This is a genomic window from Streptomyces asoensis (genome assembly GCF_013085465.1).
In the GTDB taxonomy this organism is placed as follows: domain Bacteria; phylum Actinomycetota; class Actinomycetes; order Streptomycetales; family Streptomycetaceae; genus Streptomyces; species Streptomyces cacaoi_A.
Genome location: NZ_CP049838.1, coordinates 4968713 through 5026383 on the forward strand (window position 1 = coordinate 4968713; position 57671 = coordinate 5026383).

The 57671-nt window shown below is 70.7% G+C and carries 51 protein-coding genes and 1 tRNA gene (1 of these 52 cut by a window edge); 29 read left to right on the forward strand and 23 right to left on the reverse strand.

Annotation, left to right across the window (positions count from 1 at the left end; all coding sequences use genetic code 11):
* From G9272_RS22200 to G9272_RS22215, 4 genes are all read left to right on the forward strand, one after another.
* Nucleotides 1-210 carry the 3' end of a PP2C family protein-serine/threonine phosphatase gene (locus G9272_RS22200; protein WP_171402111.1) on the forward strand. Its footprint begins 1326 nt before the window's first position, so 210 of the gene's 1536 nt are visible here — the last part of the coding sequence; its start codon lies off the left edge, out of view; it ends in the stop codon at nt 208-210.
* Between the two features lie 105 nt (nt 211-315).
* Entirely contained in the window at nt 316-1809 is a 1494-nt protein-coding gene (locus G9272_RS22205) for an aminopeptidase P family protein (protein ID WP_171398196.1), read from the forward strand.
* Nucleotides 1810-1922: 113 nt separating this feature from the next.
* Nucleotides 1923-3290 carry a PLP-dependent aminotransferase family protein gene (locus G9272_RS22210; RefSeq protein ID WP_171398197.1) on the forward strand — a complete coding sequence of 456 codons (1368 nt, stop codon included), beginning with the start codon at nt 1923-1925 and terminating at the stop codon, nt 3288-3290.
* Nucleotides 3291-3379: 89 nt separating this feature from the next.
* Nucleotides 3380-4597, forward strand: coding sequence for an MFS transporter (locus G9272_RS22215; protein ID WP_171398198.1), 1218 nt, complete (start codon nt 3380-3382; stop codon nt 4595-4597).
* Nucleotides 4598-4836: 239 nt separating this feature from the next.
* On the opposite strand, the gene G9272_RS22220 is transcribed toward G9272_RS22215, so the two are convergent.
* From G9272_RS22220 to G9272_RS22230, 3 genes are all read right to left on the reverse strand, one after another.
* Nucleotides 4837-5670: a triphosphoribosyl-dephospho-CoA synthase gene (locus G9272_RS22220; RefSeq protein WP_171398199.1), complete on the reverse strand. Its 834-nt coding sequence runs from the start codon at nt 5668-5670 to the stop codon at nt 4837-4839.
* Between the two features lie 9 nt (nt 5671-5679).
* The gene (locus G9272_RS22225) at nt 5680-6630 is read right to left on the reverse strand and encodes an intradiol ring-cleavage dioxygenase (RefSeq protein WP_171398200.1); all 951 of its coding nucleotides are present in this window, start codon (nt 6628-6630) and stop codon (nt 5680-5682) included.
* A gap of 144 nt (nt 6631-6774) precedes the next feature.
* Nucleotides 6775-7236 (reverse strand): ATP-binding protein, encoded by a 462-nt coding sequence (locus tag G9272_RS22230; protein WP_171398201.1) that lies wholly within the window; start codon nt 7234-7236, stop codon nt 6775-6777.
* 242 nt (nt 7237-7478) lie between these two features.
* On the opposite strand from G9272_RS22230, the gene G9272_RS22235 reads away from it, so the two are divergent.
* The 9 genes from G9272_RS22235 (at nt 7479) to G9272_RS22275 (ending at nt 17452) form a co-directional block, all read left to right on the forward strand.
* The gene (locus tag G9272_RS22235; protein ID WP_171398202.1) at nt 7479-8345 is read left to right on the forward strand and encodes a hypothetical protein; all 867 of its coding nucleotides are present in this window, start codon (nt 7479-7481) and stop codon (nt 8343-8345) included.
* A gap of 128 nt (nt 8346-8473) precedes the next feature.
* A complete protein-coding gene (locus tag G9272_RS22240; RefSeq protein ID WP_171398203.1) occupies nt 8474-9238 on the forward strand; it encodes a YcnI family copper-binding membrane protein in 765 nt (254 codons plus the stop codon).
* A gap of 145 nt (nt 9239-9383) precedes the next feature.
* The gene (locus G9272_RS22245; RefSeq protein WP_171398204.1) at nt 9384-10034 is read left to right on the forward strand and encodes an SCO family protein; all 651 of its coding nucleotides are present in this window, start codon (nt 9384-9386) and stop codon (nt 10032-10034) included.
* Nucleotides 10035-10042: 8 nt separating this feature from the next.
* Nucleotides 10043-10510 carry a copper chaperone PCu(A)C gene (locus G9272_RS22250; protein WP_171398205.1) on the forward strand — a complete coding sequence of 156 codons (468 nt, stop codon included), beginning with the start codon at nt 10043-10045 and terminating at the stop codon, nt 10508-10510.
* A gap of 13 nt (nt 10511-10523) precedes the next feature.
* On the forward strand, nt 10524-12464 hold the full coding sequence (locus tag G9272_RS22255) for a copper resistance CopC/CopD family protein (protein ID WP_171398206.1): 1941 nt from the start codon (nt 10524-10526) through the stop codon (nt 12462-12464).
* A gap of 8 nt (nt 12465-12472) precedes the next feature.
* Nucleotides 12473-13798, forward strand: coding sequence for an iron uptake transporter deferrochelatase/peroxidase subunit (gene efeB / locus G9272_RS22260; RefSeq protein WP_171398207.1), 1326 nt, complete (start codon nt 12473-12475; stop codon nt 13796-13798).
* Nucleotides 13799-13887: 89 nt separating this feature from the next.
* On the forward strand, nt 13888-14820 hold the full coding sequence (gene pheA, locus G9272_RS22265) for a prephenate dehydratase (RefSeq protein ID WP_171398208.1): 933 nt from the start codon (nt 13888-13890) through the stop codon (nt 14818-14820).
* A 551-nt stretch (nt 14821-15371) separates the two neighbouring features.
* Complete coding sequence (serS, locus tag G9272_RS22270; RefSeq protein WP_054242170.1) at nt 15372-16649, forward strand: serine--tRNA ligase; 1278 nt, start codon at nt 15372-15374, stop codon at nt 16647-16649.
* On the forward strand, nt 16646-17452 hold the full coding sequence (locus tag G9272_RS22275; RefSeq protein ID WP_171398209.1) for an HAD family hydrolase: 807 nt from the start codon (nt 16646-16648) through the stop codon (nt 17450-17452). The genes serS and G9272_RS22275 overlap by 4 nt, the downstream gene beginning before the upstream one ends.
* Nucleotides 17453-18087: 635 nt before the next feature.
* Here the strand turns inward: G9272_RS22275 and G9272_RS22280 are convergent.
* The 6 genes from G9272_RS22280 to G9272_RS22305 form a co-directional block, all read right to left on the reverse strand.
* A tRNA-Ser gene (locus G9272_RS22280) sits at nt 18088-18172 on the reverse strand.
* Nucleotides 18173-18454: 282 nt separating this feature from the next.
* Nucleotides 18455-18697: a hypothetical protein gene (locus tag G9272_RS22285; RefSeq protein WP_171398210.1), complete on the reverse strand. Its 243-nt coding sequence runs from the start codon at nt 18695-18697 to the stop codon at nt 18455-18457.
* Nucleotides 18698-18792: 95 nt separating this feature from the next.
* Nucleotides 18793-19512: an ABC transporter permease gene (locus G9272_RS22290; protein ID WP_020132774.1), complete on the reverse strand. Its 720-nt coding sequence runs from the start codon at nt 19510-19512 to the stop codon at nt 18793-18795.
* 9 nt (nt 19513-19521) lie between these two features.
* A complete protein-coding gene (locus G9272_RS22295; RefSeq protein ID WP_171398211.1) occupies nt 19522-20433 on the reverse strand; it encodes an ABC transporter ATP-binding protein in 912 nt (303 codons plus the stop codon).
* Nucleotides 20430-21338 (reverse strand): ABC transporter permease subunit, encoded by a 909-nt coding sequence (locus G9272_RS22300; RefSeq protein WP_171398212.1) that lies wholly within the window; start codon nt 21336-21338, stop codon nt 20430-20432. Before G9272_RS22300 ends, G9272_RS22295 begins: the two co-directional genes overlap by 4 nt.
* Entirely contained in the window at nt 21328-22305 is a 978-nt protein-coding gene (locus tag G9272_RS22305) for an ABC transporter ATP-binding protein (protein WP_171402112.1), read from the reverse strand. Before G9272_RS22305 ends, G9272_RS22300 begins: the two co-directional genes overlap by 11 nt.
* Nucleotides 22306-22554: 249 nt before the next feature.
* Between G9272_RS22305 and G9272_RS22310 the strand changes: the two genes are divergently transcribed.
* From G9272_RS22310 to G9272_RS22340, 7 genes are all read left to right on the forward strand, one after another.
* Nucleotides 22555-23442 carry a M24 family metallopeptidase gene (locus G9272_RS22310; protein ID WP_171398213.1) on the forward strand — a complete coding sequence of 296 codons (888 nt, stop codon included), beginning with the start codon at nt 22555-22557 and terminating at the stop codon, nt 23440-23442.
* Entirely contained in the window at nt 23439-25268 is a 1830-nt protein-coding gene (locus G9272_RS22315; protein WP_171398214.1) for an SDR family oxidoreductase, read from the forward strand. Before G9272_RS22310 ends, G9272_RS22315 begins: the two co-directional genes overlap by 4 nt.
* A 76-nt stretch (nt 25269-25344) precedes the next feature.
* A complete protein-coding gene (locus tag G9272_RS22320) occupies nt 25345-26295 on the forward strand; it encodes a MerR family transcriptional regulator (protein WP_171398215.1) in 951 nt (316 codons plus the stop codon).
* 122 nt (nt 26296-26417) lie between these two features.
* The gene (locus tag G9272_RS22325) at nt 26418-26981 is read left to right on the forward strand and encodes an RNA 2'-phosphotransferase (protein WP_171398216.1); all 564 of its coding nucleotides are present in this window, start codon (nt 26418-26420) and stop codon (nt 26979-26981) included.
* 50 nt (nt 26982-27031) lie between these two features.
* Nucleotides 27032-27475: a hypothetical protein gene (locus G9272_RS22330; RefSeq protein WP_171398217.1), complete on the forward strand. Its 444-nt coding sequence runs from the start codon at nt 27032-27034 to the stop codon at nt 27473-27475.
* Between the two features lie 42 nt (nt 27476-27517).
* The gene (locus G9272_RS22335) at nt 27518-28420 is read left to right on the forward strand and encodes an LLM class flavin-dependent oxidoreductase (RefSeq protein ID WP_171398218.1); all 903 of its coding nucleotides are present in this window, start codon (nt 27518-27520) and stop codon (nt 28418-28420) included.
* A 71-nt stretch (nt 28421-28491) separates the two neighbouring features.
* Nucleotides 28492-29379: an HAD family hydrolase gene (locus G9272_RS22340; protein ID WP_171398219.1), complete on the forward strand. Its 888-nt coding sequence runs from the start codon at nt 28492-28494 to the stop codon at nt 29377-29379.
* 16 nt (nt 29380-29395) lie between these two features.
* On the opposite strand, the gene G9272_RS22345 is transcribed toward G9272_RS22340, so the two are convergent.
* The 7 genes from G9272_RS22345 to hisC form a co-directional block, all read right to left on the reverse strand.
* A complete protein-coding gene (locus G9272_RS22345; RefSeq protein WP_171398220.1) occupies nt 29396-30262 on the reverse strand; it encodes an AraC family transcriptional regulator in 867 nt (288 codons plus the stop codon).
* A gap of 100 nt (nt 30263-30362) precedes the next feature.
* On the reverse strand, nt 30363-31418 hold the full coding sequence (locus G9272_RS22350) for a M23 family metallopeptidase (protein WP_171398221.1): 1056 nt from the start codon (nt 31416-31418) through the stop codon (nt 30363-30365).
* A gap of 78 nt (nt 31419-31496) precedes the next feature.
* On the reverse strand, nt 31497-31631 hold the full coding sequence (locus tag G9272_RS45960; RefSeq protein WP_301272144.1) for a hypothetical protein: 135 nt from the start codon (nt 31629-31631) through the stop codon (nt 31497-31499).
* Nucleotides 31632-31655: 24 nt separating this feature from the next.
* Entirely contained in the window at nt 31656-35147 is a 3492-nt protein-coding gene (cydD, locus tag G9272_RS22355) for a thiol reductant ABC exporter subunit CydD (RefSeq protein WP_171398222.1), read from the reverse strand.
* A 93-nt stretch (nt 35148-35240) separates the two neighbouring features.
* Nucleotides 35241-36245, reverse strand: a complete 1005-nt coding sequence (gene cydB, locus G9272_RS22360; RefSeq protein ID WP_171398223.1) for a cytochrome d ubiquinol oxidase subunit II — start codon at nt 36243-36245, stop codon at nt 35241-35243.
* Between the two features lie 20 nt (nt 36246-36265).
* A complete protein-coding gene (locus G9272_RS22365; protein ID WP_171398224.1) occupies nt 36266-37774 on the reverse strand; it encodes a cytochrome ubiquinol oxidase subunit I in 1509 nt (502 codons plus the stop codon).
* 166 nt (nt 37775-37940) lie between these two features.
* Nucleotides 37941-39020: a histidinol-phosphate transaminase gene (gene hisC, locus G9272_RS22370; RefSeq protein WP_171398225.1), complete on the reverse strand. Its 1080-nt coding sequence runs from the start codon at nt 39018-39020 to the stop codon at nt 37941-37943.
* Nucleotides 39021-39433: 413 nt separating this feature from the next.
* Here hisC and G9272_RS22375 point away from each other — a divergent pair, with 413 nt between their 5' ends.
* The 3 genes from G9272_RS22375 to G9272_RS22385 all read left to right on the forward strand — a co-directional run bounded on the left by G9272_RS22375 (nt 39434) and on the right by G9272_RS22385 (nt 43311).
* Nucleotides 39434-40546, forward strand: coding sequence for a LacI family DNA-binding transcriptional regulator (locus G9272_RS22375; RefSeq protein ID WP_171398226.1), 1113 nt, complete (start codon nt 39434-39436; stop codon nt 40544-40546).
* Nucleotides 40547-41145: 599 nt separating this feature from the next.
* Nucleotides 41146-42231 (forward strand): metallophosphoesterase, encoded by a 1086-nt coding sequence (locus G9272_RS22380; RefSeq protein WP_171398227.1) that lies wholly within the window; start codon nt 41146-41148, stop codon nt 42229-42231.
* A gap of 204 nt (nt 42232-42435) precedes the next feature.
* On the forward strand, nt 42436-43311 hold the full coding sequence (locus tag G9272_RS22385; protein WP_171398228.1) for a hypothetical protein: 876 nt from the start codon (nt 42436-42438) through the stop codon (nt 43309-43311).
* A gap of 150 nt (nt 43312-43461) precedes the next feature.
* Here the strand turns inward: G9272_RS22385 and G9272_RS22390 are convergent, their stop codons facing one another.
* Nucleotides 43462-44880 (reverse strand): VWA domain-containing protein, encoded by a 1419-nt coding sequence (locus tag G9272_RS22390; protein WP_171398229.1) that lies wholly within the window; start codon nt 44878-44880, stop codon nt 43462-43464.
* A gap of 257 nt (nt 44881-45137) precedes the next feature.
* Nucleotides 45138-46964: a phosphomethylpyrimidine synthase ThiC gene (thiC, locus tag G9272_RS22395; RefSeq protein ID WP_253267896.1), complete on the reverse strand. Its 1827-nt coding sequence runs from the start codon at nt 46962-46964 to the stop codon at nt 45138-45140.
* A gap of 1091 nt (nt 46965-48055) precedes the next feature.
* Here thiC and G9272_RS22400 point away from each other — a divergent pair.
* Nucleotides 48056-49351: a YibE/F family protein gene (locus G9272_RS22400; protein ID WP_437184377.1), complete on the forward strand. Its 1296-nt coding sequence runs from the start codon at nt 48056-48058 to the stop codon at nt 49349-49351.
* A gap of 156 nt (nt 49352-49507) precedes the next feature.
* Here G9272_RS22400 and G9272_RS22405 read toward each other — a convergent pair whose 3' ends face one another.
* The 4 genes from G9272_RS22405 to G9272_RS22420 all read right to left on the reverse strand — a co-directional run bounded on the left by G9272_RS22405 (nt 49508) and on the right by G9272_RS22420 (nt 51854).
* Nucleotides 49508-49954: an SsgA family sporulation/cell division regulator gene (locus tag G9272_RS22405; RefSeq protein ID WP_020130693.1), complete on the reverse strand. Its 447-nt coding sequence runs from the start codon at nt 49952-49954 to the stop codon at nt 49508-49510.
* Nucleotides 49955-50052: 98 nt separating this feature from the next.
* Nucleotides 50053-50916, reverse strand: coding sequence for an IclR family transcriptional regulator (locus G9272_RS22410; protein WP_171398230.1), 864 nt, complete (start codon nt 50914-50916; stop codon nt 50053-50055).
* A 198-nt stretch (nt 50917-51114) separates the two neighbouring features.
* Nucleotides 51115-51327, reverse strand: a complete 213-nt coding sequence (locus G9272_RS22415; RefSeq protein WP_020130691.1) for a DUF5326 family protein — start codon at nt 51325-51327, stop codon at nt 51115-51117.
* Between the two features lie 209 nt (nt 51328-51536).
* Nucleotides 51537-51854: a cupin domain-containing protein gene (locus G9272_RS22420; RefSeq protein ID WP_057606340.1), complete on the reverse strand. Its 318-nt coding sequence runs from the start codon at nt 51852-51854 to the stop codon at nt 51537-51539.
* A 58-nt stretch (nt 51855-51912) separates the two neighbouring features.
* On the opposite strand from G9272_RS22420, the gene G9272_RS22425 reads away from it, so the two are divergent.
* The 5 genes from G9272_RS22425 to G9272_RS22445 all read left to right on the forward strand — a co-directional run bounded on the left by G9272_RS22425 (nt 51913) and on the right by G9272_RS22445 (nt 55649).
* The gene (locus G9272_RS22425; RefSeq protein ID WP_171398231.1) at nt 51913-52290 is read left to right on the forward strand and encodes a phage holin family protein; all 378 of its coding nucleotides are present in this window, start codon (nt 51913-51915) and stop codon (nt 52288-52290) included.
* 7 nt (nt 52291-52297) lie between these two features.
* A complete protein-coding gene (locus tag G9272_RS22430) occupies nt 52298-52789 on the forward strand; it encodes a low molecular weight protein-tyrosine-phosphatase (RefSeq protein WP_171398232.1) in 492 nt (163 codons plus the stop codon).
* Entirely contained in the window at nt 52786-53943 is a 1158-nt protein-coding gene (locus G9272_RS22435) for a cystathionine gamma-lyase (protein WP_171398233.1), read from the forward strand. Before G9272_RS22430 ends, G9272_RS22435 begins: the two co-directional genes overlap by 4 nt.
* A gap of 229 nt (nt 53944-54172) precedes the next feature.
* Nucleotides 54173-55078, forward strand: a complete 906-nt coding sequence (locus tag G9272_RS22440) for a LysR family transcriptional regulator (RefSeq protein ID WP_171398234.1) — start codon at nt 54173-54175, stop codon at nt 55076-55078.
* Nucleotides 55079-55166: 88 nt separating this feature from the next.
* On the forward strand, nt 55167-55649 hold the full coding sequence (locus tag G9272_RS22445) for an NUDIX domain-containing protein (protein WP_171398235.1): 483 nt from the start codon (nt 55167-55169) through the stop codon (nt 55647-55649).
* A gap of 40 nt (nt 55650-55689) precedes the next feature.
* Here G9272_RS22445 and G9272_RS22450 read toward each other — a convergent pair whose 3' ends face one another.
* Nucleotides 55690-57399 (reverse strand): globin domain-containing protein, encoded by a 1710-nt coding sequence (locus G9272_RS22450; protein ID WP_171398236.1) that lies wholly within the window; start codon nt 57397-57399, stop codon nt 55690-55692.
* Nucleotides 57400-57671: the final 272 nt, after the last annotated feature.

Genomic DNA, 57671 nt, shown 5'->3' on the forward strand with positions numbered 1-57671 from the left:
CTCTACACGGACGGCCTGCTGCACCGCACCGGCGACCCCGTCGACCGCGCCTTCGCCCGGCTGCACGCGGCCGCCGCCGGGGTCCCGAAGCCGCTGCGGCACGACCCCGGCGCGATCGCCGACCACGTACTGCGCACCCTCCTGCCGGACGGGGCGGCCGAGCGGGACAGCGACGAGGACGTGGTACTGCTGGCGGCCCGCTTCGAGTAGCGCGGCGGTGACATCGGGTGACCGGCCCGGCAACAGGTCCATCGGCCCTGGGCCCCCTTACGTACGACCGTACGATGGAGGGGGTCCAGTGCCGTATCAAGGAGGATGACCGTGGCCGACGAGCTCACCCCGGCTGTGCCGGATGATGCTGCTACCGCAGCGGGCCCGGAGACTGAGTCCGAGGAGCCCATCAAGCAGCGGAAGAACGGCCTGTACCCAGGCGTATCCGACGAGCTGGCCGAGAGCATGAAGTCCGGCTGGGCCGACACGGAACTGCGTGACCTGGAGCCGATCGCCCAGGCCGCCGAGACCGCCGCCCGCCGCGCCGCGCTCTCCGCGCGCTTCCCGGGCGAGCGCCTGGTGGTCCCCGCGGGCAACCTGAAGACCCGCTCGAACGACACGGAATACGCCTTCCGCGCCTCCGTCGAGTACGCGTACCTCACGGGCAACCAGACGGAGGACGGCGTCCTCGTACTGGAGCCGGTCGCCGACGGCCACAAGGCCACGATCTACCTGCTGCCGCGCTCCGACCGCGAGAACGGCGAGTTCTGGCTGTCCGGTCAGGGCGAGCTGTGGGTCGGCCGCCGGCACTCGCTCACCGAGGCGGAGCAGCTGTACGGCATCCCGGCCTCCGACGTGCGCGAGCTGGCGGACAAGCTGCGCGAGGCCACCGGCCCGGTGCGGGTCGTGCGCGGCTTCGACGCGGGCATCGAGGCGGCCCTGACCGACAAGGTCACCGCCGAGCGCGACGAGGAACTGCGCGTCTTCCTCTCCGAGGCCCGCCTCGTCAAGGACGACTTCGAGGTCGGCGAGCTCCAGAAGGCCGTCGACTCGACGGTCCGCGGCTTCGAGGACGTCGTGAAGGTCCTCGACAAGGCCGAGGCGACGAGCGAGCGCTACATCGAGGGCACGTTCTTCCTCCGCGCGCGCGTGGAGGGCAACGACATCGGCTACGGCACCATCGCCGCCGCCGGTCCGCACGCCTGCACGCTGCACTGGGTGCGCAACGACGGCCCGGTCCGCTCCGGCGACCTGCTGCTGCTCGACGCGGGCGTCGAGACCCACACGTACTACACCGCCGACGTCACGCGCACGCTGCCGGTCAACGGCCGCTACAGCGAGATCCAGAAGAAGATCTACGACGCCGTGTACGAGGCCCAGGAGGCCGGTATCGAGGCCGTCAAGCCCGGCGGCAAGTACCGCGACTTCCATGACGCCGCGCAGCGCGTGCTGACCGAACGGCTCGTCGAGTGGGGCCTCGTCGAGGGCCCGGTCGAGCGGGTCCTGGAGCTCGGTCTCCAGCGCCGCTGGACGCTGCACGGCACCGGTCACATGCTCGGCATGGACGTCCACGACTGCGCCGCCGCGCGCGTGGAGTCGTACGTCGACGGGACGCTGGAGCCCGGCATGGTGCTGACGGTCGAACCCGGGCTGTACTTCCAGGCCGACGACCTGACGGTGCCCGAGGAGTACCGGGGGATCGGCGTCCGGATCGAGGACGACATCCTCGTCACGCAGGACGGCAACCGGAACCTGTCGGACGGCCTGCCGCGCCGCTCCGACGAGGTCGAGGCCTGGATGGCTTCGCTGAAGGGCTGACACATCGCTGATCGATGGCCGGGTACTGGTGAGTGCCCGGCCATTCCCCTGCCCAGGAGGAGTTCTGTCCTGGGGGAGTTCTGTCCAGGGGCGCTTCTGTCTAGGGGGACTGCGTGAACGACTTCTGGTCCGGTGTCGGCGTCGACCTGCACCTGGAGCCGGATGCCGCCGAAGGGCGGCGGGCCGGGCTGGAGCGGGCTCTGCGGGACGCCGTGCGGGAGGGACGGCTGGCACCCGGCAGCCGGCTGCCGGCCACCCGGCGGCTCGCGGCCGAGACCGGCATCTCGCGCAACACGGTGAAGGCCGCCTACGACCAGCTGGTCGCCGAGGGCTATCTGACGGCGCGGCAGGGCTCGGGCACCCGGGTCGCGGCCCTGCCGTCCGACGCCGCCGCACCGCCGGGCGCCGCCGCACGCGCGCGTGAGCCGCGTTTCGACCTGCGGCCCGGGAGCCCGGACGTCGGGGCGTTCCCGGCCGCGGCCTGGCTGCGCGCGCTGCGCCGGGCCATCGCGACGGCGCCCTCACTGGCGTACGACTACGGCGACCCGCGCGGCCGCATCGAACTGCGCACCGCGCTCTCGGGCTATCTGGGGCGGGCGCGGGGCGTCATCGCGCCGCCCGAGCGGATCGTGATCACCTCCGGGTACGTGCAGGGCCTCGCGCTCCTCACGCGCGTGCTGGACGGCGTCGGAATCGCGATGGAGGACCCGGGGCTGCCCTTCCACCGCGAGGTCGTACGACGCAACGGCGGGACCGTGACGCCGGTGCCGGTGGACGAGCGCGGGGTGCGCGTCGGGGAACTGGGCGACGCCGGTGCCGTGGTCGTCACGCCCGCGCACCAGTACCCGACCGGTGTGACGCTGCACCCGGGGCGGCGGCGGGCGCTCACGGAGTGGGCACGCGCGCGTGACGGGCTGATCGTCGAGGACGACTACGACGGGGAGTTCCGCTACGACCGGCAGCCGGTCGGCGCGCTCCAGGGGATGGCGCCGGGGCAGGTGGTCTATCTGGGCACCGCCTCCAAGACGCTCGGGCCCGCGCTGCGGCTCGGCTGGATGGTGTTGCCGCCGCAACTGGTGGACGCGGTCGCCGACGCCAAACTGCACAGCGACCACCACACCGAGTCCATCGGGCAGCTCGCGCTGACCGAGCTGATCCACAGCCACGCCTACGACCGGCACGTACGCGCGTGCCGGCTGCGCTACCGACGCCGCAGGGACCTGCTCCTGGAACGGGTGGGCGCGCGCCGGGGCGTGCGCGGGATCGCGGCCGGGTTGCACGCGCTGGTGGAGGTCGGCGACGAGGCGGAGGTACTGGCGCGCGCGGAGGCGGAGGGGCTCGCGGTGGGCCGTCTGGGCGAGCACTGGCACACTCCCGGCGCGGGACGTCCGCAGGGGTTGGTCGTGGGATACGGGACGCCCCGGGAGCGGCTGTATCCGGAGGCGCTGGACGTACTGACGAAGGTCCTGGGCCGGGACTGATCGGGCCACGGATCGGGCGGGATTGGGCCAGTTTCACGGCCCCTGATTGGCGCTGTCGAGCGGCCCACTGTGCCTCTAGCGTCATCGGTATGTCGAAGACTCGCCCACGGCGGCTGCTCGCGCTCGCCCAGTTGAGCAACTCCGTCGGGGACGGTGCGTACTACACGACGTCCGCCCTGTACTTCACCCAGGTGATCGGTCTCGCCCCCGCGCGCGTGGGCCTCGGGCTCACCCTCGGGTGGGCGGTCGGCTCTCTGGCCGGGGTGCCGCTGGGGCGACTGGCCGACCGGCGCGGGGCGCGCGGGACGGCGGTGCTGCTGGCCCTCGCGACCGGGCTGGCGGTGGCGTCCTTCACCCTCGTGCGCGGGTTCGTGCCGTTCGTGCTCGTGGCGTGCGGGTACGCGGCCGCGCAGTCGGGGCTCGCGGCGGCCCGGCAGGCCCTGCTGGCCGGGCTGGTGCCCGCCGGGGAGCGGACGGGACTGCTCGCGCGGCTCCAGGCGACGCTGAACGCGGGTCTGGCGGTGGGCGCCGGGCTCGGTGGGCTCGCGCTGCACGCCGGGACACGGGAGGCGTACCTCGGGGTGTTCGTGGTCGACGCGGTGAGTTTCCTGGTGTGCGCGTCGCTGCTCGCCGGGCTGCCCCGGGTGGCTCCCGGGAAGGTCCGCCCGCGCGGGAGCGGCCCGGGTGTGCTGCGGGATCGGCCGTACGCCCTGCTGGCGCTCCTGAACACCGTGCTGCTGCTGCGGATGCCGCTGCTCAGTCTGGTGCTGCCGCTGTGGATCACCGAGCGGACCGGGGCGCCCGCCTGGCTGGTCTCCGCGCTGTTCGTGCTCAACACCGCCGTGGTGACGGTGTTCCAGGTGCGGGCGGCGCGTGGCGTGACGGGACTGGCGAGCGCCACGCGCGCGGTGCGTCGGGCGGGCTGGGTGATGTGCGCCGCGTGCGCGGTGTTCGCCCTGTCCGCGGGTGCCTCGCCGTGGGTGGCGGCGGGCGTGCTGGTGCTGGGGTCGGTGCTTCAGGTGGTCGCGGAGATGGGGCAGTCCGCGGGTTCCTGGCAGCTCTCCTTCGACCTGGCGCCGGCCGACCGCGTCGGCGAGTACCAGGGCTTGTTCGGCACCGGCGTCACGGTGGCCCGCACCCTCGGTCCGCTGGTCCTGACCTGGCTGCTGGTCGAGTGGGGCACGCCGGGCTGGCTGCTGCTCGGCGCGGCGATGGTCGCGGCGTCGTACGCGATGGGTCCGGTGGCCCGGAGGGCCGCGGCCGACCGGACGACCGGGCCCCCGGCCGCGTTGGTCCCGGCGAGCTGACGGCCCCGTTCACCGTGAGCACCCTGACCACGCTGGGCAAGCCTGGTCAGACCCGCGCAACCCGGAGCAGGCCCGAGCGCGCCCCTGAGAACACGCGCCCAGGGGCGGCCCGCAGACCGCCGCCTTACGCACGCCCTACGCCCGCCGTGGCCCGTGGCGGGCCCGTGTCCCGTTGCCTGCCGCCCGTTGCCCGATGCCTGTCGCCTGTCGACGGCCGCCTGTCGTCGCCCTCGGCCCGCTCAGGCCGCCCGGGTGAGCGCGGTGACCGGCAGGGAGTCCACGAAGAGTGCGCCCGCCAGGAGGCCCGCGCTGCCGCGTGGGCTCCACGCGCGCGTGTGGAGGTCGGCGTCGAGGTCGGTCAGGGCCGCTCGGCCCGCCGGGGTCGCCGTGCCGCCCGCCTCCAGGATGCCGCGGGCACCGGCCTGCACATGACGCAGACCCAGGGGCCCCGCCGTATGCAGGAGTTCGGTGTCCTGGAGGGTGGACATGACGGTGAGCAGGGCGTCGAGTCGCGCCTCGGGCTCGTCCGCACCGGCGGCGCGGGCCGCGGCGAGCGCGTCCAGGGCGCGCCGTACGTGCGGGAATCCGGCGCGTGCCTCGCCGCGGGCGCCGGCCGCGCCGTACTTCGCCGAGACCGTCGCACCCCGCGAGGGCCGCCGTGGAGCGGCCCGGTCGGGGTGGGCGGCGATCCGCTTGGCGGTCGCGGCGACCTCGACGCCCCGCGCGCGGGTGTCGAGGGCGGCCGCCGCGACCAGCAGGCCGAGCGTCCACAGCGCACCCCGGTGCCCGCCGCCGGCCAGGCCCACCGAGTGCTCGGTGCACCTCCCGATCGCGCCCAGCTCCGCGCGGAGCCGGGGCGTGGGTTCGCCGGTGCGGCGGGCGGCCGCGGCCATCGCCGCGAGGCCGGGTGCGAGCGCCTTGGCCGACCAGCGCAGCCCGCAGTGGTCCTTGCGGGTGACGCGGGCGGCCAGGTCACGTGGGTCGGGCAGGCCCGGCTTGGGAGCCAGGGCCAGTTGCCCCGTCAGCGCGGCCACCGCGGCCTGCGCGAGCGCCTCGTCCTCACGGCTTGTCATGTCCCGACCCTATGAGGAGGCGGAGGCCGACGGGGCGTCGCTCGGCGGGGTGCCCGTCGGAGCGTCGCCCGGGGCACCGCTGGGCGGCGTACCGCCGCCGCCTCCGCCGCCCGCACCGGTGTTCTCGGCGTCGGGGTCGACACCCAGGGTGATGGACCCCTTGTAGCCCTTGGAGGGGTCGGCCTTGTGCACGGCCTTCAGGGTCAGCAGGCCGCTGGAGGTGCCACCGCCGTCGTAGACCATGTCGCTGTCGAGGGTGGTGTAGCTGCCGGAGTGCTTGGAGTAGGGCTCCAGGGTGAAGATCTCCTCGGCGATGTCGTCGGGGAAGAAGAGCTGGCCGGTGTAGTTGACCTTGCCGCCCTCGTAGGTGCCGTCCTCCTTCTGGCCGCCCGTGTGCACCTTGAGGTGGATGTGGCAGGTGCGCGGGGTGTACCAGCCCGGGAAGATCGTCTCGAACTTGACGACCCCGTTGGCGTTGGCGACCTGGTAGCCGCGCAGATAGGTGTTGTCGTCGGCGGTGGAGCCGTCCTCGCTCTCGGCCGGGGCCGAACCGCCGGGGTTGGCGGTCGTGTAGCCGGAGTAGTAACCCCAGGCGTCGCAGTGCCAGATCTCGACAGCGGCTCCGGAGACCGGCGTGCAGCCGTCGGTGGCGTCGACGACGGTGAGGCGCAGGGTGAGCGGCACACCGCTCTTGCCCTCGGTGATGTCCTTGCGCACCAAGGCACCATCGAGGTAGTAGGGCCCTTCCGTGACGCTCGTCATCAGCGTCATACAGCTGCTGCTCGTGGAGGTCGAGGTGGCGGACGCCGACGCGCTCGCCTCGGCGTCGGCGGCCGTGTCGGCGAAGGCCGACTGGTACCCGGCGACGGCGAGTCCGCCGGCCGCGACCGTGCCACCGGTCACCGCGAGAGCGCGGCGCCGCGTGATGGTTGTGTCTTTGTGGTTTCCCGTCATGAACATGAACGTAGGAAGAGCACCCGTCAGCGACATGGGGGAACGCTGAGAGGAACCTGTGAGTGCTGAGAAAGCTGAACTCCCGCTTCCCGAAGGACTCCTACCGGCCCTGACCGGCCAAGATCGGCGCCTGACGCATCTGACGAGCGGTCAGACGGCCATGAGGGGAGCGTCCTTGCGCCACTTGAGGATCTTGTCGAAGCTCACCACGGCGCCGTTGAGCCCCGGCTTGTTGCCGATGTGGACGTGGTCGGCGAGTTCCTGGATGAGGTAGAGGCCGCGGCCCTGCTCGGCGTAGGTGTCGCTGAGGGCGGAGCGGTCGACGCGGGGGGTGCACCCGCCGGCGAAACCCGGCCCCGAGTCGGCGACTTCGATGCGGCACTTCTCGCCGTCGAGGTAGGCGGTGACGCGGTACGCCTCCGAACAGCCGCCGCGCGCGGCACCCCCGCCGTGCTCGACGGCGTTGGCGCAGGCCTCGCTCAGGGCGACGGAGAGGTCGTAACTGACGTCGGGATCGACGCCCGCCGTCTCCATGGTGCCGAGCAGCAGGCGGCGGGCGAGCGGAACGCTCGCGGCATCGCGCCGTAGATGGAGTGACCACCAGATGCTCATGCTCCAGCCTCCAGGCCGCGGCTCGACATACCGATACGTATTGCCCCTCAAGGCCTTGCGTAAGCACGAATTCCACGTGATGCCGCCCATATGGGGGATGTCCGCGGCCCTTAAATCGGTGTATGTAGGACTCAGGGTCATCAGTCGCACCAGTCACAACAGAAGGTGATCTTCCGCATCGTACGGAATCTTGTGGACCTGCCGTATGGCCGCGGTGGAGCCAGTGCGATGATGACCCCGCCATGACTGCCCCCCACAGCGAGCGCTCAGGTCGCGATCTACGGCTGCTGCGGGCCGCGGTGTTCGCCGCGGTCTGCGTCGTGCTGGCCGCGGCCGGGCACACCGTGGCCTCCTGCGCCACGGTTCCGCCGTGGACGCTGGGCGCGGGATTCCTGGGCGCCCTCGCGGTCGTGGTGCCGCTCGCCGGACGCGAGCGGTCGCTGCCGGGCATAGCGGCGCTGCTCGCGGTCGGACAGACCGTGCTGCACACACTCTTCGGACTCGGCCAGCACACCGCCTCCGTCACCGCTTCCGCCTCCACCACGGCGTCGGCCATGTCCGACGCCACGCTCGTCGAACGGGCGGCCCGGCTGGTGTGCGGGGCCACGGCGGCGGCGATCAGCCCCGCCCAGGCCCAGCGGATCCTCGTCGACGCGCGGCTCTCCACGAGCGGCGACGGCAACGCCGCCGGGGGCGGCACGGACATGAGCGGCATGAGCGGGATGGGGGCCGCGCATCATCCCGCGGACGCCCTGACCACCGCCGGCACCTCGATGTCCCTGCTGCCGTCCCTGCCCATGCTGCTCGGCCACGTCCTCGCGGCCGTCGCCGCCGGATGGCTGCTGCGACGCGGCGACACGGCCCTGCTGCGGCTGCTCGCCCTGTCGGCCCACGGCGTCGCCGAGGGGGCGCTCGTACGCTCCCTGCGCGGGGCGCTCGCACTGGTGCGCGCCCTGCTCGCCGGGCTGCCCGCCGCGCCCGGGGCGGGACCGCGCGTCCCGCGCACCGCCCTGCTCGCGGCGGCGCCCGCACCCCGTACCACCGCACTCCAGCACTCGGTGATCAGGCGCGGGCCGCCGGCCGTATCCCTTCTCGTCCTCGCTGCCTGACACGACACGACCAGCACTCCACCACACCCGGGGGGAACGGCCGCCGTCGTGCGGCACGCGCGCGTGCGCACATCCCTGCTCACGCCTCTCTCACCCGCAGATTCACTCAGAGTGGAGTGCTCGCTGTCATGAAGGCCTCTCGTATCGCCGCCCGCGTCGCCGCCGCCGCTGCCGTCGCCGGTTCCGCCGTTCTCGTCCTGTCCTCGCCCGCCTTCGCGCACGTCAGCGTTGCCGCCGAGGGCACCGCCGCCAAGGGCGGCTACGCGGTCGTCGACTTCAAGGTCCCCAACGAGCGGGACAACGCCTCGACCACCAAGCTCGAGGTCACCTTCCCGACCGACCACCCGCTGGCCTCCGCGATGCCGGAGCCGATCAACGGCTGGAAGATCGTCGTCACCAAGTCGAAGCTCGCCAAGCCCATCGAGCTGCACGGCAAGCAGATCTCCGAGGCCGTCTCCAAGATCACCTGGACCGCCACCGGCAAGGGCATCGAGGCCGGCTACTTCCAGAAGTTCCCGGTCTCCGTCGGCGCGCTCCCCGAGGACGCCGACGAACTCGTCTTCAAGGCGATCCAGACGTACTCCAACAAGGAGGTCGTGCGTTGGATCGAGGTCCAGGAGGACGGCGCCGAGGAGCCGGAGAACCCGGCCCCGGTGCTCGCCCTGGCCGCCGCCTCCGAGGACGAGCACTCCCACGGCACGACCGCCGAGGACGCCTCCGACGAGTCCTCCGACGACGCCAAGGCGGCCGCCTCGACGACCGAGGCGGCCTCCGACTCCGACAGCAGCGACACCACCGCCCGGGTCCTCGGCGTGGTCGGCATCGTCGTCGGCGCCGCAGGTGTGGCGTACGGCGTGCTCGCGGGCCGTCGTCGGACCACGACCGAGGCCTGAGCCCCACCCCCGCGTCGGGCGGCCGCCGTCGCCCGACGCCTGCTCCTCGACGGTGCGCACCGGGGCCGTACGCCCTGTCGTACATCCCGCCCCGTACCCCCACCCCCGGTGCGCGCCGGAGTTCACACATCTGGGACATTTTTCTATGCGTAAGAAGACGTTCGCCGCGGCCGCGCTGCTCGCCGCCGCCACCCTCACCCTCTCCGCCTGCGGCAGCGGCGACAGCGGCAGCAGCCCCGTCGCCGTCGTCTCCGAGGACGGCAAGCAGCAGGCCGCGACCGTGCTCGACCAGCCCTTCACCAAGCCCGACCTGGTCCTCACCGACACCCAGGGCAAGAGCTACGACCTCCGCAAGGAGACCGCGGGCCACCCGACGCTGGTCTACTTCGGCTACACCAACTGCCCGGACGTCTGCCCGCTGACGATGAACAACATCGCCGTCGCCAAGAAGCAGCTGTCCAAGGCCGAGCAGGACCAGCTGCGCGTCGTTTTCGTCACCACCGACCCGGACCGCGACACCCCGGCCGCGCTCGGCAAGTGGCTCAAGGGCATCGACTCGCAGGTCGTGGGACTGACCGGGAAGTTCGCGACCATCCAGGCCGCCGCCCGCACCCTCGGCATCTCCGTCGAGGCGCCGCACAAGGACAAGAACGGCAAGACCGTCTCCACCCACGGCACCCAGGTCGTCGCCTTCTCCCCGAAGACCGACGGGGGATACCTCCTGTACGGCGAGGACGCCACCGTCGACGACTACACCAAGGACCTCCCCAAGATCCTCAAGGGCGCGAACCCGTGAGGCGTGTGATGCCCGCCGGGCCCGTGCGGCTGCTCGCCGTACCCACCGCCGTGATCACCGGGACGCTGCTGCTCGCGGGGTGCGGGTCGGACTCCGACGGGCGGGCCGAACTGTCCGTCCGGGCCGCCTACATCCCGCAGCCCGTCTCCGACACCATGGCCGCCGGTTTTCTGACCATCGTCAACAAGGGCGGTACGAAGGACGAGCTGACCTCCGTCACGAGTACCGCCGCGGGCAGCGTCACCCTCCACGAGACCGTCGGGTCGTCGATGGAGGAGGTCACGTCCCTGGACGTGCCCGCGCACGGTCAACTCGTGTTCAAGAGCGGCGGAAACCATCTGATGTTCGAGAAGCTGAAGAGCAAGCCGGTGCGGGGCGGGACGGTGACCGTCGAGCTGCACTTCGCCGCGTCCGACCCCGTCGAGGTCGAGATTCCGGTGGAGTCCGCCACGTACAACCCGAAGACCGGCCACTGAGGGAGGGACCACCTTGACGCAGACCATCGCCCCCCGCGTCCGGATGCTCGTGCTGCTGTTCCTGGCGGTCACCGGTGCGCTCCTGGCCGGCGCCGGGCCCGCATCCGCGCACGCCGCGCTGACCGGCAGCGACCCCGCACAGGGGGTGGTGGTCGACAAGGCGCCCACACAGGTGTCGCTGACCTTCTCCGAGACCGTCTCGATGAACGACGACTCGCTGCGCGTCCTGGACCCCAAGGGCGCCCGGGTCGACACCGGCAAGCCGTCCGAGGTCAGCGGCACGACCTACGCCGTGCAACTGCACTCGGGGCTGCCCGACGGCACCTACACGGTGACCTACCAGGTGGTGTCCGCCGACAGCCATCCCGTCGCCGGCGCCTACACCTTCTCCATCGGCTCCCCCTCCGAGACCAGCGTCTCGGTGTCCGACCAGGAGGCCGGCGGAGGCGTCGTCGGCTGGCTCTACGGCTTCGGCCGGTACGTGTCGTACGCCGGGTTCATCGTGATGACCGGCGGGGCCGCCTTCGTGCTCGCCTGCTGGCAGCGCGGCACCGGAGTACGGGCCCTTCAGCGGCTCGTCGTCTCCGGCTGGGTCGCGATGACCGCGGCCACCCTGTTCCTGCTGCTCCTGCGCGGCTCCTACACCAGCTCCGGCAAGCTCGGCGACGTCTTCGACCTCGACCTCCTCGGGGAGGTCCTCCAGACCAAGACGGGCGCGGCCCTGGTGTCGCGGTTGCTGCTGCTCGCCGCGGCCGCGCTGTTCATCGCCGTGCTCTTCGGCGCGTACGACAAGCGCGAGGGCGAGGAGAAGCGGGACCTGACCTTCGGACTCGCCATCGGCGGAACCGTCGTGGCCGCCGGACTCGCGGCCAGCTGGGCCATGGCCGAGCACGCCTCCACCGGACTCCAGCCGGGCATCGCGATGCCGGTCGACGTGCTGCACCTGCTGGCGGTCGCGACCTGGCTCGGCGGACTCACCGCACTCCTCGTCGCCCTGTACCGGGCGCCGGCCGACCGCCCCGTCGAGGCCCCCGCCGCACGCCGCTTCTCCCGGCTGGCCCTCAGCAGCGTCTCCGTCGTGGTCGCCACCGGCACCTACCAGTCCTGGCGCCAGCTCGGCTCCTGGTCCGCCTTCACCGACACCCGCTACGGCCAGCTGCTGCTCGTCAAGATCGGGCTCGTGGCGCTGCTCGTCGGCGTCGCGTGGATCTCGCGGCGGTGGACGGCACGGCTGGCGGACCCGACGACCCAGGAAGCGGTACGGAAGTCCGCACCCGAGAAGGAGCGCGTCACGGCGTCTGCCGGGACCGGCGACACCGCCCAGCAGACGTCCGGCGACGCCGAGCCCGGCTCCGGGAACGCCGAGCGGGCCGCGCAGCTCGCCCGGCAGCAGGCCGCCGTCGACGCCACCCGGCAGAAGCGGCTACGGGACTCCGACGCCCACCGCTTCGGCCTGCGCCGCTCGGTGCTCGCCGAGGCCGGCATCGCCGTCGTGGTGCTCGCCGTCACCACCATCCTGACGTCGACCGAACCCGGCCGTACGGAGCAGGACGCCGCCGCGGCCAACCGGGCCTCGTCCTCCTCCTCGTCCGCCGCGGGGGACTCCGCGTCGGGTGCCCTGACGCTGGACATGTCGTTCGACACCGGCGGCACGGACGGCAAGGGCGTGGTCAGCGTCGACCTCGACCCCGCGCGCACCGGCGCCAACGAGATGCACGTCTATGTGACCCGGCCCAACGGCCGCGCCTTCGACGTGCCCGAGGTCAAGGTCGCCTTCACCCTCGAGGCCAAAGACATCGGGCCGCTGCCCGTCGTCCCCGACCACATCACCACCGGCCACTGGTCGGCCAACGGGGTGCAGATCCCCATGGCCGGCGAGTGGGAGATCTCCGTGACCGTGCGGACCTCCGACATCGACCAGGTGACCGTCTCCAAGAACGCGCAGATCGGCTGAACCGCACCATGCCCGACCAGTCCATTCCGCAGTCCCTCCCCGAGGCCGGCACACCCGTGGACGCAGCAGAGCCCGTGGACGCAGAAGAGGGTGCCCCCTCGGAAACCCCCTCCCCCGAGGGGCTGACGCGGCGCAGGCTGCTCGGCACCGCCGGTGCCACCGGGCTCGCGCTCGGCGCGGTCGGCGGGGCCGTCGGCTACGCGGCCGCGCCCTCGCAGGCGACACCGCTGTCCTCGATCGGCGCCGGCGAGGCGATGTTCCACGTGAAACATCAGCCGGGCATCACCCAGGGGCTCCAGGCCCGCGGCCATCTCGTCGCCTTCGACCTCGCGGCCGGCGCCGGCCGCAAGGAGGCCGCCGCATTGCTGCGCCGCTGGTCGGAGACGGCCCGGCGGCTGATGGCGGGCGAGGCCGCCGCCACTGACGACACCGACGTGGCGCGGGACGCGGGACCCTCCTCGCTGACGGTCACCTTCGGATTCGGCAACAGCTTCTTCACCCGCACCGGCCTGGAGAAGCAGCGCCCGGTCGCCCTGGACCCGCTCCCCGACTTCTCCTCCGACCACCTGGACAAGACGCGCAGCAACGGCGACCTGTGGGTGCAGATCGGCGCGAACGACGCCCTGGTCGCCTTTCACGCCCTGCGCGCGATCCAGAAGGACGCGGGCGGAGCGGCCAAGGTCCGCTGGCAGATGAACGGCTTCAACCGGACGCCGGGCGCCACCGCCCACCCCATGACGGCCCGCAACCTGATGGGTCAGATGGACGGCACCCGCAATCCCAAGCCGGCCGACTCGGACTTCGACCAGCGCATCTTCGTCCCGGCGGACAGCACGAAGGACCCTGCCTGGATGGCCGACGGCTCCTACGCCGTCGTACGCCGTATCCGCATGCTCCTCGACGACTGGGAGAAGCTGTCGGTCACGGCGCAGGAGCAGGTCATCGGGCGCCGCAAGTCCGACGGGGCCGCGCTGTCCGGCGGCACCGAGACGACCGCGATGGACCTGGAGAAGACCGACGCGAACGGCGATCTGGTCGTCCCCATCAACGCGCACGCCCGCATCACCCGCCCCGACCAGAACGGCGGAGCGGCCATGCTGCGGCGGCCCTTCTCGTACCACGACGGCATCGACCCGGACGGCACTCCGGACGCGGGCCTGCTGTTCGTCTGCTGGCAGGCGGACCCCCTGCGCGGCTTCGTCACCGTGCAGCGCAAGCTGGACCGCGGCGACGCCCTGTCGAAGTACATCCGCCACGAGGCGAGCGGTCTGTTCGCGGTGCCGGGCGGGGCGGCGGAGGGCGAGTACGTGGGGCAGCGCCTGCTGGAAGCGTGAAGTTACGCCCCCTCGTGCGAATTCATTCCTGCGAGGGGCTGTTGTGAGACACGTGGGCCCGGCTTCGCAAGGGCCATTAGGGTGAGGTCATGCCAGCGAGCTATGCGTATCTCGGCCCCGAGGGCACCTTCACGGAGGTCGCCCTGCGCACGCTTCCGGAGGCGGCCACCCGGCAGCTGATCCCTTACGTGTCGGTGCAGTCCGCGCTGGACGCCGTGCGCACCGGCGAGGCCGAGGCCGCCTTCGTGCCCATCGAGAACTCCGTCGAGGGCGGGATCACCACGACCCTGGACGAGCTGGTCGCGGGCACACCGCTGATGATCTACCGCGAGGTGCTGCTGTCGATCACCTTCGCGCTGCTGGTCCGGCCCGGCACGCAGCTCGCGGACATCAAGACCGTCTCCGCGCATCCGGCCGCGCAGCCGCAGGTGCGCAACTGGCTGAAGGCGAACCTGCCGGAAGCCGTCTGGGAGTCGGCCGCCTCGAACGCGGACGCGGCCCGGCTGGTCCAGGAGGGCCGTTACGACGCCGCCTTCGCGGGCGAGTTCGCGGCCGCCCGGTACGGGCTGACCGCCCTGGAGACCGAGATCCACGACGCCGAGAACGCCCAGACCCGGTTCGTCCTGGTGGGCAGGCCCGCCCGGCCCGCGGCACCGACCGGCGCGGACAAGACGTCCGTCGTCCTGTGGCAGCGCGACGACCACCCCGGTGGCCTGCGCGATCTGCTGGGCGAGTTCGCCACCCGGGGCGTCAACCTCATGCTGCTCCAGTCCCGCCCGACCGGCGCCGGTATCGGCAACTACTGCTTCTGCATCGACGCCGAGGGGCACATCTCCGACCGCCGGATGGCCGAGGCCCTCATGGGGCTGAAGCGGATCTGCCGTGAGGTGCGCTTCCTGGGCTCGTACCCGCGTGCGGAAGTGAACGTGGCGGACGTGGCGGCTCCGCTGCCCGGGACCTCGGACGGGGAGTTCGTGGCGGCGGCGGACTGGGTGGCGCGCTGCCAGGACGGCCGGTTCTAGGAGCCGTTCCGGCCGGTCCTATCTGCACATCTTCGTTATCCACAGAAGTTATCCACAGGCTTGCTTCTCGACCTGGGGACAAGTCGACAACGAAGTGCCATCCAGTCGACATATCGCCCTACGGCACCCCGCTGCGGCCCCCACCCTTCGAGTCACCCTTCGTCCACCTGTTTCCTTCGATCAATCCTTTGGGGCGACCCATTTCCACCCGAAAGTGGGTCGGAGCGGGGTTTGGGCAAGGAATTACCCGCCCCGCACGGCGGTATCGGAATGATCAATTCCAATGTCCACAGATCTTTCGCACACCCTGTGGATAACCGTTTCGGAAGCGTGGGCGCCTGTGGACAACACCTCCCCCAAGTCCCCGCTCCCGCAAGGGAATCGAGTCAACGAGACGCCCGCCACATGCCCCGTCCCAGGGAGTGAGACACTTTTTATTGACACGCTGGGCAATTCACTCATAACGGAACGTAGGCCATGATTCGGAACAGGCCGCGCGCGGTGCGGAATGGTGTCGTGAGCCGCAACCCCGCACGGGTAGCCTTGGCCGCGTGATTGACCTTCGCCTGCTCCGTGAGGACCCCGACCGTGCGCGCGCTTCCCAGCGTGCCCGTGGAGAGGACGTCGCGCTCGTCGACTCCCTCCTGTCCGCCGACGAGCGGCGCAGGTCGTCCGGCGTCCGCTTCGACGAGCTGCGTGCCGAGCAGAAGTCGCTCGGCAAGCTCATCCCCAAGGCCTCCGCGGACGAGAAGGCCGAGCTGCTGAAGAAGGCGAGCCAGCTCGCCGCCGACGTCAAGGTGGCCGACGCCGAGCGCGACGCCGCCGACGCCGAGACCCAGGAGCTCCTCCAGCGCCTCGGCAACCTCGTGCACCCCGACGTGCCCGTGGGCGGCGAGGAGGACTTCGTCACCCTCGAGACGCACGGCACGATCCGCGACTTCGGCGCCGAGGGCTTCGAGCCCAAGGACCACCTGGAGCTCGGTCAGATCCTCGGCGCGATCGACGTCGAGCGCGGCGCGAAGGTCTCCGGCTCCCGCTTCTACTTCCTCACCGGCGTCGGCGCCCTGCTCGAGCTGGCCCTGGTCAACGCGGCGATCGCCCAGGCCACGGCCGCCGGCTTCACGCCGATGCTCACCCCGGCGCTGGTCCGCCCGCAGTCCATGGCGGGTACCGGTTTCCTCGGGCAGGCGGCCCAGGACGTCTACCACCTCGACAAGGACGACCTCTACCTGGTCGGCACCTCCGAGGTCCCCCTCGCCGCGTACCACATGGACGAGATCATCGACGCGGACCGCCTGCCGTTGCGCTACGCGGGCTTCTCGCCCTGCTTCCGCCGCGAGGCCGGTTCGCACGGCAAGGACACCAAGGGCATCTTCCGCGTCCACCAGTTCGACAAGGTCGAGATGTTCTCGTACGTCACGCCCGAGGACTCGCAGGCCGAGCACCAGCGTCTGCTGGCGTGGGAGAAGCAGTGGCTGTCCTCGCTGGAGCTGCCGTTCCGGGTCATCGACGTCGCCTCCGGTGACCTCGGCTCCTCGGCCGCCCGCAAGTTCGACTGCGAGGCGTGGATCCCGACGCAGGGCAAGTACCGCGAGCTGACCTCGACCTCGGACTGCACCGAGTTCCAGTCCCGCCGGCTGTCGATCCGCGTCCGTGAGGGCAAGCAGGTCCGCCCGCTCGCCACGCTCAACGGCACGCTGTGCGCCGTCCCGCGCACGATCGTCGCGATCCTGGAGAACCACCAGCAGGCCGACGGTTCCGTGTACGTGCCCGAGGTGCTGCGCCCGTACCTCGGCGGCCGGGAGATCCTGGAGCCGGTGGCCAAGTGACCGCCGCGTTCCCCTACCGGCTGATCGCGACCGACCTCGACGGGACGCTGCTGCGCTCCGACGACTCGATCTCGCAGCGCACCCGTGACGCCCTCGCCGCGGCCACCGCGGCGGGTGCCGCGCACATCGTGGTGACCGGCCGCGGGGTCCCGTGGACCCGGCACATCCTCGACGACCTCGGCTACGACGGCCTCGCGGTCTGTGGCCAGGGCGCCCAGGTCTACGACGCCGGCGCGCACCGCCTGCTGACCTCGGTGACCCTGGACCGGCAGCTGGCCGGTGTGGCGCTGGCCAAGATCGAGGCGGAGGTCGGCCCGCTGTACCTGGCGGCCAGCCGTGACGGCCTGGACGGGGACGTGCTGGTCGGCCCCGGCTACGCGGTCACCGGCGCCCTGCCGTCGACGCCGTTCACCGATGCGTCCGACCTCTGGTCCGCCCCGCTGAGCAAGATCTACATACAGCATCCCGAGCTGTCGGACGACGCGCTGGCCGCTGCGGCCCGGCGGGCCGCGGGCGGTTTCGTCACGGTCGCGATGGCCGGCGCGGGCATCGTGGAGCTGCTCCCCCTGGGCCTCTCCAAGGCCACGGGCCTCTCCCTGGCGGCCCGCCGACTGGGCCTGAAGGCCGCGGACACGATCGCCTTCGGCGACATGCCCAACGACATCCCGATGTTCGCCTGGGCGTCCCGCAGCGTAGCCATGGCCAACGCCCACGAGGAACTGAAGGCCGTGGCAGACGAGGTAACCGCCTCCAACGACGATGACGGAATCGCCGTGACCCTGGAAACCATGCTGCCGGCGTAGGCATTACGGAGACCGCAGAGGTTGCCGGGGCGGGGGAGGCCGAACCTCCCCCGCCCCGGCAAGCCGAGCAACTGCGGCCTGAGCCACACGAGAACAAGCCGACCGCAGTGGCCGACCAGGGACGCGGGAACACGGGGGCGCCCCGTTCGCCGTAGGCAACAGGACCACGAAGGCACGAACGCAAGGGCGCACCACACGCCATGGGCGACCAGGGCCACGAGAGCGCGGGGCGCACCGATCGCCAGGCGCGAGTGCAATGGCGCACTGGCCGCCGTACGCGATCAAGAGCGCGGGAACGCGCCGATCGCCACAGGTGACCAGAGACGCGGACGCAAAGGCGCGCGCTGACCGCCGTAGGCAATCAGCAGCACGCAGACGCTGGAACCGCGAGGACCGCCGGGACACGCCAACCGCCGTAGGCAATCAGCAGCACGCAGACGCTGGAACCGCGAGGACCGGGGCGCGCCGATCGCCGTAGGCGATCAGGGGCGCGGGGAACTGCGCGACCAGCCACGACGCACCCGCACCCGCACCCGCACCCGCACCCAGAATTCCACCAGCACCAGCTGACCACCTGACGGCGCCAGGCCGAGCCACCGGCACAACCCCCGCCCAGTCCCAGTGACAACGCCTCGCGGAGGATGCACGGATCGAACGTGCGCGGGGTTGCCCCCGACCACGGCTTAGCAAGCCGGTGCCTTGCCTCTCGGCCAATCCTCCGGGTGGGCGGCCCACGCGAGAGCGACATCGCGTGCTCGAAGCGGCCGCCCCGGGCAGCTCCCCTGTACGGGACGGGTTCGACGGAGGGCTAACTACTCCGGAACCCGCCCCTGGCTGCCCTGAAGGGAACTCGACGGACTGCCGTGCATGGACATCGTCGAGCTCCTCCCAGTCTGTGGCACCGGATCCCTTCCGGCCCTGCGGGTACAACCACTGTGCCCGGGGGACGAGTTGGGCGCCACCGAATAAAACGCCCGTGCGAGGACCGGGGCCGAGCGACGACTACCGGCGGCGCCACCTGCGTCGACGTGCCTTGCTGAAGAACCAGCCCGCGGGCGGGTCGTCGGAGCGCCAGGGCTGCGGCTCGGGCTCCTCCGTCCGCCAGCGTGCGGCCAGCATCCGGGCCCGGGCGGACGGTTCGGACGTCTCGGCGGCCCGTATGAACTCCTCGTCCAGCACGAGGTCGTTCCAGACCTCGCCCTCGGACCGCTCGCGACCGCCACTCACCACATTGTCGTCCGCCATCCCCGTCCTCCTGGCCAAGTCCGTTTCGCCCAGTGTGCCGGGGCGCGGGTGAAGCCACCGTCAAGAACGGCCGCCCCGCCCCCCGGCAGGTCCGGTCACTCCTCGCCGGCGAGCGTCAGCGCCCGCAGCTTCTGGCCCGCGTACCAGGTGGCCAGCACGGTCACGACGACCAGCAGCACCGTCGCCGTGGTCAGTCCGACGTCCGAGGTGACGAGGTCACCGCCCGCCACCTTGTGGGCGACGGCCAGCGACCACTGCTGGACGCTGAGCGTGCGCGCACCCGGTACCAGGGAGCCGAACAGGGCCTCCCAGACGAGGGCGTAGACGAGGCCGAAGACCACCGCGTGCCGGGACACCGTGCCCAGCAGCAGGAAGACCGCCGCGTAGGCGATGGAGGAGACCAACGCGGCCACCGTGTAGGCGACCGCGATCTGCTGGCCGTTGCCGTTGAGGATGAAGCCGGCGATGAGCGTGGGCAGCGCCGAGAACACCATCGTCACCGCGACCGCCACGATCAGCTTGGTGAAGATGATCGTCGGCCGCTTCAGCGGCTTGGACAGCAGGTACACCACGGAGCCGTCGTCGATCTCCGGGCCGATCGCACCCGTGCCCGCGATGACGCCGATGATCGGCACCATCGTGGCGAGCGCGAGCCCGCCGAGCAGGTCGGACGCCGTCTGGTCGTCGGCGCCGGCGAGGCCGCGCACCACCACGGAGATGGCGATCAGCAGCAGGGGCAGGGCGCCCAGGATGAGGGCCCGGCGACGGCCGAGCAGAGCCCGGTACGTGAGCCGGGCGACTGTGGGGTCGTACATCAGGGCCTCCTACGCCGCGACCAGGTACGAGAACACGGACTCGAGGGACTCGTCGGACGGCGAGACCGTCAGCAGCCGGATGCCGTGGTCCCTGGCGACCCTCGGCAGCAGCGCGGTGAAGCGGCCGAAGTCGACGGCCTGGATACGCAACGCGCCCTCGGCGAGGTCGACTTCGATGCCGGACGTCGACGGGTCGGCGATCAGCGCGGCCGCGAGTGCGCGGTCGTCGCTGGAACGCACCAGGTAGCGGTGCGGGCGGTCGGTCATCAGACGGCGGATCCTGCGGAAGTCGCCGCTGGCCGCGTGCCGGCCCGCGACGACCACCTCGATGTGCCAGGCGAGTTGCTCGACCTCTTCGAGGATGTGCGAGGAGAACAGCACGGTGCGGCCCTCGTCGCCCATGCGCCGCAGCAGGTCCATGAGCTGCATGCGCTGGCGCGGGTCCATACCGTTGAAGGGCTCGTCGAGCAGCAGCAGCGACGGGTCGTGGACCAGGGCGGACGCCATCTTCACGCGCTGGCGCATGCCCTTGGAGTACGTGGAGATCTTGCGGTCCTGCGCGTACTCCATCTCGACCGTGGCCAGTGCCTTCTGTGCGGCCTTGGCGCCGAGGCCGTGCAACTCGGCGTTGGCGACGACGAATTCGCGGCCGGTGAGGAAGTCGTACATCGCCTCCCGCTCGGGGACGATGCCGATGTGCTGGTAGATCGCCTCGTTGCGCCAGACCGGCCGGCCGTCGAGGGTGACCGTGCCGGTGGAAGGGGCCAGGAAGCCGCCCATCATGTTGATGAGGGTGGACTTTCCGGCGCCGTTGGGGCCTAGCAGGCCGGTGACGCCGGGGCCGATGGTCATGGTGATGTCGTTGACGGCGACCACGTTGCCGAACCAGCGGGAGACGTGATCGATGCTGAGCGTGGTCACAGTCCGACCCTTCGGTAGCGGCGCATCAGGAGGCCGTAGCTCGCGGCGATGAGGCCGAGGACGACGAGGACGTAGACGACGCCCTCCCCGTTGGACGGGCCGATCCCGCCCGGGAAGGCGGAGGTGGCGCCCAGAAACGCGGACTGCGCGCCGTCGATGAGGGTGACCGGCGAGAACAGGCCGATCCAGGGGATGGAACCGGTGCTGTTCTGCGCGTCGGCGATGGCCTGGAGCGTGGAGACGGCACCGTAGGAGATGGTCAGGACGGCGATGACGGCGGCGATGCCGAAGCCGCGCCGCGGGGTGACCGAGGCGATGACCAGGCCGAGGCCGGCGAAGAGCAGCGAGAGCAGGGCCACGGAGACGAGTCCTTGAGCGAATCCCTTGGTCTGGTCGGCGAAGTCCAGCTTGGCCAGCAGCGCGCCGATGTACAGCACCAGCAGCGGGGCGGCGGTGAGGACGAAGAGCGCCGAGGCCAGCGCCGCGAACTTCGCGCGTACGTAGTCCGCGGTCTCGATGGGCCGCGAGAAGTACAGCGGCACGGTCTTGAAGCGGAGGTCGCGCGAGACGGACTGGGGCGCCTGCGAGGCGACGTACAGGCTGATGACGGCCTGCATGACGATCGCGTACCGCGTGTAGTCCACGGGGAGTTCGTTCGCCTTCGTGGCGACCGCGACGGCGACCATGATGGCCGCGGGCACGCACATCACCACGAAGAGCAGCATCGGCAGCACCTTCGACTTCACCGAGCGGCCGAGGCCGTAGGCGCCGCGCAGGGACTGCGAGTAGAGGGAGCGACGGGCGTAGGCGCGGCCCAGGCGGGGGCCGTCGTAGCTGCGGTAGCCGATGTTGTGGATGCGGGTCTGGTCACCCGAGGGGGCGGTGACCGGGTGCTCAACTGCCATGGCCGACGGCCTCCTTCCGCTGCTGGTCGTTGGTGGCGTCGGCGTCCGTGAAGACCTCGGAGATGTGGTGCCTGCGCTGTTCCATGCGCACCAGGCCGAGGCCGAGGTCGGCGACCACGTCCCGGACGACGTCGTAGGTGTCCTCGCCCTGCGCGGTCAGCAGCAGGACGTGGCCGGCGCCCGGCAGGCCGCTGTTGCCGTCCAGGACATCCACCCCGCGCGCGTGGAGCGCTTCGCGGACCGCGCGGGTGCCGTCCGGGTGGTCGTCGGTGTCGGTGACCTCGATCGCGAGGGTGGTGGTGGTCTGGGTGAAGTCGGTGGTGGAGCTGGAGCGCAGGAGCTTGCCGCCGTCGACGACCACGACGTGGTCGCAGGTGCGCTCCAGTTCGCCCAGCAGGTGGGAGGTGACCAGGACCGAGATGCCGAAGTCGGTGTAGATACGCCGGATCAGGCCCAGCATCTCGTCCCGGCCGACCGGGTCGAGGCCGTTGGTCGGTTCGTCCAGGAAGACCAGCTGCGGGTCGTGGACGAGGGCCTGGGCGAGCTTCACGCGCTGCTTCATGCCGGTGGAGTAGCCGCCGATGGGGCGATAGCGCTCCTCGTACAGGCCGACATGGCGCAGGGTGTCCGCGGTGCGCTCACGCGCGGCGGTGGGCGGCAGGCCGGACATACGGGCCATGTGCACGACGAACTCGGTGGCCGAGACGTCGGGCGGCAGGCAGTCGTGCTCCGGCATGTAGCCGACCCGCTCGCGGATGTCGGCGCCCTTGCTCGCGACGTCGAGGCCGAGCACCTCGGCTCGGCCCTCCGTGGCGGGCGACAGACCCAGAAGGATCTTGATCAGTGTGGACTTGCCGGCCCCGTTGGCTCCGACGAGGCCGGTCACACCGGGCCCGACGTCCACAGAGAGCCGGTCAAGAGCGGTCACCCGGGGGAACCGCTTGCTCAGGCTTTCGGTCGCGATCACAGTCACGTCATCGAAATTAGTGACGCACGCCACGAAAATCGTCAGACCTCAGAGCCGTCTTCGCCTCAGACCTCAGATGTACGGGTCCGTAGGGGATGCCATGCCTGAGAGCTACGGGGGCGCCGACGGCGGGTTTTCCACAGGCCCCGAACCCGCCTATTGACGCGGCCTCTAACAACTGTCACATTCGGCGATGTCAAGTTACGGACACGTAGCGCAGTCGACGGGGACTGGCTGGGACGGGGTGGCATGACGACGGCACCGACGGCAGGGACACGCGAACTCTCCGCCGAGCTGCGGGGATTCAGACGGGTGCAGCGGCTGGCGTACGACTGCGCGCAGGCCGTGGCCGCCGAACTGCGACCGGGCGTGACGGAGCGCGAGGCGGCGCGGATGCAGCGGGAGTGGCTGCGCGAGCGGGGTGTGCGCGACTGGTTCCACCTGCCGTTCGCCTGGTTCGGGGACCGCACGGCGTTCACCGGCTTCCGCGTCCCGTTGCAGTTCTTCCCCACCGACCGTCGCCTGGAGCCGGGGATGCCGTTCATCCTCGACCTGGCACCGGTGTACGAGGGGTACACGGCGGACATCGGCTACTCGGGCGCGCTCGGCGCCCATCCCGTGCAGGAGAGGCTGATGGCCGACCTCGCGGCACACCGGGAGCTGATCCTGCGCGAGGTGCGCGAGCGGCGGTCGCTGCGCGAGATCTACGCCGACGTGGACCGCCTCATGGTCCGCCAGGGCTACGCCAACCGGCACCGCGCGTATCCCTTCGGCGTGATCGCGCACAAGGTGGACCGGGTCAGGGAGCGCCGCTTCTCACCCCGGCTGTTCGGGTTCGGCACGCAGTCCCTCAAGGGTCTGGTGTCCGACGCGCTGCACGGCCATCGGGAGGGCTGGTCGCCGCTGTGGTCGCCGTACCGCTTCTCCGACCATCCGCCGCATCCGGGCCTGTGGGCGGTCGAACCCCATCTCGGGTTCCGGGGCACGGGCGCGAAGTTCGAGGAGATCCTCGTCGTCACCGACTCCGCGGATCCCGAGGAGAGCGCCTTCTGGCTGGACGACGACCTGCCGCACGTCAGGCGCTGGGCGGGTACGGAGGCGACAACGGACACGGCAGGGAAGGCGGAGGGGAAGTGACGTTGCCAGAGGGTGCGCGTGAGCGGTGGGTGCGGACCGGCGGGATCGAGCTGTGCGTGGCCGAGCTGGGGGACCCCGGGCGACCGACGGTCGTCCTGGTGCACGGCTATCCGGACAGCAAGGAGGTGTGGTCCGAGGTCGCGTCCCGGTTGGTGGACCACCACGGGTTCCATGTGGTGCTGTACGACGTCCGGGGGCACGGCCGTTCCGGCGTGCCGAAGCCGCTGCGGGGCGGGTTCACCCTGGAGAAGCTCACGGACGACTTCCTGGCGGTCGTGGACGCGGTCAGCCCCGATCGGCCGGTGCACCTCGTGGGGCACGACTGGGGCTCGGTGCAGTCCTGGGAGTTCGTGACCGTCGAGCGCACCAGGGGCCGCATCGCCTCCTTCACCTCGATGTCCGGGCCGTCCCTCGACCACTTCGGCCACTGGATCAACAAGCGGCTGACCAGGCCGACTCCGCGCCGGGTCGGCCAACTCCTCGGCCAGGGCGCCAAGTCCTGGTACGTGTACCTGCTGCACACCCCCGTCCTGCCCGAACTGGCCTGGCGCGGCCCGCTCGGCAAGCGCTGGCCGGGCATCCTGCGGCGGATCGAGAAGGTCCCCGCCGGCGACTACCCGACGCCGTCGCTGGCGTCGGACGCGGCGCACGGAGCCTGGCTGTACCGCGACAACGTACGGCCCCGTCTGCGCCGCCCACGTGTGGACGCGCACGCCCACGCGCCCGTGCAGCTCATCACGCCTTCGGGGGACCGGTTCCTGTCGGAGCGGCTGTACGACGAACTGGAGGACTGGGTCCCGCGGTTGACCCGGCGCACCCTCCCGGCCGGACACTGGGTCCCGCGCACCCGGCCCGACCGGCTCGCCTCCTGGATCGACGACTTCGTCCTGTCGGTCGAGAAGGAGCGGGATGGCGAGGCGGCGGGAGAGACCCGGCCGGGGGAGACCCGGGAGGACGGCGCGGGCCGGCCGGTGCGCAAGGCCGCCGCCACCGGCCGGCACGCCGAGCGCTTCGGCGGTCAGCTGGTGCTGGTCACCGGTGCGGGCAGCGGCATCGGACGGGCCACGGCGTTCGCGTTCGCCGAGGCGGGCGCCCGGGTGATCGCCGTCGACCGGGACGCCGAGGGTGCGGCCCGCACCGCCGAGATGTCGCTCCTGGTCGGCGCGCCCGAGGCCTGGGCGGAGGCGGTGGACGTCTCCGACGAGCAGGCGATGGAGAAACTCGCGGCGAAGGTCCACGCGGAACACGGCGTGGTGGACGTGCTGGTGAACAACGCGGGCATCGGGCTGTCGGGCTCGTTCTTCGACACGACGCCCGAGGACTGGCGCAGGGTCCTGGACGTCAACCTGTGGGGCGTCATCCATGGGTGCCGTCTCTTCGGCCGGCAGATGGCCGAACGCGGGCAGGGCGGCCATATCGTCAACATCGCCTCGGCGGCCGCCTACCAGCCGTCCAAGGCGCTGCCCGCCTACAGCACCTCCAAGGCGGCGGTCCTGATGCTGAGCGAGTGCCTGCGCGCCGAACTGGCCGACCAGGACATCGGCGTCACCGCGATATGCCCCGGCCTGGTGAACACCAACATCACCGCCACGGCGACCTTCGTGGGAGTGGACGCGCAGGAGGAGCGACGCCGCCAGAAACGCTCCACGCGCGTGTACGGGCTGCGCAACTACCCGCCGGAGAAGGTCGCGGACGCCATCCTGCGAGCTGTCGCGCTCAACAAGGCGATGGTTCCGGTCACTCCGGAGGCGCGGGGCTCGTACGCGCTGTCGCGTTTCCTGCCAAGGGCGTTGCGGGCGCTGGCGCGGGTGGGACCGCCGCTGTGAGCCGCCGCCCGGCCCCGCTGCGCCCGCCGGCGGACTCGGCATCCGCCATGACAACGACCGTTCGGGAAAGGGCGACTTGACCACCACCCCGCCCGCCGGGCCCCCTTACCGCATAGAGACGCTCGCGCATCTCACCGGCACCACCGTCCGCACCATCCGCGCCTACCAGGACCGTGGTCTGCTCCCCCGCCCCGTGCGTCAGGGGCGGGCCAACCACTACTCCGACGCCCATCGCACCCGCCTCCACCAGATCGCCGACCTCCTCGACCGCGGCTACACCCTCGCCTCCATCAGGGAGCTTCTGGACGCCCACGACGCCGGCCGTGGCCTGGGCGGTGTCCTGGGGCTGGTCGCCGAGGTCGACGGTCCGTGGACCGACGAGGAGCCCTCCCGCGTCTCCCGCACCGATCTGACCGCCCGCTTCGGCGGCACCGCCGACGACGGGGCGATCGCCGACGCCGTGGCGCTCGGCGTGCTGGAGCCCGTCCCCGGCGACGAGGACGTTTTCCTCGTGCCCAGTCCCCAAGAGCTGTCGGTGGCCGTGGAGTTGCACGCGGCCGGGGTTCCCATGGCCGCGATCACCGCCCATCTGCGGGAGTTGAGGAGTCAGGTCGAGCAGATCGCCGCCCGTTTCCTGGAGTTCACCACCGAGCATGTCTTCGCGCGCTACCTCGACGGACCGCACCGCCCGACCGACGCCGACGCGGCCGAGGCGGCCTCGCTCGTCCGACGGCTGCGCCCGCTCGCCCGGCAGACCGTGGACGCCGAACTGGCCCGGGCCATGCGCCTGTTCGCCGGTCATCACCTGCGTCGGCACCTCGGTGCGGGCGATCCCCCGCCACCTCCGTCGGGGACGCGGCCGGTCCCGATTCCGGTGGAGACAATGCGGGCCGTGGAGACGCTGGTTGGCGCGGAGCATGCCGCGGTCTTTCTCGCGCTCGCGGCCGAACGGGAGGTGCGCGCCCGGGCCTTGGACCACCTTGCCTCAAGTCATGGGGCGTCAGATGATCTTGGTGAAGGGGGCTGACGAGACGGCCAGTTGTCCACAGAAACGCCAACTTGCCTGTGGATAACTACAGTTGGTTGTGGACCAAACCTCCACTCCAAAACAGAGTGCGTGATCTGCGTCTCTCACGTCATGCTGAGCGGATGAACGAAATGGACAGGGACGAGAGACGCACCGTGAAGGTGTCGAAGTACCTCTCGAAACACCTGCGGCACCAGCCCGAGCGGATCGGCCTCACGCTCGACGAGGCCGGCTGGGTGGAGATCGACGAGCTGATCGCGGCCTGCGCCGCGCACGGCTTCCGCTTCACCCGGGACGAGCTGGACCATGTCGTCGCCGCCAACGACAAGAAGCGCTTCGCGATCGACGGCACCCGGATCCGCGCCAGTCAGGGCCACAGCGTCGAGGTCGACCTCGGGCTGCCCCCGGCGACCCCGCCGTCGTACCTCTACCACGGGACCGTGGCCCCCTCCCTGGACGCGATCCGCGCCGAGGGGCTGCGGCCCATGAACCGGCACGACGTGCACCTGTCGGCCGACCGGGAGACCGCGACCCGGGTCGGAGCGCGCCGGGGCCGCCCCGTGGTCCTCGCCGTCGACGCGGAAGCCATGCACCGTGACGGCCATGTCTTCCACGTCAGTGCGAACGGGGTGTGGCTGACAAAGGCCGTACCCCCGCGATACCTGCGCTTTCCGGAGCGGCACTGAGGCGTGTCTTCGGCTGCCGCGCCACGTTCCCATTCGGCATGATCACAGGTATGGACCACCTCCCCACCACTGAGGCTGCCGTCACCGCCCTCCGGTCGATCGCCGCCCAGTACGCGCTCGAGATCGAGGTCACCCACGACATCGGCGCCGATCAGACCTCCCGCCGCACCTCCGCCGGCGTCGGCGTCACCACCGACCAGGACGGCTCGCTGCCGCACGAGGCCTACGTCGAGCTCGGCGGCCGCCCTTGCGTGAGCGTCCGGCTCTACCCCGACGACGACGCCCTGATCACCGTCGACGGAGTGGAGTGCCCCGATGTCGACCGCGATGATGTCCCCGCCTTTCTCCGCTCTCTCTACGACGGCCACGCCTGGGTGAAGATCCGGCGCTTCCCGCCCGCTCAATTTCTGATGGTGCCGCTGCCGCACGACCGCGTGCACAAGGAATTCATCCTGGTCGGGCTCAGTCCGTGGCTGGGCGGACGCGCACGGTGACTGTTTCACGTGAAACACGCTCGTCCGCATACGCTCGATGACATGAGTCTGCGTCTGAGCACCGTGATCCTCCCGTACCTGCGTTGGCACGAGGGAGGCCGTTCCACCTGGACACGGGCCGAGCAGCTCGGCTTCCACACCGCGTACACCTACGACCACCTGTCCTGGCGCACCTTCCGCGACGGCCCGTGGTTCGGCGCGATCCCGACGCTGACCGCCGCCGCGGCCGTCACCGACCGCCTGCGTCTGGGCACGCTGGTGACCTCGCCGAACTTCCGGCACCCGGTGACCCTCGCCAAGGAACTGATCTCCCTGGACGATGTCTCCGCCGGCCGGGTGACCCTGGGGATCGGCGCGGGCGGCACCGGCTTCGACGCCACCGCCCTCGGCCAGGAACCGTGGACCCCGCGCGAGCGGGCCGACCGCCTCGCCGAGTTCGTACCGCTGCTGGACCGGTTGCTCACCGAGGACTCCGTGTCGTACGAGGGCGACCACTACTCGGCGCACGAGGCGCGCAACATCCCCGGCTGCGTCCAGCGCCCCCGGCTGCCCTTCGCGGTCGCCGCGACCGGCCCCCGCGGGCTGCGGCTCGCCGCGCGGTACGGACAGGCCTGGGTGACCACGGGCGACCCCAAGCTCTACGAGAACGGCACCCCCGAGCAGTCGGTTCAGGCCATTCGCGGTCAGGTGGAGAAGCTCACCGACGCCTGTGCCGAGATCGGGCGGGACACGAAGGAGCTGGACAAGATCCTGCTCACCGGGTTCACCCCGGACCGCGGGCGCCCGCTGGAGTCCCTGGACGCCTTCGTCGACTTCGCGGGCCGGCACCGGGAGCTCGGCTTCACGGAGATCGTGGTCCACTGGCCCATCGCCGACTCCGTCTTCGCCGCGGACGAGAAGGTCTTCGAGCAGATCGCCATGGAGGCCCCGGCGCAACTGCGCTGACCTCGGCATCAGGTCATCCGCGCCCCGGCGGTGCCTCATGTGTGCGGGCTCGCGCCCGACCGTGCAGGCATATGCGCGAGAATGGCCCGGTGACCTCAGCGACCAGACAGCCCGAGACCCCGGCCGCCGCCCTCCCGCCCCGGCTGATCGCCACCGATCTCGACGGCACCCTGCTGCGCGACGACAAGTCGGTGTCCCCGCGCACGGTCGCCGCCCTCGCCGCCGCCGAGGAGGCGGGCATCGAGGTCTTCTTCGTCACCGGCCGCCCGGCCCGCTGGATGGACGTCGTCAGCGAGCACGTCCACGGGCACGGTCTGGCGATCTGCGGCAACGGCGCCGCCGTGGTCGATCTGCACGGCGGCCCCGGCGCCCACCGGTTCGTGAAGGTGCGCGAGCTGGCGCGGGAGAACGCGCTGGACGCCGTACGGCTGCTGCGGGAGGCGGCGCCCGGCACCATGTACGCCATCGAGCAGACGTACGGCTTCTACCAGGAGCCGGAGTATCCCAAGATGCACATGGAGATACCCGACACCCTCGCCCCGGCCGAGCGACTGCTTGCGCCGGACGCGCCCGGGGCCGGCGAGCCGGTGCTGAAGATCCTCGCGTTCCACCCCACGATCGACCCCGACGCCTTCCTCACCATCGCCCGGCTGGCCATCGGTGACTGCGCCAACGTCACCCGCTCCAGCCCCAGCGCCCTGCTGGAGATCAGCGGCCCCGAAGTCTCCAAGGCCAGCACGCTCGCCCTGTGCTGCGCGGAACGCGGCATCTCCCACGAGGAGGTCGTCGCGTTCGGCGACATGCCGAACGACGTCGAGATGCTCACCTGGGCCGGCCGGTCGTACGCGATGGGCAACGCGCACCCGGACGTGCTCGCGGCGGCCTCCGGACAGACCGTCGCCAACAACGAGGACGGCGTCGCCGTCGTCATCGAGCAGCTGATCTCCGAGCGGAAGTAGCCCTCCCCTGGGGACGTCAGCCCTGATCCCGCTCCACCGGCAGCCACAGTTCGGCGTCGGCCTCGGTCCCGTCCGGTGACAGCCGGGTGCGCAGGATCTCCGGGCCGGGGCGGCTGCGGTACGGGTTGGACGGGAACCACTGCGTGAACACGTCCCGCCACAGCTCCTGGATGGCCTGCGGGGCCGGCCCGGAGGTGGCGAAGACGGCCCAGGCGCCGGCCGGTACGGCCAGGGCGGTCGTGCCCCTGGAGGCGTCCGCGGACGTGATCACCCCTTGGTAGTAGTCGAGTTCGGTGCCCTCGGCCCGGCTCGGATCCAGGTCGTCGCAGACCGCGACGATGCCCTGAGGTTCCTGGTCCGACAGCTTCTCCAGGCGCTCCAGAACCTGCGGGTCGATCCCGCGGACGAAGTCGATGATCGCCTGGTTCGGCCCCGTGTGCACCAAGGGCACCCGGGCCTTGAGGCCGACGACGGTGAAGGCCGGCCGGTCCACCATGCGATAGCGCATGCTGCTGCTCCCTTCGACGGTGAGGCGGAAGGCCAGCCGGGGCTGGGAGACGAGCGCGGCGCCGGTACGGCGGGCCTCGCCCGGCCCGACGCCGTGCACGGCACGGAACGCCCGCGCGAACGCCTCACCCGAGCCGTAGCCGTAGCGCACCGCGATCTCCAGCAGTGAGTCCCCTCCGGCGAGCACCTCGGCGCCCGCGACGGTCAGCCGCCTGCGCCGGATGTACTCCGACAGCGGCATGCCGGCGAGCGCGGAGAACATCCGGCGCAGGTGGTACTCCGAGGTGGCCGCGCCGTGCGCCAGCGCCGCCACGTCGATCGGCTCGTCGAGGTGGCCCTCGATGTATTCCATGGCCTGGTTGAGCCGCTCCAGCACTCCGGTCTCCTTCCGCTGTTGCGCTCCCCACGCTAGGTGGCGGACATCCGGCCGGACCCGACATCCTGTGCCCGATCAGGTCGGGTGCGCGGGAAGAGCCTCAGCCGACGGGCGCTCCGCGTGCCGCCAGCCAGGGCACCGGGTCGAGCGCCGATCCCGCGTCCGGCGTGACCCTCACCTCGAAGTGCAGGTGCGGGCCGGTCGAGTTGCCCGATGTGCCCGACTGCCCGATCCACTGCCCGGTGGTCACCCTGTCGCCCTGGTCGACGGTGACGGCGGCGAGGTGGGCGTACTGCGTGTAGTAGCCGTCGGAATGCCGCACCACGACCTCGATCCCGAAGGCGCCCCCGCACGAAACCCGCACCACGCGGCCTGCACCGACCGCCCGTACCGGCGTCCCGATCGGCACCGCGAAGTCCTGCCCGGTGTGCCGGTTCGCCCAGCGCGTGCCACCGCTGCCGAAGGCCGCGGACAGGGCGTACGTCTCGACCGGTGTGACCCAGTCGCCCACGAAGTGCGTCGGCGGTCGGTCCAGGCGCACGGCGCCGCGGCAGGAACCCGCCGCCACCGACGCGTCCGCCCGGCCCTGCAACTGCCATCGTGCCTGCTCGAGCTTGTCGTCGATGTCCTTCTTCAGCCGCGCGAGTTCCAGGGCGCGCCGCTCCACCGCCTGCCAGGCCGCGACGGCCTTCGCCTCGTCGGCGGCCAGCCGTGCCTCCGCCCTCCGGTTCTTGTCGATCGCGTTGTCGACGGCGAGGTTCGCCTGCGAGAAGACGTGCTGGCCGCGCATCAGCTTGTCGGTGCTGCCCGCCAGAACCAGCTGCGCGACGACCGGCAGACCGCCACCGCCGCGGTACTGGGCGCGGGCGATACGGCCCAGGTCCTCGCGCAGCACGGTGATCTCCCGCCGCTCACGGGTGAGGAGTTCCTCCACGCGCCGGGCCTTCCCCTGCTGCTTCTCCGCCTCGCGCCGCCCCGCCTCGTACCGCTGCGTCGCCACCGCCGCGTCCTCGTACAGCCGCGCCACCTGCGCACTGATCCGGGAGTCCGAGCCGTCGCCGGTCTCCCCCTCGGCGGTCGTGGGCCGGGTCGCGAGCAACCCGGACAGGCACAGCAGAACCGGAACGAGCAGGACACGACGGCGAGGTGAGCGCATGTCAGCGATCGTGCCCCGGCTACCGGGCCCCGGTCCTGTTCAAGTCGTACGCCCGGGGGACGTCCCGCCCCTGATGGCTCAGTACGACGCCTGCCACACCACCCTCGCACCGGCGCCGTCCACCCCGATGCCCGGGCCGTGCGCGCTGTCGCCGCCGAGCGGCACGGCCACCGTGTTGATCTCGCGCAGCACACGCGTGCACAGCCCTGTCACGGAAAGTCGGGCCGGATCCGGCGGTTATCGCACGGCCACCAACAGCTCCGTGGCCTCCTCCCGTTCGGCCATCCTCCGCAACGGACCCTCCACGGCCGCCAGCGCCGCGTAGGAACCCCGCTGCACCACCCGTCCCTCGCCCAGCACGACCACCTCGTCGACCGCCTCGAGGCCGGCGAGCCGGTGGGTGATGAGCAGGGTCGTACGGCCCTCGGTGGCGGCCAGCAGGTCCTGGGTGAGCGCGTCGGCGGTCGGCAGGTCCAGATGCTCGGCCGGCTCGTCGAGCACCAGGACGGGGAAGTCGGCGAGCAACGCCCGGGCCAGCGCGAGCCGCTGCCGCTGGCCGCCGGACAACCGGGCACCGTGTTCGCCCACGAGCGTGTCGAGCCCGTCGGGCAGACCGTCGGCCCACTCCAGCAGCCGGGCTCGCGCCAGCGCGTCCCGCAGCTCCTCCTCGCCCGCCCCCTTCTTCGCGAGCAGGAGGTTCTCGCGGACCGAGCTGTCGAAGAGGTGCGCGTCCTGCGCGCACAGCCCGACCAGCCGGCGTACGTCGTCGCCGTCCAGGGCGTGCGCGTCCACCCCGCCGAGCGTGTACGAGCCCGCGCCGGCGTCCAGGAACCGCAGCAGCACCTGCGCGAGCGTGGTCTTCCCGGAGCCGGAGGGCCCGACGACGGCGATCCGGCGTCCCTGCGTCAGGGTGAGATCGACCCCGGCAAGTGCGTCCCGCCCCTGCCCGGCGTGCCGGGCGGCCAGCCCCTTGAGGGCCAGCGGGAAGGGCGATGCGGGCGCCTGACGGGGCCGCTCCGGCTCGCGCACGGGCTCGGGGGAGTCCAGGACCTCGTACACCCGCTCGGCGCTCCTGCGCACCCGTTGGCGGTACTGCACGGCCAGGGGAAGCCCCAGGACGGCTTCGAAGGCGGCCAGCGGGGTGAGGACGACCACGGCCATGGTCACGCCGCTCAGCCGTCCGTCGGCGACCGCCTGGGCGCCCACCAGGGCGGCGGCCGTGACGGTCAGCCCGGAGACGAGCGCGGTCAGCCCGTCGCCGAGGGCGGTGGCGGTCGCCGCGCGCGAGGCGATCCTGGTGAGCACCGAGTCGGCCGCGCGCACCCCCGCGGTGCGGACGGGCAACGCGCCCGCGACGGTCAACTCGGCGGTGCCGGTGAGCAGGTCGGCCGTGCGGGTGGCGAGCACCCCTCGGGCGGGGGCGAGCCGACGCTCGGCCCGGCGCGCCACGGCACCGGTGACCAGGGGAACGCCGACCCCGGCCGTCAGCAGCCCGGCGGCGAGCACCGCCCCGGCCGCGGGCAGCAGCCACGCCGTGAAGGCGACGGCCCCGGCAGAGACGACGACGGCGGACCCGGCGGGCAGCAGCCAGCGCAGCCAGTAGTCCTGGAGGGCGTCCACATCGGCGACCAGCCGCGTCAGCAGATCGCCCCGCCGGGTCGAGTGCAGGCCCGCGGGCGCCAGCCGCTCCAGCCGACGCCAGACGGCGACCCGGGTGTCGGCCAGCATCCGGAGCACGGCGTCGTGCGACACGAGCCGCTCCGCGTACCGGAACACCGCCCGCCCGATGCCGAAGGTGCGGGTCGCCGTCACAGCCACCATCAGGTACAGCACCGGTGGCTGCTGCGAGGCCCGCGAGATGAGCCATCCGGAGGTGGCCATGAGGCCCACGGCACTGCCGAGGGCGAGGCTGCCGAGCAGCAGCGCGAGGGCGAGCCGGCCGCGTCGGGCGCCGGCCATGGCGCGGACCCGGGCGAGGACGCCACCGCCGCTCACGGCGAGCCCCGTCCCGGGCTCACCGCTGACGGGCAGGGTGGCCGCCTCATCCGGCGGTGCGGGAGCGGCGCCCTTGGGAGCGGCCTCCACGGGCACGGGTGTCTCGGCCTCGGCCAACCGCACCACACGGTCCGCCACCGCCAGCAGCGCCGGCCGGTGCACGACCAGCAGGACCGTCCGACCGGCCGCGAGGCGCCGCACGGCCGCCACCACCTCCGCCTCGGTCTCCCCGTCGAGCGCGGCCGTCGGCTCGTCCAGCAGCAGCACGGGCCGGTCCGCGAGGAACGCCCTGGCCAGCGCCAGCCGCTGCCGCTGCCCGGCGGACAGCCCGGCCCCGTCCTCGCCGAGCACCGTGTCGGCCCCTGCGGGCAGCGCCTCGACGAACTCCAGCGCCCCCGCGTCCGCCAGCGCCCGGCGAACGGCCGCGTCGTCGGCGTCGGGACGCGCCAGCCGTACGTTCTCCTCGATCGTCCCGGCATAGAGGTGCGGGCGCTGCGGCACCCACGCGATCCGAGAGCGCCACTGCTCCAGGTCGGCCGCCGCGAGGTCGACTCCCCCGGCCAGCACCCGGCCCTCGGCCGGCCGCACGAACCCCAGCAGCGCGTTCAGCAGGGTCGACTTGCCCGCACCGCTCGGTCCGACCAGCGCGACCGTCTCACCGGGTTCGACGGTGAACGACACGTCCGTGACAGCGTCGGCGGAGCGCCCGGGGTAGCGGACGGTCACGCCCTCGAACGCCACCCCTCCCTCGGCCACCGCGACCGTGCCCGACGCCGGTGCCGGTGTCTCCAGTACCTCGAAGATCTCCTCGGCGGCAGCCAGCCCCTCGGCGGCCGCGTGGTACTGCGCCCCGACCTGGCGCAGCGGGAGATACGCCTCCGGCGCCAGCACGAGGATCACCAGGCCGATGTACAGGTCCATCTCGCCGTGCACGAGCCGCATGCCGATCGTCACGGCCACCAGGGCCACCGAGAGCGTCGACAGCAACTCCAGCGCGAACGACGAGATGAAGGCGATCCGCAGCGTCCGCATGGTCGCCTGCCGGTACTCGCCGGTGATGCGCCGGATCGACTCGGCCTGCGCCTTGGCCCGCCCGAACACCTTGAGCGTGGGCAGCCCGGCGACAACGTCCAGGAAGTGCCCGGACAGCCGGGACAGCAGCCGCCACTGACGGTCCATCCGCGACTGCGTGGCCCAGCCGATCAGCACCATGAAGACCGGGATCAGGGGCAGGGTGCCGACGATGATCGCGGCGGACACCCAGTCCTCGGTCACAATCCGCGCGAGCACCGCGACCGGTACGACCACCGCCAGTCCCAGCTGCGGCAGATAGCGCGAGAAGTAGTCGTCGAGGGCGTCCACGCCCCGCGTGGCGAGGGCGACCAGCGAACCGGTACGCCGGCCACTGAGCCAGTTCGGCCCCAACGCGGTGGCCCGCTCCAGCAACCGCCCCCGCAGCTCCGACTTCACGGCGGCACTCGCGCGGTGCGCGGCGAGTTCGGTGAGCCAGGCCACCAGCGCCCGGCCGACCGCCACAGCCACCAACAGCAGCAGAGGAGTGCGCAGTTCGGTGATGGACAGGCCGTGCTGGAAGGCCCCCACCACGGCCTCGGCGATGAGCATCGCCTGCGCGATGACCAGGGCCGCTCCGACGGCACCCAGGCCGACGACCGCCACCAGGAAGAGGCGGGTGGCGCGGGCGTACCGGAGGAGACGCGGGTCGATCGGTTTCACGTGAAACACCCTCTTCTCAAAGAGCGTGTTCCACGTGAAACACGCTCTCTCCCCATGGGGTGTGTTTCACGTGAAACACACCCCATATCGGACTCAGTGCGCGGCCTCGGCGATGTGCTGCGTACCGATCCGCTTGCGGAACACCCAGTACGTCCAGCCCTGGTAGAGCAGCACGATCGGTGTGGCGATACCGGCACACCAGGTCATGATCTTCAGGGTGTACGGGCTCGACGAGGCGTTGGTCACCGTGAGGCTCCAGTTCTCGTTGAGCGTGGACGGCATGACGTTCGGAAAGAGCGTCAGGAAGAGCATCGCCACGGCGGCCACGATGGTGACGCCGGAGAGCGCGAACGACCAGCCCTCGCGTCCCGCCTGGTTCGCCACGAGCGCCGCGACCAGGGCACCGACCGCCACGACCAGGGCGACCAGACTCTTGCCGTCACCACTGTCGATCTGCGTCCACAGCAGGAAGATCGAAGCGAACACGGCGGTCGCGAGCCCCACCTTCAGCGCCAGCTTCCGTGCCCGTTCCCGGATCTCGCCGACGGTCTTGAGGGCCGTGAACACCGCACCGTGGAAGGTGAACAGCGTCAGGGTCACCAGACCGCCGAGCAGCGCGTGCGGGTTGAGCAGGTCCCAGACATTGCCCACGTACTCGAAGTCCTGGTCGATCTTGACACCCCCCACGAGGTTGCCGAAGGCGACGCCCCACAGGAAGGCGGGAAGGAGCGAGGTCCAGAAGATCGCGGTCTCCCAGTTGCGCTGCCAGTTCTCCTCGGGCCGCTTCGCCCGGTACTCGAAGGCGACGCCCCGCACGATCAGACAGACCAGGATGAGCAGCAGGGGCAGGTAGAAGCCGGAGAAGAGCGTGGCGTACCACTCGGGGAAGGCGGCGAAGGTCGCGCCGCCCGCCGTGAGCAGCCACACCTCGTTGCCGTCCCAGACGGGCCCGATGGTGTTGATGAGCACCCGCCGCTCGGGCCGGTCGCGGGCGAGCAGTTTGGTGAGGATGCCGACCCCGAAGTCGAAGCCCTCCAGGAAGAAGTAGCCGGTCCACAGGACGGCGATCAGGACGAACCAGACGTCGTGCAGTTCCATGACTGTGCAGCTCCCTCGGCCTAGTAGGAGAAGGCCATCGGCTTGTCGGCGTCCCGGGAGTCGCCGCCGATCTTCGTGGGCGGGTTGAGGTCGGCCTCGGTGAGCTCGGGCGGGCCGGCCTTCACGTACTTCACCAGCAGCTTGACCTCGATGACGGCGAGGATCGCGTAGAGCGCCGTGAAGACGATCATCGACGTGAGGACCTCGCCCTGGGAGACCCCGGGGGAGACCGCGTCACGGGTCTGGAGGACGCCGTAGACGACCCAGGGCTGGCGGCCCATCTCGGTGAAGATCCAGCCCCAGGAGTTGGCGATCAGCGGGAAGCCCAGGGTCCAGATCGCCGCCAGCCAGTAGAGCTTGGTGAGCTTGGGGCTGAGCGCCTTGTTCCTGAACAGCACCACATGCGGCACCTCGTCCTCGCCGACCCTCAGGTGCTGCGGCAGCAGGAACTTCTTGCGGGTGAGCCAGAGTCCTGCCAGGCCGATCGCGAAGGACGACATGCCGAAGCCGATCATCCAGCGGAAGCCCCAGTAGGCGACCGGGATGTTGGGCCGGTAGTCGCCGGGACCGTACTTCTCCTGTTCGGCCTTGTTCACGTCGTTGATGCCGGGGACGTACGAGCTGAAGTCGTCGTTCGCGAGGAAGGACAGCAGGCCCGGGATCTCTATCGCGACCTTGTTGTGCCCCTTCTCGACGTCGCCGTAGGCGAAGACCGAGAACGGCGCGGGCGCCTCGCCGTCCCACAGGGCCTCGGCGGCGGCCATCTTCATCGGCTGCTGCTTGAACATGACCTTGCCGAGGACGTCACCGCTGACGGCGGTGAGCAGACCGGCGATGACCACGGTGACCAGGCCCAGCCGCAGCGAGGTCTTCATCACCGGGATGTGCTTCTTGCGGTACAGATGGAAGGCGGCGATGCCGACCATGAAGGCGCCACCGGTGAGGAAGGCCGCGGACATGGTGTGGAAGACCTGGCTGAGCGCGGTGTTCTGGGTCAGCACGGCCCAGAAGTCGGTGAGCTCGGCCCGTCCCTTCTCCTTGTTGATCCGGTAGCCGACGGGGTGCTGCATCCACGAGTTGGCCGCGAGGATGAAGTACGCCGACAGGATCGTGCCGATCGAGACCATCCAGATGCAGGCCAGGTGGATCTTCTTCGGCAGCTTGTCCCAGCCGAAGATCCACAGGCCGATGAAGGTGGACTCGAAGAAGAAGGCGATCAGGGCCTCGAAGGCGAGCGGGGCTCCGAAGACGTCTCCGACGAAGCGCGAGTAGTCGGACCAGTTCATGCCGAACTGGAACTCCTGCACGATGCCGGTGACGACACCCATAGCGATGTTGATCAAGAAGAGCTTGCCCCAGAACTTCGTCGCCCTGAGGTACTTCTCGTTCTCCGTGCGCACCCAGGCGGTCTCCAGCCCGGCGGTGAGTGCCGCGAGGGAGATCGTCAGGGGGACGAAGAGGAAGTGGTAGACGGTGGTGATGCCGAACTGCCAGCGCGCCAGTGTCTCCGGCGCCAAAGCCAGGTCCACGTCGTCACTCCTTACCTCACGCTCGTGGATCACGCTTGTGAAAGCGTTCACATTCACAAGCTAGTATGCCGCACCCATTTTCGATAGACGAAGGGGGGTCCCCGCCTACCCGCGGAAACCCCCCTGTGACCCCTGCTGACCAGCCGAAACCGGTGCAGGCGACTCGCTAGAGATCCTTGCGGAACCCTTCCGCCACCTTCAGGAAGATGTCGTTCGCCTCGTTCTCCCCGACCGTCACCCGCACACCCTCGCCCGGGAACGGCCGCACCACGACGCCGGCCTGCTCACACGCGGCCGCGAAGGGGACCGTGAGCTCGCCGAGCCGCAGCCACACGAAGTTGGCCTGGGTCTCGGGCACCGTCCAGCCCTGCGCGCGCAGCCCCTCGACCACCCGGAGGCGCTCGCACACCAGGGAACCGACCCGGCCGAGCAACGCGTCCTCGGCACGCAGCGAGGCGATCGCGGCCTCCTGCGCGAGCTGGCTCACGCCGAACGGCACCGCCGTCTTGCGCAGCGCCTCCGCCACCGGCTCGTGGGCGATGGCAAAGCCGACGCGCAGGCCGGCAAGGCCGTAGGCCTTGGAGAAGGTCCGCAGGACACAGACATTGGGCCGCTTCCGGTACAGCTCCACGCCGTCCGGCACCTCGGGGTCGCGGATGAACTCCCGGTACGCCTCGTCGAGCACGACCAGCACGTCACGCGGCACCCGGTCGAGGAACCGTTCCAGCTCGGCCCGCTTCACGACGGTGCCCGTGGGGTTGTTGGGGTTGCAGACGAAGATCAGCCGGGTCCGCTCGGTGATCGCGTCGGCCATAGCGTCCAGGTCGTGCACATCCCCCGGCGTCAGCGGCACCTGCACGGCCTTCGCGCCGCTGATCTGCGTGATGATCGGGTAGGCCTCGAAGGACCGCCAGGCGTAGATCACCTCGTCGCCGGGGCCCGAGGTGGCCTGCACGAGCTGCTGGGCGACGCCGACCGAGCCGGTGCCGGTGGCCAGGTGGGAAGCGGGGACGCCGAACCGCTCGGACAGCTCGTTGATCAGAAGCGTGCAGGCCAGGTCCGGGTAACGGTTGAAGGAGGCGGCCGCCGCCGTCACCGACTCCATCACGCCCGGCAGCGGCGGATAGGGGTTCTCGTTGGAGGACAGCTTGTAGGCCACGGGACCGCCGCCCGCGGCCGGCTTGCCCGGCTTGTAGGTGGGGATCCCCTCCAGCTCGGCGCGCAGCTTGGGGCTCGTCTCGCTCACCGCAGTCCTCCTCGTGACCACCACCGGCTTCAATACTGCTCACCTTATGAGGATTCGGCGCGGGTGCGTACAGCTGAGCAGGGACCGACGCCTGAAACGGAGGGACCTCTGCGACTTCTGAGGACGAAGCCGCACGAAGGCGTACGCGCGAGGGGGCGCGCTGCACATATATCTACGCGCCGGTAGTGCACTCCGTGGCGCGCATCCCTCGTACAGGTGAGTTGAGACCTCTTCGAAACATCGGTGCGTTGGCAGGCTCATCCGTGCCGACACGTCACGTCTTGGCATTGACTGAGTCAACTACCTTTCTTTCCAAGGCACTTGACCCCGTTTAGCCTTGCAGAAACGTGCCTGTCAATGCGTGCATATGCGTCCGCCCTACCCCACCGAATGAGCCCTACTATCGGCTCGCCATGACAGCAGCAGGGAAGCACCAGGTGAGCCGCGCGGAAACCTCACGCCGAGGCAGCCGGCCGGGCCGGGCGGGCATCAGGGACGTGGCCGCCGCCGCCGGAGTCTCCATCACGACCGTCTCCGACGCCCTCAACGGCAAGGGCAGGCTCCCGGATGCCACCCGACGCCATGTCCGCGAGGTCGCCGACCGACTTGGCTACCGCCCTTCGGCGGCGGCCCGAACCCTCCGTACCGGCAAGTCGGGCCTCATCGGCCTGACCGTGACGACCTACGGGGATGAACCTTTCACCTTCACCGAGTTCGCGTACTTCGCCGAGATGGCGCGCGCCGCCACCTCGGCCGCGCTCGCCCGCGGCTACGCGCTCGTCATCCTCCCCGCGACCTCGCGCCACGACGTCTGGTCCAACGTCGCCCTGGACGGCACGGTCGTCATCGACCCGTCCGACCAGGATCCGGTGGTCAGCGAGCTGGTCCGGCAGGGTTTACCGGTCGTCTCCGACGGCCGCCCGGCCGGCTCGCTCCCGGTCACCGCATGGGTGGACAACGACCACGAGGCCGCCGTCCTCGACATCCTCGACCACCTGGCCGACGCCGGCGCCCGCCGCATCGGCCTCCTCACCGGCACCACGACGGACACGTACACACACCTGTCGACCAGCGCGTACCTGCGGTGGTGCGAACGGGTCGGTCAGGACCCGGTCTACGAGGCCTATCCCGCGCACGACCCGTGCGCGGGCGCCGTGGCCGCCGATCGGCTGCTGGCCCGCCCCGACCGCCCCGACGCCGTCTACGGCCTGTTCGACCCCAACGGCACCGACCTGCTCGCCGCAGCCCGCCGCTATGGGCTACGGGTCCCCGAGGACCTGCTGATCGTCTGTTGCAGCGAGTCCACGGTGTACGCCAACACCGAGCCGCCCGTCACGACCCTCTCGTTGAAGCCGCGCCGCATCGGCACGGCGGTGGTGCAACTCCTCATCGACGCGATCGAGGGCGAGGAAACGGATCGCCCGGTCGAGCAGGTGATACCGACCGAACTGTTCGTACGCACCTCTTCGCAGCGACGCCCCCCTCGGACCACGGTCAGCCCACCCCGGGCCCCGGAGGGGAAGTAGCCCGCCGCCGCTCCCCACGACCGACGCCATGGCGCGGGTCGTGGGGAGCGGCGGCTTGTTCGAGAAGCGGTCGGCGGGGGGAGGTCCGTTCGCGGCGGCTCGGGCGGCCGTACCGGGCAGTCCGAGGCGACTCGGGAAGGTCCGGGGTGGTCCCGGGGTGATTCAGGGGCAGCGGTGCGAGCGGTCCGGGCGGTGCGAGCGGTCCGCGTCAACGAAAGTTGGCAGGAGGCACGTACGGGCGGTTTCCGGTGGTGCTGGAGACATCAGACGTCGCTTCGGCCACAGCCGCCTCATCGACCGCGCTCCGGCCGCCGAAATCGCCCTCGCCCGGCCGATGCCGTCCTCCGGTCCGTCCGACGGAGCAGCCCGCGGGGGTGGGGTGCGGGTGCGGGCAAGGTGCGCGCCGCGTGAGTCCGGACTGCCGAAGCCCTGCCCAATCGGGGCGAAAGCCGCGATGAACTGGAGCCTTGCTCCGATTCACCACCCCTGGGTCATCACACGGCGCGATCCGCATTCCTATGATGGACGCACGGCACCGCGGGCCGCTGCGACCAGGCAGCCCGAAGGGTGCAGATGCGGCGCGATGGTGGAGGGGTCTGATGACTCAGGGGGCCGGTCAGGGACCCGAGGTGGAGCGGACGGCGACGTTGCGCGACTTCCGGGTGCCCGCTTACGTCCACGAGACCGGTCCGTACGACCCCGGCACAGACCCGGGCAATGCCGCGCCGCCTCTCGAAGAGCCGCTGGAGCACCCGGACGGCTACACGCCCACCCAGCGCGACCTGCCCGTCATCAGCCGGCGCGGCGACACCCTCCAGGTGGCCGTCGACCCGGTGGCCGTCCAGGCCCCGCTGCCGGCGACCGGCCCGGGACCGCTGTTCGTCGTCGGTGACGTCCACGGCTACCTCGACGAACTGGTGGCCGCACTTCAGGAGAAGGGCCTGGTCGACTCCGCCGGCAACTGGTGCGCGGGCACGGCCCGGCTGTGGTTCCTCGGTGACTTCACCGACCGCGGCCCGGACGGCATCGGCGTCATCGACCTCGTCATGCGGCTGTCCGCCGAGGCCGCCGCGGCCGGCGGGTACTGCAAGGCCCTCATGGGCAACCACGAACTGCTGCTGCTCGGCGCCAAGCGCTTCGGCGACACGCCCGTCAACTCCGGTGCGGGCACCGCCACCTTCCAGGCGGCCTGGCTGCTCAACGGCGGCCAGAAGTACGACATGGACCGTCTCCAGGACCACCACCTCCAGTGGATGGCTCGCCTCGACGCGGTCGAGGAGGTCGACGGCCACCTGCTCGTGCACTCCGACACCACCGCCTACCTCGACTACGGCGACTCGATCGAGGCGGTCAACGACACCGTCCGCGAGACGATCACGCGCAACGACGCGGACGAGGTGTGGGACCTGTTCCGCAAGTTCACCAAGCGCTTCTCCTTCCGCGACGAGGGCGGCGCCGACGCCGTACGCTCCCTGCTCGATACGTACGGCGGCACCCGGATCGTTCACGGCCACAGCCCGATTCCCTACCTGCTGGGCGAAGTCGGCTCCGAGGACGGCGAGGACAACGGCGGTCCGCACGTCGAGGGACCGCACGTCTACGCGGACGGGCTGGCCATCGCGATGGACGGCGGCGTGACGATGGCCGGAAAACTGCTGGTCCAGCAACTGCCCCTGGAAATCTGAACGTTCCCGGGGCAGTTCCCGGGGCAGAAGTACCCCACTGTGGACCCGTCTGCGACATCGCAGGCCAGGGGCCAATTTCGGCAAACCCCCTGTCACCCCATGCCGTCACCGCTCTACCATCGGGTTATCCGTAGCAGGCTCCCCTCCGTTTCTGCCCGACGGCTCGTTGGCATGCGAGCCCCAAGCCCTACGGAGCATCGGGGGATGCAGATGAACAGCGTTCCGCAGCACCTGAACAGCGAGGACCGCCAGGAGTACGAGCGGATCCTCGACGAGGCGCTGCGCTCCGCCCCACACCACCCGGAACTGGCCGCGGTCGGACAGCGGCTCAACCCCGAACAACTGCGCACCATGGCGCTCAACGCCTCCGCACTCATCACGGTGGCCGCGGCGGCCGAGTACCAGCACTACGTGAAGGTCCGCGAGGAGCTGCGCCACCCCGCGCCGTCCACCCCGTCGTCCACGTCCGAGACCGGCTCCGCGGAGCCGGGCGCGGCCGCGATGGGGCTCGCCACCACCATGGGGGAGGCGGCCCAGGCCGCCGAAGCCGCCGGGGCGGGCGCCGTCGCCGCCGTCCTCACCCCCGTACTCGCCGGGACAGCCGCGATGATCTTCCTGCTCGTCGGCTACCTCCTCAGGGCGGTCGACCCCGAGCAGGCGTTCGCCCGGACCATGGTCACCGCCGGCTGGACATTCGGGGCCGTGGCCGTGGCCGCGATCCTCGTCGCCACCGTCGCGTTGCTGCTCACCGCCCTGCGCAACCGGCCCTCCCTGGAGGCCGGACCGTACGGCGAACTGAGCGAGGAGGTCGACCAGGCCAGGGAAGCCTGGCGAGAAGCCCTGCTGGAACGCGGCATCCTGCCGTTCCTCCGGGAGGCCCTCGCCGACCCCGGCACGGCCGCCGCCCTGCACACCGACCCGGTCCCACCGGCCCCCACCGGCCGCCTCCCGAAGATCGGCTACGACCGCCCGGGCTTCAGCAGCCCGGACGACGGCCGCTCGACCGGCCCGCGCCCGAGCTTCAGCAGTCCGGACTACAGCAGCCCGGACTTCGGCGGCCCGGAGCACCAGCCGGAATAGGCACTCGGCTTGCGCCCCCGCCGACCCCGCCGAGGGGAGCGCAAGCCGTACGCCGGGCACCGGACGGCTCTGGTGGAGCGTCGCCCCATGGATCAGTGCTGCCCTGGGGATCGGTGGTGCCCTGCGGTCATCCGGTCATCCGGTCATCCGTCAGAGGATGCCCGCCCGGCCGGCCGCGGTGATCCAGCTGGGGAACTCGGACAGCAGCCGGTCGTATAGCTCCTGGTCCGGGAGGGTGCTGATGTCGTCCACGGAGAAGAACCCCACGTTGTCGACGCGGCGTCCGGGCAGTGTGTCGAACCGCTCCAGGACCCCGTAGTTGGACCGGCCGAGCCCCACGAACTGCCAGAAGATCGGCTCCTCGACCGCCGCCCGCAGCTCCCGTTCGATCGCCGCGTCGCGGTAGACCCCTCCGTCGGAGAAGAACAGCACCAAGGTCGGGGCGGCCGCCGGATTCTCCCGGACATACGATCTGACCTGGGCAATCGCCTTCTGTTCCTCGTTCTGGATGCCGACCGAGCGCATGTCGACCTGCCCCGGCTCCATCCCCTTGCGAGGCTTCTTGCCGCGCCGGAACAGACTGATCTCCCCCACCCGCACATGCAGCCGCAGCCACTCGGGGAGCTCGCCCAACCGCAGGTCGGGAAGGCGGGCGGCATCGCTGGCGAAGGTCCAGGCCTGCATCTCGCCGTCGTCGTCGAGTTCTGCCGCCACCGCCGCCATGCGCTCCACGACGTCCGCCACCACACCCCGTGAGTACAGGAACGCCATGGACCCGGAGGCATCGAGGACGAGCACGACCCGCGCGCTGATCCCCTCCGCCCCCCGCTTGCTCAGACTGACGGCGACCTGCTCCTTGCGCAGTGACAGCCGCTTACGCATGTCGACGGGAAGCCGCTCCTCCCCCTTGGTCAGACGGGGGCCGGACGCTGGGGTGGTTGTCGGTGGGGTGGTTGTCGATGGGGTGAGCGCGGGTGGAGTGATGGGCCGTGGGGTGACCACTGGGCGGTTCGGTGGGGTGGCCGCCTGCTTCGGCTCCTCGTCGACCGTGATCCCGAAGTCCGTGGCCACCCCCGCGAGCCCGGAGGCGTACCCCTGTCCGACCGCCCGGAACTTCCAGCGCCCCTCGCGCAGGTACAGCTCACCGGCGAGGAACGCCGTCTCCGTGTCGGCCTGCATCTCGAAGCGGGCCACTTCGGAGCGCCCGTCCCCGCCGAGCAGCCTCAGCGTCAGGCCGGTCACCTGCCCGAAGGTGCCGCCGTCGGCCGACGCGCACAGCACCACCCGGGTGATGGCGCCCTCCAGCGAGCGCAGGTCCACCTGGACGGTGTCGGTCATGACACCGGCTTCGCTCCGTTTGCCGACGTGCCGCACGGCGCCGGACGCGTGCAGCGGCTGGTTGTAGAAGACGAAGTCCCCGTCGTCACGCACCCGTCCGTCCTGCGCCAGCAGCAGCGCCGAGGCATCGATGTCCGGCCCACCGGCCCTCTCGGCCCAGCTGAGTTCGACCCGTACGTCCGGTGCGTCGACCGGCAGATTGGCACCCTTGCTCAGGGATCGCGCTGTCATGGAGGCAAGTCTGCCGAGCCGACGCCCTGGGGCAACCGAACGAGCGCGATGCTTTCCTCCTGGGCGACCGCGAAGAGCGTGCCGTCGGGACGCAGCGCCGCGACCGGTGTCGGTATGACCGGCGCCGTCGACTTCACCCACTCCAAGGTTCCTCTCTCCCCCCGATCGCAACAACGTCGTCTCTCCCCATCACTGACGCCGCTCATGGCGCTGTCCCCAGGCGTCGGACCCCAAGGGACAGCGCCGATCCGAGTACGTCAGTCAGCCAGCGGCAGGTACACCCGGTTCCCGCTCGCCGCGAATTCCTTCGACTTCTCCAGCATGCCCTCGGCGATCTCCTCCGCCGAGGCCCCGTCGGCCGCCCCGGCGCCGAACCGCTCGTTGATGCTCTGGCTGATCTTCATCGAGCAGAACTTCGGCCCGCACATCGAGCAGAAGTGCGCCGTCTTCGCCGGCTCCGCCGGGAGTGTCTCGTCGTGGAACTCCCGCGCGGTGTCCGGATCGAGGGCAAGGTTGAACTGGTCTTCCCAGCGGAACTCGAAGCGGGCGTCGGACAGCGCGTCGTCCCATTCCTGCGCACCGGGGTGTCCCTTGGCGAGGTCGGCTGCGTGGGCGGCGATCTTGTAGGTGATGACGCCGGTCTTGACGTCGTCACGGTTGGGCAGGCCCAGATGTTCCTTGGGCGTGACGTAGCAGAGCATGGCCGTGCCCCACCAGGCGATCATCGCGGCACCGATGCCGGAGGTGATGTGGTCGTACGCCGGCGCGACGTCCGTCGTCAGCGGGCCGAGCGTATAGAACGGAGCTTCATCACAGATCTCCTGCTGAAGGTCGATGTTCTCCTTGATCTTGTGCATCGGGACATGGCCCGGGCCTTCGATCATCGTCTGAACATGGAAACGCTTCGCGATCCGGTTGAGTTCCCCGAGTGTCCTCAACTCCGCGAACTGCGCCGCGTCGTTGGCGTCCGCGATGGAACCCGGCCGCAAGCCGTCGCCCAGCGAGTACGTGACGTCGTAGGCGGCGAGGATCTCGCAGAGTTCCTCGAAGTTCTCGTAGAGGAACGACTCCTTGTGGTGCGCGAGGCACCAGGCCGCCATGATCGAACCGCCACGGGACACGATGCCGGTCTTGCGGTTGGCGGTGAGCGGGACGTACGCGAGGCGGACACCGGCGTGGACCGTCATGTAGTCCACGCCCTGCTCGGCCTGCTCGATGACGGTGTCCTTGTAGATCTCCCAGGTGAGTTCCTCGGCGCGGCCGTCGACCTTCTCCAGCGCCTGGTACAGCGGCACCGTGCCGATGGGGACGGGGGAGTTGCGCAGTACCCACTCGCGGGTGGTGTGGATGTTGCGGCCGGTCGACAGGTCCATGACCGTATCGGCGCCCCAACGGGTCGCCCAGGTCATCTTCTCGACCTCCTCCTCGATGGAGGACGTCACCGCCGAGTTGCCGATGTTGGCGTTGACCTTCACCAGGAACCGCTTGCCGATGATCATCGGCTCGATCTCCGGATGGTTGACGTTGGCCGGCAACACGGCGCGGCCCGCCGCGATCTCCTCGCGAACCACCTCGGGAGAAACGTTCTCCCGGATGGCCACGAACTCCATCTCGGGTGTGATCTCCCCCCGGCGCGCATACGCGAGCTGGGTGACCGCCTCACCGTCCCGGCCGCGGCGCGGCAGGCGCGGCCGGCCCGGGAAGACCGCGTCGAGGTTGCGCAGACCGCCGCGCGGTGAGGTGTGCTTGATGCCGTCGTCCTCGGGGCGGACGGGACGGCCCGCGTACTCCTCGGTGTCGCCCCGGGCGATGATCCAGTTCTCGCGCAACGGCGACAGGCCCCTGCGGACATCGGTCTCGACGAGTGGATCGGTGTACGGGCCGGAGGTGTCGTACAGGGTGACCGACTGCCCGTTGGTGAGATGCACCTGACGAACCGGCACCTGTAGATCGGGGCGAGCGCCCTCGACGTACCCCTTGTGCCAGCCGATGGACTTCCCGGCCTCCGAGTCGTTCACGTCGACCGTGCTTTCGCCGGTCGCGTTCTGCGTGAAGGCAGGCGTGCGTGCGTCCTTGTTGGTCATGAGACCTACTCCCTACGCCGGCATTACCCGGTAACAGGTTCGGCGGTCGACGCAGCGGCTACCGCCTGCCGACGTTTCATGTGAAACATCACTCGATTCGAGAGACGTTCCACGTGAAACATCGCGAAGACGGAGGTCAGCGCCCTCTCAGCCCGGTGCTCCGAGCTCCCGCGTGTGCAAAGGTTGTCTCCACGCTAGCGTCAATTCTGGCGCGGTGAACAGGGGGCCCGTGTCGTTCTTGCGATGATCGGTCGGTGACCACGACACACCAGCCCCCGTACCCGCCGCCCGAGCCGCCCCGCCGACCGGACGTCGGCAGCGGCCCCGGCAATGGCCCAGGCAGCGGTTCTGGCAATGGTTCTGGCAGCGGTTCTGGCAGCGCCCCCAGAGGCGACCGCGATTTCAGCAACGGTCACGATGACCCGAGCAGCCCCGACCACGGGCCGGGATACGCCGGCGGACTTGGCGGGCTGAGACGCGCCGGGACCCCCGGCGGTCAAGGCCCCGGCTCCGTCGAAGGCTCCGGGTCAGGGCCGGGGACGCGGTCGGTGCCGCGGTCGGGCACGCGGCCGGAGTCGGGGCCGGGGAACGGCCGGGGTTATGGAAACGGCCCAGGGCCCGGGACCGGCCGGGGTTACCAGAGCGGGCAGGGATTCGGGAGCGGGCAAGGGTCCGAGAACGACCAGGGATACGGGAACAGCCAGGGCTACGGGGACGGCCAGGGCTACGGGGACGGCCGAGGGTACGGGGACGGCCGAGGGTACGGGGACGGACCCGCGCCCAGGCAGGAGTACGGGCCTGACCATGGTTCCGGCCCTCGTCCCGGCCCGGGGCATCGTCCTGAACGTGGTCCTGGCGCTGGTGCCGGCTCTCATCCCGGCTCTGGTGACGGGTATGGCTTTGACCACGAACACGGTCATGGGCAGAGCCACGACGGCGGTCATGGCGGCGGCACCGGAAACGGTCCAGGGGAGGGCCACGGCGGGGGTCACGGCCATGGCCCGGGCGACGGGCACGGCTCCGGTTCCGGTTCCGACGGTGGGCACGGGCATTCGCACAGCCACGGCCCGGCCGCCCCCGTCTCGCAGCACCTGCGCAAGGTCATCGCGGCCATCCTCATCCCGTTCGGAGCCGCGGTACTGGTGGGGCTCGTGGTGCTGTGGCCCGGCGGAGCCCCGGCCCACGAACGCACCGGAGTCGGCTTCGACCGGCAGACCCAACAGGCCACGGTCACCAAGGTCGTGAGCGTGAGCTGCGCATCGGTGAACGCCTCGGGCGACACTCCTACCGGCGACACCTCCACGGCCGAGGGCTCCTCCGCGCAGCAGCAGGCGAGCGGCACCTGCAAGCGGGCCACGATCCGGGTGGACACCGGCGACGACAAGGGCCGTACGTTCACCGAGATCGTCCAGCCGGACCAGTCACGGCAGTTGGAGCAGGGCGAGAAGGTCGTGGTCGCCTACGAGCCCTCCGCGCCGAAAGACCTCCAGTACTCGGTCACCGATGTGAACCGCCGCATCCCCATGGCGGTCCTGGCCATCATCTTCGCGGTCGCCGTCGTGGTCGTCGGGCGGTTGCGGGGCGTCATGGCGCTGGTCGCGCTGGCCATCAGCTTCATGGTGCTGAACTTCTTCGTCCTGCCCGCGATCCTCCAGGGGTCGAACCCGCTGGTCGTGGCGGTGGTGGGATCGAGCGCCATCATGCTGATCGCGCTGTATCTCTGTCACGGGCTCTCGGCCCGCACATCCGTCGCGGTGCTCGGCACACTGATCTCACTGCTGCTGATCGGCATCCTCGGCTCGCTGTTCATCGACTGGGCCGCGCTGACCGGCAACACGGACGACAACACCGGCCTGATCCACGGCCTGTACCCGTCGATCGACATGAGCGGTCTGCTGCTGGCCGGCATCATCATCGGCTCGCTCGGCGTCCTCGACGACGTGACGGTCACTCAGACCTCGGCGGTCTGGGAACTGCACGAGGCCAACCCCGCGATGGGCTGGCGCGGTCTGTACCGGGCCGGCATCCGCATCGGCCGCGACCACATCGCGTCCGTGGTCAACACGCTCGTCCTCGCCTACGCCGGTGCCGCGCTGCCGCTGTTGCTGCTCTTCTCGATCGCGCAGAGCAGCGTGGGCGCCGTCGCCAACAGCGAACTGGTCGCCGAGGAGATCGTGCGCACCCTGGTGGGCTCGATCGGTCTGGTCGCCTCCGTGCCCGTCACAACGGCCCTGGCGGCCCTGGTGGTCTCCGCCGACCGGCCAGGCCCTGGAAAGGCACCCGTGACGGCTCCGGAAGCGACTCCTGTGGCTCCGGCGGGGGCGATGGCCGCGGGCAGCGCCCAGGCCCAGGCCCGGGGCGGCCGCGGCAGGCGGCGCAAGCGCTGAGGGGGGCGCCCGAGCGCCGACAGCACCGGCCGACTCGGGCGCACGCCTCACTCTTCCCGGCAAGGCCGTTCAGCGCCTGCGCCACCCTGTGGAGAAGCGTTCCTGCACAACACCAGCCGCGGCGAAGCATTCGCCACCACTCGCTTCGCCATCACGTCAGCCGGCGCTCTGCTCCTCCGCCAGGATCCGGTCCAACGCCTCGTCCAAATGCGCGTCGAAATCGGCGAGGGCACCCTCCTGGCCCAGCGGAACCAGCTTGTCGGTGCGGTCGAGGAACGCCACGAGCGGGGCCGCCGAGGAGCGGAACAGCGCCTGGTCACCGCCGACCTGAAGCCGGATCAGGACCTCCCCCAGCACATCGGGATCCACCGGCGAGACCCGGACATCTCCTTCGCCGCACGGCCTGCCCACCCCGTCGATGAGCAGTTCGCGCCCGAAGGCCCAGGTCACCGGGGCATCTCCGGGCAGATGGAAGGTGAGTCGCACGGCATAGGGATCGCACGACTCGTAACCCAGCTCCACCGGAATGCGGAACGAGAGCTCCTCGGAGACGAGGAAGCTCATCATGACCTCTGCCTGTACTGCCTGTACGGACTCGCGCATCGCCTTACCCCGTCTTGCCGCCGACTGGCCGGGAATGGACCTTCTGACACTGCACGCATCTTGCTGAACGTACACAACAGATCACAAGGAGTGAGTTTTCAGATACTGATAGAGATCGCCAGCGATCCCAACAGCCGTCCGATCTCGCTCTGAAGTTGCCGAGCCGCCGGCAACAACCGGTCGGCGTGATGGGCGGGCAGAGAGATCGCCATCGTGGACGCTGTGGTGCCCACGGTGATCGGGACGGCGGCGCACACCGTGCCCAGCGCGTACTCCTGCCGTTCGACGACCGGCTCCATACGCCGCATCCGCTCCAGGCGCCGCAGCAGAGTGCGGTTGTCACGCACGGTGTACGGGGTGATCGACTGCGCGGGGTAGCGGTCCAGGTGGTCGCGGCGGGCGTCCTCGTCCAGCTGGGAGAGCAGACACTGGCCGATGGCGTGCGCGTGTCCGGTCTCGCCGAAGTCGGCCCACTCCTCGACCGCCGGATTGCCCGGGGTGTCGGAGACGCACATGATCTCGATCTCGCCGTCGCGGTACCTGGCGTAGTACACGGGGACACCGATCGAATCGCGCCACTGGGCGAGGGTGTCGGCGACCGTGCTGCGACGTTTCTGCGCGGCGCCGCTCCTGCCGAGCCGCTCAGCCGCCTCACCGAGGAAGAACAGCCCTCTGTCCCGTCGCAGATAGCCCTCGTGCACGAGGGTGCGCAGCAGGTGGTAGGCCGTGGGCAGCGCGAGTCCGGTCTCGCGGGCGAGTTGTTTGGCCGGAGCCCCGTACTCGTGCTCCGCGACGGATTCCAGCAGCCGCATGGCGCGCTGGACGGAGCCGATCAGGGTGGCCGCGGGGTGCGGATGCTCGGGGGTGGTCGTGCTCGGTGGGCGTTGCAGCGGGGGCGCGGCGGACCGCGGCCGGGCGGGGGGTGCGAACGGTTCTGCCGATGCGGTGTCAACCATGACCATGGGTCACTTCCGAAGCGCGAGGGGGAGATCCGTGCGGGGAACACGGGAGGGGGGTGTGCGCCACTCGCGGGGGTTCCTCCCCGCGACGAGTCCGGACTTTAACCGTCTGCCACCGCGTACAGACGGGCTGTCAGGGAAACTTCCCCCGGCCGAGGGAACAGGCGATTCCTGTTACCGCTCACCGGCCTCCCGCACCGCTCACCAGTCGCTGCGCGACGAGGAGCTCGAAGTGAACTTCCTTACGACGTAGATCAGTCCGCCGACCAGCGCCACGAAGACCAGCAGCTTGAAGAGCAGGCCGATCACGAACCCGACGACGCTGGCTATGAGGCCACCGAACACGACCAGGGCGATGACCGGCACCGCGACCCACTTCACCCACCACGGCATTCCCGCGAAGATCTCTCGCATCGCCCTTGTCCTCATCCTCTTCGGTCGATGTCCGGCACCCCTGTCGGGCCGGAGCGTTTCGATGTCCTGCCGCCGATGCTAGGTCCGAAGAGGGGGCCGACGGGGGCCTCGCACCCCTTGTCCTCCCCTGAACGAACCCCTAGGGAACCCCGAGATTGCTGGTCAACCGGCAGACGGACACGCTCAGGACGGGCTCCGGGCGGAGGAGCTCAGCCCTCGGCCGGCGAGAACACGACCAGGACCCGCAGGTCCTCGCTGATGTGATGGAACTTGTGGGCGACCCCGGCCGGGACGTACACCACGCTGCCTCGCGCCACCTGCGTGGTCTCCAGGCCGACAGTGATCGAGGCGCGCCCGCTCACGACGAAGTACACCTCGTCCTGGTGGTGCGGGTTCTGCGGATCATGCGCGCCGGCGTCGAGCGCGTACAGTCCGACCGACATGTTCCGTTCGCGCAGAAACTGTAGGTAGGCACCGTCGTTGGCGGCTCGCTCCGCCTCCAGTTCATCCAACCGGAATGCCTTCATCAACCTTGTCCGCCCTCGTCCGGTGCTCGTTCTCGATCTCTCTGCCACGATCAGACACATGAAGAATTTCGTAGTCAAGACGATCGCCAACGCAGGCGCCCTGGCGGTCGCCGTCTGGCTGCTCGACAAGATCACTCTGACCGGTGACAGCACGGGCAAGAAGATCGGCACCCTTGTAGTCGTCGCACTGCTTTTCGGCCTGGTCAACTTCCTGGTCAAGCCGATCGTGAAGGTGCTGACCTTTCCCCTGTTCATCCTCACGCTCGGCCTGATAACCCTGGTGGTCAACGCCCTGATGCTGCTGCTGACCTCGTGGTTGGCCGACAAGCTGGACCTGAGCTTCCATGTGGAGGGCTTCTGGACCGCGGTCCTGGGTGGCCTGATCATTTCCGTCGTCTCCTGGGCCCTCAACGTCGTCATGCCCGACGGCGACTGAACCCGCGATGACCTACCGCGTCTGCTTCGTCTGCACCGGCAACATCTGCCGCTCGCCGATGGCCGAGTCGGTCTTCCGCGCGCGCGTGGACGACGCCGGTCTCGAGGGACTGATCGAGGTCGAGAGCGCCGGCACGGGCGACTGGCACGAGGGCGAGAACGCCGATCCGCGTGCCCTCTCCGTCCTGGAGGAGCACGGATACGCCCTCGACCACACGGCCCGGCGCTTCGAGCCGTCCTGGTTCGCCCGCCTCGACCTCGTCCTGGCCCTCGACTCCGGCCATCTCAAGGCCCTGCGCCTCCTCGCACCCACGAAGGAGGACGCGGCGAAGATACGGCTGCTTCGGTCCTACGATCCCGCGGCAGCCGACGACCTCGACGTCCCCGACCCCTACTACGGGGGCCTGAGCGGCTTCGAGGAGTGCCTTGAGATGGTGGAGGAGGCGAGCACCGGTCTGCTCGCCGCCGTACGAGACGACGTGGAAGGACAACAGGCATGAGCGGATCCGCTACCGACGGAGAGCTTTCCAGAGGCCCCGGCGAGGGCACGCGCGCGGTGCGGGCGGGGCTGCCCGAGCCGGTGAAGTACGAGCCGACCCTTCCCGGGCCGGTGTTCGCGGCGCACTTCCACCTGCCGGGCGAGCCCACGGGCCCGTACACCTACGGCCGTGACGAGAACCCGACCTGGACCCACCTGGAGCACGCCATCGGCGAGCTCGAGGCGCCGGGCCAGGACGACGTCGAGACGCTCGCCTTCGCCTCCGGCATGGCCGCGATCTCGTCGGTGTTGTTCTCCCAGCTGCGCGCCGGAGACACCGTCGTACTGCCCGACGACGGCTACCAGGTGCTGCCCCTGGTGCGCGCGCAGTTGGAGGCGTACGGCATCGAGGTACGCACCGCGCCGACCGGCGACGACGCTCAGCTGGACGTCCTGGAGGGCGCGAAGCTGCTGTGGATCGAGTCCCCCTCGAACCCCGGGCTCGACGTGTGCGACATCCGGCGGCTCGTCGAGGCGGCACACTCGCGTGGCGCTCTGGTGGCCGTGGACAACACGCTCGCCACCCCGCTCGGGCAGCGCCCGCTGGAACTCGGCGCCGACTTTTCGGTGGCCAGCGGCACCAAGCAGCTCACGGGCCACGGCGACGTCCTCCTCGGCTACGTCACCGGGCGGGCCGGTACGCCGATGACAGCCGTACGGCGCTGGCGCAAGATCGTCGGGGCGATCCCGGGGCCCATGGAGGCCTGGCTCGCGCACCGGTCGATCGCCACCCTCCAGATGCGCGTCGAGCGACAGAACACCACCGCCATGGCCGTGGCCGAGGCACTGCGGGGGAGGCCCGAGGTGAGCGGGCTGCGGTACCCGGGACTGCCGGACGACCCGTCCCACAAGATCGCCTCGCAGCAGATGCGTCGCTACGGGTGCGTGATCTCCTTCACGCTGTCCACGCGCACGCGTGCCGAACGTTTCCTCGACGCCCTGCGGCTCGTGGACGACGCGACGAGCTTCGGCGGGGTGCGGTCCACCGCGGAGCGGCGCGGGCGCTGGGGCGGGGACGCGGTGCCGGAGGGCTTCATCCGGCTGTCCGTCGGCGCCGAGGACCCCGAGGACCTGGTGGCGGATGTGCTGCGTGCGCTGGCGGAGTCGGCGCTGTGACTGCCTTACCGACCCCCCTCCGGGGGCCCCGCTACGTACGACGGACGGTCCGAGCCTCCCCCCTCGTGGCTCGGACCGTCCTCGGTTCTGCGCGCGAAGAACCGCGCGAACAAGGCTAGTTGACTCTGTGTCAGTGTCCAATCACAGTAGCGACAGAGACCTATCGACTTATTTATAGTTGGGCCCTGCCTCAGAGCTGGAGGAAAGGCAGGGAAAGGGAGGACGCTCCGTGGATCTGGCCTTGCTGCGCACCTTCGTGACCGTGCACCGGGCCGGCTCCTTCACTCGCGCCGCCGCTCTGCTGGGACTGTCCCAGCCGGCCGTGACCTCCCAGATCCGCACGCTGGAGCGGCAGCTCGGCCGCCCCCTGTTCCTGCGGCAGGCCCGTGGCGTGACGCCGACGAGCATCGGCGACGAGCTCGCCCACAAGGCCGCTCCCCATCTCGACGCCCTGGTGGAGATCGCCGGGACCGGCCCGGGCGACGAATCCGCCGGGCGGACGCTGCACCTCGCCGGTCCCCCCGAATTCACCGCCGAGCGGGCCCTTCCCGCGCTCACCGAGCTGTCAGGTGACGACGGCCAGGGGTTCGCCCTGCGTGCCTCCTTCGGAAACGCCGAGGAGGTCCTGGAGGGCCTGGCTGCCGGCCACCACGACCTGGCCATCAGTACGGCACGACCGCGCGGGGCGCTGCTCACGGCCACTCCGCTGTGCGACGAGGAGCACGTCCTGGTCGCCGCCCCGCAGTGGGACGAGCGGATCGATGCCGGGAAGCTGTGCCGCAAGGGCGCGTCCGCCCTGGAGAACCTCCCGGTCGTCGAGGTCCACGAGTCGCTGCCCCTCGTCTCCCGCTACTGGGCCTCCGTCTTCGACTCGCGCCCCGCCGCCTCGGGCACCGTCATCGTGCCCGACCTGCGCGCGGTCCTCGCGTGTGCTGTCGCCGGCGCCGGTCTGGCGGTCCTGCCCCGCTATCTGTGCGCGGCCGCTCTGGAGCGCGGTGACATCGTCGCGCTGCACGAACCGGCGGTGCCGCCGCTACGGACCTACGTTCTCGTGGCGCGCACAGGAACCCTGGCGACGCCGCATATCGCACGTGCCCACGAGTGGCTGCTGGGCTCGGCCACCGCGTGGTACTGACCCGGTTTCCGCACCGTGGCAAGGAATGAACTCGCCCGGTGACCTCTCACGATGTTTCACGTGGAACCAGCCGGGCCACATTTCTCCCATGACCGTCCGACCCGTGGTCAAGCGCACCGCACGAGCCGTTCTGCTGGACGGCGACAACCTGATCCTGATCAAGCGCACCAAGCCCGGTGTGGATCCCTACTGGGTCACGCCCGGTGGCGGGGTCGAACCGGATGACGCGACCGTGGTGGACGCCTTGCACCGCGAGGTGCACGAGGAACTCGGCGCCAAGATCACCGACGTGGTGCCCTGCTTCGTCGACACCGTCGAGCACATCGGTGATGACGGGGGTGCGACCGGCGTGAAGGTGCAGCACTTCTTCGTCTGCCGTCTGGAGTCCATGGACCCGTCCCTGCGGCACGGCCCCGAGATCGAGGAACCCGCCGGCGAGTACGAGATCGTCCGCGTGCCGTTCACCCGGGTCGGGATCGCCTCCGTCCACCTCGTACCGCTGTCGCTGCGGCACTACCTCGACGGCAACATCGAGGGCGTCCGCGCCATGCACGCGCCCGACCTCGGCTGAGGACCTGAGCCCGGCCCGTAGCGTCCTGCTGGGCCATGGGTCAGCTTCCGGCTGCGACGAGTTCCTCGACCGAGTCATGGCGTATGCGCTCTGCGGGGATGCCGACGCCACGCAGCGCGTCCACCCCGCTGCGGATCATGCCGGGCGGGCCGGCGACATAGGCGTCGTACTCGGCCCAGGGCCCGAACGTGCGTATCGCGTCGGGCAACTGAAGCAGACCGTGCCGGTCGACCACCGGGCGGACCTCCAGCCAGGGGTGGGACTGCTGGAGCCGGAGCATGGTGTCGATGTCGTACAGGTCGTGGTCGCTGCGCGCGCCGTAGAACACCTCGACCGGGCGCCGGGTGCCGTGCTCGGCGACATCCTCGACCAGCGCCTTGATGGGAGCTATGCCGGTGCCGCCGCCCAGGCAGAGCAGGCCGCTGTTCCTGGTGTGGTCGACGGTCATCGAACCGGCCGGGGGACCGAGCCGGATGACGTCACCGGGCCGGGCGCGGTGCACCAGGGCGCTGGAGACCCAGCCCGCGGGGACTGCCTTCACATGGAACGCCAGCAGGCCGTCGGAGCGTGGTGCCGAGGCGAAGGAGTAGTGCCGCCAGATCCGCGGCCACCATGGCGTCTCCAGGCTCGCGTACTGCCCGGCGAGGAAGGGGTAGGGCTGGTTGGGGCGGACGGTGAGGATCGCCACATCCGGCGTTCTGAGGTCGTGCGTGACGACCTCCGCGTACCACCAGGGCGGGGCGCGCAGTTCGTCCACGGCCGCCGCGTCGATCATGACCTGGGAGATCGTGGTGTAGGTCCGGACCCAGGCCGCCTCCGTCTCGGCGTTCCACACGGCACCCGCGTACTTGCTCAGCGCACCGATGAGGCACTCGCCGACCGCCGGATAGTGCTCGGCCCTGGTGCCGTACTTGCGGTGGCCACGGCCCAGGTTCTGGAGGTATTCGACGAGGACCGCTTTGTCGTCCATGTGCTCGGCGGCGGTGAGCAGTGCCTTGAGAAGCCGGTCCCGTTGGGCGTCCATCGCGGGCGGGAACAGCGAGCGCAGGTCGGGGTGGCGGACGAACAGCAGCGCGTAGAAGTACGACGTGACCTTGTCGGCCACCGGGGCCACCTCGGCCATCGTGCGCCGGATGAGGACGGCGTCCGGAGACTCGTTGGTGACAGGGGTCGAGCGAGCGGGCACCAGGGAGTCGACGGGCGAGGCGGTGCCCTGCTGCACGGCCGAACGGGGCTCGGCGAGCACGGCCCGCTGCGGGGACGCGGGCACTTCCGCGGGCACCTGCGGCTGCGACTGCTGCTGCGGCATGGGCGGCGACTGCTGGACAGGCGCCCCAGGTTCCGCACGGCCTTGAGAGGCGTCGGGTGTCGTGGGCGGGGCCGGGGCCTCGGGCGGGGCCGGTGTCCGAGGTTGCGCGGAGGGTGGTGCCTCGGCGGGGTGGTGGACCTCGATGGGGGATTCCTGCCAGGGCGGCGACTGGGGCTGTGCGCTCGCGGGGGCGGTCATCGCGTCGGGGGCCGGCGGGTCCTGGTGTATTCGGCGCTCAGCGTCCGTGGTGCCGCCCTGGGGCGCCGCGCCGTGGGAGTCGACCGCGTTCCGGCCCACCGGGCGCAGTGCGGCCAGGCGACGGCCCTCAGAAGCCCCCTGCTCGTCCCGCGGAGCCGGCTCCGGCTGCTTGCGCGGTGTGAACCATCCGTCCCCGCCGCCGGACGTGCCGTTGTCGGCCGACCTGCTGGTCGGAGCGTCCATGGTGTGCCTCGCCTCGAACATCTTTCGGTCGGTCTGCGCACTTCCTGGATCGGAAGGTGCCTGCTTCCCCCGCAGACGGCTTGTTTTTCCGTTCGGTTCCACGACCAGGACCGCCACGGTCCACCCGTATTTCCCCTCCGCACCCCCGCGTAAGGCGAGTGTGCGAGATGGGGCGGCACTCTTACCGCAGCATCCCACCCTGTCCGGGCGCCTCGGCCACATCACCGGAAATGCGGGTCTTCGATCTCTCCGTCCCGTTAGGCTGCATTGCC

Bases quoted from the DNA above. Each gene is read 5' to 3' on its own strand.
- G9272_RS22240 (WP_171398203.1), top strand. From the start codon at position 8,474: ATGAAGGCCTCTCGTATCGCCGCCCGCGTCGCCGCCGCCGCTGCCGTC.
- G9272_RS22350 (WP_171398221.1), bottom strand. From the start codon at position 31,418: ATGCGCTCACCTCGCCGTCGTGTCCTGCTCGTTCCGGTTCTGCTGTGC.
- G9272_RS22435 (WP_171398233.1), top strand. From the start codon at position 52,786: ATGAGCGGATCCGCTACCGACGGAGAGCTTTCCAGAGGCCCCGGCGAG.
- G9272_RS22390 (WP_171398229.1), bottom strand. From the start codon at position 44,880: ATGACAGCGCGATCCCTGAGCAAGGGTGCCAATCTGCCGGTCGACGCA.
- G9272_RS22250 (WP_171398205.1), top strand. From the start codon at position 10,043: ATGCCCGCCGGGCCCGTGCGGCTGCTCGCCGTACCCACCGCCGTGATC.
- G9272_RS22285 (WP_171398210.1), bottom strand. From the start codon at position 18,697: ATGGCGGACGACAATGTGGTGAGTGGCGGTCGCGAGCGGTCCGAGGGC.
- G9272_RS22385 (WP_171398228.1), top strand. From the start codon at position 42,436: ATGCAGATGAACAGCGTTCCGCAGCACCTGAACAGCGAGGACCGCCAG.
- G9272_RS22330 (WP_171398217.1), top strand. From the start codon at position 27,032: ATGGACCACCTCCCCACCACTGAGGCTGCCGTCACCGCCCTCCGGTCG.
- G9272_RS22425 (WP_171398231.1), top strand. From the start codon at position 51,913: ATGAAGAATTTCGTAGTCAAGACGATCGCCAACGCAGGCGCCCTGGCG.
- G9272_RS22340 (WP_171398219.1), top strand. From the start codon at position 28,492: ATGCGCGAGAATGGCCCGGTGACCTCAGCGACCAGACAGCCCGAGACC.
- G9272_RS22220 (WP_171398199.1), bottom strand. From the start codon at position 5,670: ATGACAAGCCGTGAGGACGAGGCGCTCGCGCAGGCCGCGGTGGCCGCG.
- G9272_RS22380 (WP_171398227.1), top strand. From the start codon at position 41,146: ATGACTCAGGGGGCCGGTCAGGGACCCGAGGTGGAGCGGACGGCGACG.
- G9272_RS22405 (WP_020130693.1), bottom strand. From the start codon at position 49,954: ATGCGCGAGTCCGTACAGGCAGTACAGGCAGAGGTCATGATGAGCTTC.
- G9272_RS22335 (WP_171398218.1), top strand. From the start codon at position 27,518: ATGAGTCTGCGTCTGAGCACCGTGATCCTCCCGTACCTGCGTTGGCAC.
- G9272_RS22410 (WP_171398230.1), bottom strand. From the start codon at position 50,916: ATGGTCATGGTTGACACCGCATCGGCAGAACCGTTCGCACCCCCCGCC.
- G9272_RS22430 (WP_171398232.1), top strand. From the start codon at position 52,298: ATGACCTACCGCGTCTGCTTCGTCTGCACCGGCAACATCTGCCGCTCG.
- efeB (WP_171398207.1), top strand. From the start codon at position 12,473: ATGCCCGACCAGTCCATTCCGCAGTCCCTCCCCGAGGCCGGCACACCC.
- cydB (WP_171398223.1), bottom strand. From the start codon at position 36,245: ATGGAACTGCACGACGTCTGGTTCGTCCTGATCGCCGTCCTGTGGACC.
- G9272_RS22445 (WP_171398235.1), top strand. From the start codon at position 55,167: ATGACCGTCCGACCCGTGGTCAAGCGCACCGCACGAGCCGTTCTGCTG.
- G9272_RS22290 (WP_020132774.1), bottom strand. From the start codon at position 19,512: ATGTACGACCCCACAGTCGCCCGGCTCACGTACCGGGCTCTGCTCGGC.
- G9272_RS22205 (WP_171398196.1), top strand. From the start codon at position 316: ATGACCGTGGCCGACGAGCTCACCCCGGCTGTGCCGGATGATGCTGCT.
- G9272_RS22215 (WP_171398198.1), top strand. From the start codon at position 3,380: ATGTCGAAGACTCGCCCACGGCGGCTGCTCGCGCTCGCCCAGTTGAGC.
- G9272_RS22325 (WP_171398216.1), top strand. From the start codon at position 26,418: ATGAACGAAATGGACAGGGACGAGAGACGCACCGTGAAGGTGTCGAAG.
- G9272_RS22235 (WP_171398202.1), top strand. From the start codon at position 7,479: ATGACTGCCCCCCACAGCGAGCGCTCAGGTCGCGATCTACGGCTGCTG.
- G9272_RS22245 (WP_171398204.1), top strand. From the start codon at position 9,384: ATGCGTAAGAAGACGTTCGCCGCGGCCGCGCTGCTCGCCGCCGCCACC.
- G9272_RS22420 (WP_057606340.1), bottom strand. From the start codon at position 51,854: ATGAAGGCATTCCGGTTGGATGAACTGGAGGCGGAGCGAGCCGCCAAC.
- pheA (WP_171398208.1), top strand. From the start codon at position 13,888: ATGCCAGCGAGCTATGCGTATCTCGGCCCCGAGGGCACCTTCACGGAG.
- G9272_RS22300 (WP_171398212.1), bottom strand. From the start codon at position 21,338: ATGGCAGTTGAGCACCCGGTCACCGCCCCCTCGGGTGACCAGACCCGC.
- G9272_RS22375 (WP_171398226.1), top strand. From the start codon at position 39,434: ATGACAGCAGCAGGGAAGCACCAGGTGAGCCGCGCGGAAACCTCACGC.
- G9272_RS22225 (WP_171398200.1), bottom strand. From the start codon at position 6,630: ATGTTCATGACGGGAAACCACAAAGACACAACCATCACGCGGCGCCGC.
- G9272_RS22415 (WP_020130691.1), bottom strand. From the start codon at position 51,327: ATGCGAGAGATCTTCGCGGGAATGCCGTGGTGGGTGAAGTGGGTCGCG.
- G9272_RS22450 (WP_171398236.1), bottom strand. From the start codon at position 57,399: ATGGACGCTCCGACCAGCAGGTCGGCCGACAACGGCACGTCCGGCGGC.
- G9272_RS22310 (WP_171398213.1), top strand. From the start codon at position 22,555: ATGACGACGGCACCGACGGCAGGGACACGCGAACTCTCCGCCGAGCTG.
- G9272_RS22230 (WP_171398201.1), bottom strand. From the start codon at position 7,236: ATGAGCATCTGGTGGTCACTCCATCTACGGCGCGATGCCGCGAGCGTT.
- thiC (WP_253267896.1), bottom strand. From the start codon at position 46,964: ATGACCAACAAGGACGCACGCACGCCTGCCTTCACGCAGAACGCGACC.